Here is a 57671-nt window from a genome sequence, read left to right on the forward strand (position 1 = left end):
CCAAGTGATACTAGGTCATTTAAGGTTAACCTAATGGCTTGCAATCACCGTTTTTCCTTGCCCCCTTATGGGCGCACGTAATCCCCATAGCACGCATTAACCTTTGTCCTGAAGTTATTCGGATCCTTACAACCATCTGGATTTAAATGATTCTTACTTCTTGAGAACTCAATAGCTGTTTCTTCTGAATAGCCACCCTTTGCTAAAGCGTAACTAATAAAACCTTCGCCAAAGTTGTAAGACTGCAAAGCGAGTGCAATGTCACCATTGGCCTTTCCTAGTACATCTTTAAATTCCCGTACACCTGCTTCTATAGAAATATTGGGATCTTTAATACACCCTACACGAGCATTTCCCTTTACACCTATACAAGATGAGCTCATGTCTCCATATTGACCCTCTGAAGCCTGCATCGGGTCATTTCCTGCTCCACCTGATTCCTGCATCATTTGGGCTGCGAGAATACCAACATATTGAGCAACACCATGTTTTTCTGCCATTTCTTTAATTTTAGGAAGGTATCCTGTAACTTTTGCATTAAGGTTAACAGGCTCTCCACCAGGACTCACATTACCTACACACATACCACCAATAAATCCACCAGTAGTAGGAGCAAGATGTCCATACATACCTTCTAACATCCCGGCTTCTAATATCTCACGCGCACGCTCTTTTTGACTTTTACTAAACTTTGCGAGTTCCATCGCTTTCTCTAGCCCATGAGAAGATGTTGTCACTTTTTTACTTCCACTCGCATTAATCTCATCTATTTTTTTCTTAAAATCTGTATCTCCTAATATCTTTTTTACATCTGGTCCGGAGTAACTTTCAGATTTTGTTTTTTGCATCTCCTTTTTCTTTTTTTCGCAAGGACCATTCGGTCCTGCCTCACATACCTCTTTTTCCGTATATTCTTCATATTGGATATCCAAGAAATATGATATAGCATCGTGCGGATCTTTACCAGTCAAATCATTATCGTATCGCGCCATATCAAATGCGACAACCTCTTTCCAATCCACATTCAGTGCCATTGAAACTTCCATATATTTTTTTACTTGTTCCTCTGTCTTACCTTCATCATCGGTAAAAGGTACAAAAGAGACTAAAATCACACACACAGCAATAATTACTCCCATAATCAAAGCGGCAGGTACTCCAACCGCTGCCACAACAGCACCCAAAATTTTTAATATACCTGCTCTTAGCATTTTTGCAGCAGCTTTCGCTGCCGCCTTTCCTGCTTTTCCTGCCAAGTTTGCCATCTTCCCACGCGCTTGCATCCCTTTTTTCTTAATAAAGTGGGAAGCTACATCTTTTAAAGGATTACTTTTTTTCTGTTCATTTGGATCGTTAGGATTTTGACTCATAGACTTATCACACCATATTTTCCATTTTGAGAATTTCTTCCTCTTCGCTGTGCTAAGCGAGGGTTTGGCGCAAATGGAATCAGATTTTGTGGGTCATGTTCTGATAAATTTAAATGCGTCTCTGTACGGACTACTTCGTCCTGTGTTTGTGTTACTAAGATTTCTTCTCTTGGCTTAATACTACTGTCTTTCACTTCACAAGCTCTTTCTATCCTTTGGTTTGCCTGTAAACGCGTATCTCCTTTTCCGAATGACGAAATACGTGACACTGTACCGTCTGTTGTTGTCGCAACCATGTAACTACGATCTCTTTCTACAACCATTTGTACATTCTTATAGCCACCTTGGTCTAAATCAGACATATAGAAGTGACCATTGTCTACTTTGTGATTGACCGTAAGTGGTGGTTCATTAAATACCGGTTTCTGTTGTAACGGTCTTTGATTTTGGTTTCCTACTAATTGATTTGGATTTACATTGATCGAGCGATTGATATTGATTTTTCCACCACTTGAATCTTGTATATAAGCCGGAGATGCTTTCGCACCATTACGATACTGCGTTAATTGTCCATCTGAAATATTTAAGTCCTGATATACGACTTGTCCAGATCGTATACTGCTATCTCCACTACCATAACGAGATACAACTTGCGTCATACCACTAGCGTCTTTTGCTTCAATCCAAGATTTATTATTTGTCGTCACAAGACGTACGGCACCTTTTACAACCGATTGCGCGCCTGTATGATCTGTTGTTGTCGGTACCATCTGTTGAATTTCCTGAATCTCTTTTGCTTCTGTACGAACTGCACTGTTATACGGATTATGTTTACTTACCATACGTGCAGTTGCTTGATAAGCGCCCGCACCACCAATAACACCTGCAGCGTAACTTAAGCCTTTTGTCACATTATAGTGACGCTCTGCTGCATTCCCACCTAATGATGTATTAACAGCAGCAGTAGTCCCACTTATCACTCTTTGTACTGCATTCCCTCCGGATTGTTGTACAACACTCGCAGCACTAAAGTATGCATTTGATACCGTATCAATGCGATCCGCAAGCATAAGGTGTTTCGCACCTTCTATTACACTCATGCCAAGTTTTGTACTTTGCTGTGTCATACGTCCCACTGCAGATGTTGGGATAGACATTTTACCAGCACTTTGTGCAATATTCGCTACACTTGTTGATGCATCTGCATAAGAACGTTCAATTTCCGCAACGGAAAGATCGCCTGCACGTGCTATACTCGCTTGCGTTTGTGTCGCTGCATATACAGTTTTATTAATTGCGCCACCCGTCGCAACACCATGTGAACGAACACCTTGAATCGCACTAGTAATTCCAGGACCTACTTGTTGGCTCACCGTTCCAAGACTTGCATGGCTTTGTAAACCTTTCGTTAATTGCGAAGTAAAGGCATCTTTACTAATATACGATTGATTATGTAGACTCTTACCACTCGTATCTTTTGCCTGTACGGGCATCGCTCCCGCTTGTACTGCCGCTTGTTGTGCGACTGCTTTAAATTCATTTCCTTTTTCATTCAGGTGCGACTGCCAAGCTTGCTCTTTTTGTGGTTGAGACATAGTTGGAGACAAGTTTTTCATAAAGCTTGCCTGTTGTTCTGCTGCATAGCCTTGTTTAAAGGATTCTGTAGAGGCTTGTATCAGGTTCCCAACATTACTTACTTGTTTTGCTTGCTGGCTTCCTGTTCCACTTGTCAAACCGTGCGTTTTCACACCGTTGACTGCCTTCTGAATGCCTGCCACACTAGATACACCCATAGCATTTAAACCAGGATCTTTTTGTAACTGTTGTGATAAATGAGAAGCGAAAGCTTCTTTATTCGCATAGTTTGTACCGGCTTTTTGCTGTACAATACCAGCTGATTCCGCCGCTTGTTGCGCATGATTTTGAAATCCCTGTACTTTTTGATCTAAATGCTTATTCCATGCTGCTTCTTTTTCTTGTTGCGGCATATCTACCGGGAATTGTTTCATAAATCCAGCCTTATGGTCTGCACTATACGCTTTCTTAAATGCAGCAGTAGAAGCACCGACAAGAGCACCTACTTGTCCCATATTTTGATGGCCACTTTCTAACGTTTCTCCTTTTACATCCTCGACTGCTTTTCCGACTTTTCCTAATGCAAGTCGAGAAGCAAACGCATCTTTATTCACATAGGATTTATCAAACAGATTATTTCCTTGCTTATCCTTCGCATTAACTGGCATAGCTCCCACTTTTGTTGCCGCCTGTTCTGCGTGGTTTCTAAATCCTTGTACTTTGGTGTTCAGATGGTCGTTCCAGTGTTTCTCTTTCTCTTCTGCTGACATATTTTCTGGTAACTGACTCATAAACGTATCTTTATGGTCTGCCCCATACCCCTTTTGGAATGCATTCGTTGCAGCGTTAACTAAATCTCTAGCATTTCCATATGGTGTAGCGGTTTTCTTCATATTTTGTAAATCTTGTTTCTGCTGATTTGAGAAACGAGACATCTGATCATTGTTGGTTTTCGCTACTTTTTTAGCAATCTCTGCATCGGAAGCACTAGGGAATGCTTGTTTTAAGCGACTTGCAACTGCAGAATCGGGATTATCCGCTTTCCAATTTTCAAAATCTTTTGTAGCTAAATCCTGTGCGATATCTTCATCGGTTAGTTCTGGATAAGATTCGTCATTTAGATTTGAATACGTATCCGCACCCTTCTTTACACTCGAACCAATATGTTTTCCTAAGGCTACAGCCCCTTCGCCAACTGCAGCAGCAGATCTTCCAGTAACTGCACCAGTAAATCCGCCCGCTTTACTGCCAGCGAATGTCCCTATTGCCATTCCTTCTGGTCCAAGACCAGCTCCTGCTGTCATACCTGCAAGTCCACCAGCCGCTTTACCAATTGAACTTCCAATTTGACCAGCTTTTAACATACGAGCTGCACGAGATGTTGTACCAACATCTGTCCCTAAATTCGCTCCTAATGCATCTTTCGGGTTATCAGCATCTTCTTTTGTCTTTTCTTTATCCCCTTTATCACCAGGTTTTGCTTTTGAATTACGATAGTCATCACGAATACCTTTAACCAGTCCAGCCACACTTGCTAAAGCACCCATACCCATCATCGTACCTGCTCTATGAATACCACCTGATGCATTGGTACTAAGGCCAATAAAACTTTTCACAATCTCACCTATTGGGATAAACATAGCAAGTAAAATTAATTTGATTAACGGACTATTTGCTGCTCCAATTAAAGAAATAATGAGCCATAAGGTAATCGCATGAATTGCTTGTATGATCACCGCTCCTATAAATTCACGTATCCAATATAATGTCTGTTGTTTCTTTTGTGGAAATAGCCACATACCTACCATTAACGGACCAATTAACATTAAAACGTATAGTGACACCGCTCGCATTAAGTAGTAAAAGTTTGCCCAGACGATGAGACCAGCTTCTATAAACAAACCAAATATAATAAACATATAGTCATTTTCATGACCTTTCAAACCCAGCTCAGTAATGGTAAGTCCAGCCCCACCAAATCCAGGTTGTAGAAATTTAGTACCCTTATCTGGATCAAAATCCCCCCCACTTGCTACATTAACAGCGTCTCTAAACTCTATTATTATCCAAGAATTGATTTCAAATATGAGTGTATAGAAGTAATCGAGGTGCCAAAGAAAAATTGAAATGATCATCAAATCCTTCGCATACTCTATTAATGCTGTTCTATTATTAGGATTAATAGCTGTTGCCGAATATTTTGCCGCCGTAATAACTACACTGACAAGGACACAAAAAGCAACAAGCTTGAACATGACAGGCATGCCTGTGTCTAATACTTTGGTTAAAGAATTACCTGAAAATAAGAAATCTAAGTTTGTCCCCTTTCCTTCTGTTCCCTCTCCTCCAAACACTAAAACTGGCAGCGGATCCAAAGTTGCATACACCGGACTAAGAAAAGCCTTTACTATAGCAATAATTAAGCCTCCGACCCACTCTACTATTTTCTCAAGCATAATTTCACCTTCCTTGTTAAGAGTACGCTATTATCCTGCGTACCCTTGTACTTTCTTCATATTGTTTAAAAGCTCTTGTAGTACCGCTTCATTCGATTCAATGAACATCATTTCTTTGTCAGATGGATCAGTTTGAATCCAAACCGAACTATCTCCTACTCGGAAAATCCCTTCTCCTTTTCCAGGGTTGTTGAGAATAATATCAAGCTCCCCAGCAGTTAAGTTAAAATTCTCCTGGATCTTTTTCTTATCAATCTTATTTTGTTCTAAGAAGAAATAAGAGAAAGTAGATTGCAAGATACCACGAGCTTTTACATTTTCTAAAATACGAACGAAGTCCTGACTCGCCCAACACATACCAGCATTTCTTTTACGTGAACGACGTGCTACTTTTTCCAAGAAGTTAACCGTTTGTTCATAGTCGATAAACTGCCACATCTCATCCACATATAATACTTTTCGCTTGATAGCGTGTTCTGGACTCTTAATCCAATGCTCCCAAATATAGTTCAAGATAACGTGGAAAGCGATTGGTTTTAAGAATCCTTCTTCTAAATGACTAATATTAAAATTAACAACACGAGATTCATTTAACTGTGTTTCTACACCACGGCCAAAATGACTTTGTCCATCAAATAATGGTTTTGAACCATCGCGTAAGAATGGACGAATCGCAGCAATTAACTCTTCTGCTTTCACATCGTCTCCATGATGTTCTACTATGACATCGTAGATTTCTTTTAACTCTGGTTCTGGCTTTCTCACTTGAGACTGAATTAATTGTCCATCCACCTTCTTCACTTCATCTGTATATAAAGATGAAGGGTGTGAGGTAATACCATGTTTATCAAACACTTCACGAATTGCATCTTCTAGCATTGTACGCTGGAATACATTTAATCCTGGTTGATCAAAGTCTTGTCCGCGAATAATAATGTCAAAGAATCCAAGTATTTCATTAATTTTCTCTAAAATCGGTACAAATCTTACATACTTCACGCCATCACGCTCTACAAGTTCTTTCTTATCATATTGTTCAAGTGCTTCTAGCTCTTCATCTTTATCCGTAATCTGAAGTTCTGTTACAGCGATTGCACAAGGATTGATAATGATATTACTTTCAGGTGAAATATTTAAATTAATGCCACCTAGACGTTTTGTAATTTTTACGAATTCTCCTTCTGGATCGATAATCATTGCATGCGTATCTGCAAGTGACGTTTCACGAGCTAACTTCATTTTTAAAAGTAAACTTTTTCCGGAACCTGAGATCCCTGTTACACCTATGTTATAGTTTGGAGGACGATAATCTACATTCCCGAATGAATTTAAAAATTCTACTTGCCCAGTAATTTTGTTCTTTCCTATTGGTATCCCACCATTAAACCTTCCGGAACCTGACACAAAAGGTGCAAATGTACATAACGCACGTCTATCGATATTTCGATAGGTATCTTGTAACGTATTTAGTGCTCCTAGCGGCATAACAGCTTTCAAACCACTCTTCACACGATTCCAAGTACTTGCTATCTTAAAGTGAGATGCTTGCATTTCATCTTCAATATACTCACATAAAACGTCCAATTCTTTCTTTGATTCTGCATAAGCAACACCCATTGTACTCACCATATAGGAGTCGTTTTCATTGAACTGGATTTCATCCATTAAATTGTTTGTATCTTGAATTTTTGCATCTAAGTCTTTTTCTTGGTCAATGTTGCCTCGTGTACGTTGGAAAGAAAGGTTGGAACGTAACATTGTCAGCTGCATATCTAATGATCGCATTGCTTTAGCTTTTGGTTCTTTATGAATATCGATCATGACATCCACTTCCCCAGCCGAAGTTAACATGTTGAGCCAATTGGTTTGCATCATACGCGGGTACCCATCACGTGGAATATAAAACGGACGAAAGAACGTATTACTTCCTAAAGATTGTTTAATGACCCCATAATCTTCTGCATCAATTTTCATTCCTTCTGGAGCAATAACATCAAACACCGTTGTTTGATTGTCTAATTGCGTCGGTATTTCCTCTTCTTCCAACTCTTCCTCCTCTAGCTCCAATTCGTCTCTCTCTTCTGCTTCTATTTTTTTCTTTTCCTTTTTCTTTTTTCCGAACAACTTCATGTTTACGCCACCCCGTTATTTGATTTTTCTGCTTTTTCTTCCGCTAGCACTTTCTTCATTAACTCTAGTTTTCTTTCATTCGTTTCCCCTGTTGAATAGAGGGAGAAATTCTCGTTTTCAATTAAGTCCTGGAAACGAGCTTTTATAGCTTTACGACGGTTAAATGCTACGTATAAAAGTTCTATTAATTTATCTTTCGTTAACATTTCTACATTAATTTTTGCTTTCGATAGTAGATTTCGAGATGCATTATAACGACGATATAGTTCGTTAAATGCCTTATCTACAATCTTTTCTTCTAACTCGTCCTCTGTATCAGCCGTAATCGTACTAATATCAACCTTGTATGGATAAATTAAATAACGTTTTTGTTCATATCGAGGTTGCGAACGTTGCCAGTACTCTAAGTTATCAATAACTTCTTGACCATATAGAACCGTCTCTGGTGTAAGGTCCTTCGCACCTTTCATCGTTTCTGTCATTTTTCGTACAGGATCTGTTAAATCTACAAACTTACTTTGAATATATACTTTCGTATTAAACTCTAATGTGGTTAACCATGATTCAATTTTGATATCAATTGCTTCTTGTTCCATATTGGAAAGTAAATAATAGTTAACTGGATGTGCTTCCGCAATTAGGACAAATGTGTCATCATAATACCGAATCATGTGATTATCAATTTCCTTAATGTCTTCTACAAAAGTACGAAAGAAGTCAACATTATCCTCATCAATTTCCGATTCAGCAGGCTTATTTTTTTTATTTTTCTTTCCAGCTTTTTCAGTAGTGTGTTTCTCTACTCCACCTTGCTTTTTCCCCTTTTTCTTAGAACCAAACAGCGGTTTTCCATTCATTTTCCGATAAAAGAAAAATCCCACAATGGCTATCGCCGCAAAATATATCATTTCTAACATTTACAAATTCTCCTTTGCCCATATAGTTGGCTCGTACCCTTTTCTCCACTTACCTTTTTCGGAGCGGCTACGCATTTTAATAATTAAATACTTATCTAGATACATGTGTTGTTTTTCTTTATATATAAATGCAAACGCTATAACACCTATTACCGTTGGTAGTGCTAAAATTAAGCAAATAAAAAATGCTACTACTGCATCAATAGGTGCAAATAGTCGCCATAAAAATGGTACATATAAATAAAGGGATGCTCCGCCACCCAATAGATAAATCAATTGGCGCTTGCTCAGCACACCTAGTAGTGTTTTTTGTTCCGAAGTCATATCAACAGGAACGGTTACTTTTCTCATTCTTTTTCCTCCCTTGTATAAGAGAAGCTCTCCCCAAATCGAGGAGAGCTTGTACAAACTCTTATGTTAGATTGTCGTAACCCAAGCAGCGATATCGTACGCTTTGATCATTACAAAGCCTCCAATTGCTGCGCAAGCTAAACCAATCATAGCTTGTGTACGGTTTTCAGGATTCTTCCCTTGTGCACCAGATAGTTTAATAGCTGCAAATACAACGCAAGCTGCCACCCAAATTCCCCCAAAACCAATTAAGGTTTTCACCAAAGTGTTCATGCTTTTTTGAACGGTTTCAGCATTGGCACCACTACCACTACCACCAAGACCCTTCGTAAAGCTACTTTTTGCCAATAGGAAATCTCCTACTGATGTTGTCATAAGTTTTGCAGACAACCAATTCAACATAATTCCTGCACCTCCAGGTGTGTTTTTGCTCGCAAAACGCAAAAAGACCTCAATACACGCACACGTCCCCTAAGGACATGGCGCATATTGAGGTCTTCTCTTATATGCGAACTGATTAATTTTATATTTTTATTGTAAAATCTTATTACTTTTATATTATATCAATGCGATTTTAAAAAAACAAGTCCTTGTTTACACCTTTATTTCTACCCTCTTTGTTAGGATCGTACCATACTATAAGAATTTAAAAAATATTACCGTCCTTAAGACCTAAAGCATTCATTTCTTCTTTCAGTGAGCAACATGATTCTATTTTATCCATTTTGGAATTTTATCTATAAGGGTATGCGCTTCTTTTTTCTTATTCATTTTAATCTCTCCAACAACTTATTATGCTCCTTAATAAGAGTATACTACCTATTAAGGAGTGTCTAAGCCTTGTGTTTATCAAACTATTCATTAGAAACAAAAAACAGGTAATTGTGCGTTTTTCACAAGTACCTGTTTTTCACTACTTCTATCTACTCTTTGTTTCTTAAAATTTTATTAACCTTTTCGACACTTAATTCAGTGGCTTCCGCTATCTTCTCTATAGGTACACCTACTTTAATTAAATTATGAATCATTTCTATTCTTGCTTCTATTGCAGCTTTTTCTTCTGCTGTCTCTATTTCTGATATTCTATCTTTTATTGCCTTCTCTCTCGCCTCATATAAGCGTAAAAAGTCTTTATCACTACTTAAACGCTCCCAATCCTCTATTTCCTTTTTCAAAACTGGATCTTTTTCCATCGCGATTCCCTCCAGGATTGTAGTTAATTTCTCATCTTCATATGCAGGAAATAATAATAGCCAACGTGCTAATATATCCTCCCATGGATCCATTCGATCTTCTTGCCATTCTCGAATTACTTTTGGAATCTCAAGAAAGTGCAATTGCATATTCTCTGAAATTATGTGCTCCGATTTTTTGTTCATGACTACACCGACATTATGAAAGTCCTCTTCTTCTGGAAACAGAATGAAATCCACTATATTAATACAAATAGTTGGTCTTAATTCTGTATACTTCATTCCCTGAGTCATTTGAGAATAATACATGCCAGCCCAGTAGAACAAAGATCGCTCGATCATGTCTTTTTTATCGCGAACCTGTATCTCTATATTTAATTTTATACCACTATTAAGGGTAGCTCGCAAATCTAAAATAGACAATTTATCATCCTTTTGTTCCCTTGGAAGATGTGGATCATCTAAATGCAAAGAAATAATTTCCTCATCTAAAGAGGATTGTAATACCGCATTAAGAAAACCAATGAGTATATTCTCGTTTCCTTCTACTCCAAACAAGCGCTTGAAAGCAAAATCAACTCGTAAATTTACTAGACCTTTTTTCATAGATGTATTCATATTCTCTTCTACCTTTCTTTTAGTTAATTTAAATCCTCTGTGGTAATTGGATATAAGAAAAAGATAGAATTACAAACTCTATCTTTTCCATCTACCTATTTATGAAAATACCAACCTACTTTATGAGTTTCACAATCTCTGAAATACAGGTTTAAATCCCGCTTGCATTGCATCATCCAGCCCCTTACCTTGTGCTGGGTTCCATGCAGCTATGATTACGTTATAGTCCTCTGTCTTTAACTTTGTCGCAAAGTCTATAAGAGCTTTTCTTACTTTTTGATTCTCTACTAAATCGGCATCAAACGCTAAATAGACATTTTCTACACCCATATCCTTTAATACAGGCATAGTAATTCGCCAAGCATTTACACCAGGAATCGCAAGAACCGTTGTTCCTATTTCAGAAAGCTCCTCTTTATTAAATCTCTCTGGAAGCAAATCAGCAACCAGATCTGCTTTCATAGCTCCCTCTGTAATCATTACTGATTTAGTTTGATGAAGTATACCAGAATTCCAATGTTTTAAATGAGAACTTGGTACCGCCACATGCACAGGAAGTGGATTTTCACTACCGCCTGCCCCAGTTCCATGATTTTTGTTTGCTGATGAGAGCCAGAGATATTTTTGCCCTTTATGTATCTTTACAACAATTTGTCCCTCTTGAAATGGAATCTCTACCTTTTTGCTCACTTCTAGTTCGCCTTCAAAGATACAATCACCATTTTTAGTTATCTTCACAACATTAGGCTGTTCGATTAATTCTGCTTGAACTCCAGTAGGTGCAGATTTCACATGAACGGAGTTTTTCACTTCATCCACACGAACCTGCCATCCAACAATTTGATTGTACTGATTCCGAAAAGGAATTAATATACCAGGAGAGCCTGACATCAAACGAAGAGAAAGTTGACCTTTCTTCATCTCATAGAAACCCGGGATTCCCTGCCAGCAATTTTTATTCCCCATCTGTTTAAATAGCTGCTCCCAAACAGTCGTATACGTATTATCCTCCTCTAACACAATTTGTTGTTTTAAGAAAGAACGATATTGACGTACTTGTATTTGTTCCTCGCTCATTTTTCTATCTCTTAATAAATGTGCATGATGATGCTCTTGTAATGATATGAACTCCATTAATTTACGATTAAACACATTTAATTCCTCATTACTTTTCTTATCATGAATCTGAATTTCATCCACCTCAGGCAATTGATATTTATCTTTTCCTTTTATGTAGTGAATGTAGCTTGGATTACCCGTGTTTTTTCCATAAATCCATTTACTTTCTACACGTGTACATGCTACCTTATCTTGCGAAACGTGCAGCATACAATTACCTGTATCATAACAAACTGGACAAGGTATACGATAAAACTCCCACCAGCTACCTCTCGGATAAGCACTTGTTAAACGGAACTGTCCTTTTTGAATGTTATAATTCATTTTTCCCCACTCCTTATATACTGTTTATTATATATGGGACTATTACTTCCGTTAAACTTTTTATAATTACATTAGGATATAACGTATAATCACCTAATGGATATACAAAAGGATATGCATTACAAACTAAATAATCATTTCTATGTTCTTGATCTTGCAAATCCGATTCTACGTATGCTTCAAATGCTCTAGCAAACATCTTGTGATTTGTAGACTAATACTTTTTGCTTCTCTTCTTATCTAACTTAATTGTTGTATCACAAAGTACATAGACACTTTCGCTCGATAAGACATTCCATCAAATTTTCCACCTATTTTTCATAAAAATAAGCCAACATTTGTGTAAATCTCTTGAATTCTTTGTCAATCTTACGTTCCATACGTGTCTTTATTGCTCCTGATAAAATAAAAGATAGAAATTCATAGTAATTCTTCACTACGGATTTCTGTCATTCCCTCTGACTACATATTTCCATATGGTTCTGTAAATTATTCATTACGATACGCTGACACCTGTTAAAGAGAATACACCCTCTTTTATCGGATTAAGTGCTTGTAATGCACGTAAACTTTGAATAGGACCATCTGGATGTGCAGAATAAAATAATGATACTTCATAACAGATAATCATAATTAAGTCCCCTAAATAAAAATTTTTTCCCAATGTGATAATGGGTTCTCCAATCAAACAGATTTGGAAACAACACAAAAAGGACTTCTTCAAGTCGATTAAAAATGTATATAGCAAAATAAGCTATATATACACTAATCGGCTCAAAGAAGCCCTTTCAGAATTAAAACAAGACGCAGCTTGCTTCTACAGCTCAACCACAACTCATAAAGTGTGAGAATAAACAGAATCAAATAAACAATAAATACAATTACATATTAATGAATTCACATAAAAATTTCAACAACTTTATATTTCCTTAAGATTTTTCGCTCCATTCTACTTTCCAGTGAATATTTTTGTAGAACCATAAGTTTCTCCCGTGTTAAATTGCAATTCTAAATCTTGCTCTCTTATACTAGCTCGTACATATCACACTAATTTCATCAGTCATCCCCTAATATTATTTAAAATTTATCATTGTTTTATATACTCTATTTCAGACTAACTCTTAGATAAATATAAGGTATGATTTCAATAATTTTTCACAGCATTTTCCCACATCATCTAAAAGCATCAACTTTTAGACAGTTGAAATTTATTTTCGTTCTTTGTGTTCGTTTGTTTTGTAAAATGTTAAATAAAATCGAAACTGCATCCTTCTAGTTAATAATTAGTAATTAAAAAAATAATAAAAAAGAGTGCTATTAAAATATGCACTCTTTCAAAAGACTTTACCAATCTCGATGGTCACCATGATCATGCTCACGATCGCGGTCATGATTACGTCTACGACGACACTCATCACAATCGCAGTCACGTCTACAATGACAGTCGTTAAAATCGTTTCTTCTTCGTCTACGGCCGCAACCGCAAAATACTAAATCATCCCAAAATCTATTACAATCTCGAGAATGTCCAAAATTATTATCCCATCCCATAGATATGATTCCCTCCTCTAAAATAGAATTCATCATATTCTATGACTAAAAGGTAGAAATAGTTTGTTTATTAGCCCATGTTTTAAACTAATAATATTTCAATTTGCAAGTCTATCTCACGCCTTATCTTTCCTTAACAGCAAACAAGACGCCACCCAGATCACGGCAGCGCCTACGATAATTGCTATACACTTAATCAAAATCATTATATCCTCACATTATTTATTTCTTTGTTTCCATACCCCATTCTCTTTACGATAAGTATTCTTCCCATTCATGAATCCAGCTGTATTACCAGGGATGCTATATTTCTTATTCTTAGTCTTCTTCTTCATCCTCTTTTCTTCTTGAACAGCCTGCAAATCCACCTTCCATTGTTTTAACAAATCCTTTTTACGTCGAGTCAAATTTGTACCCCTCAGATTAAAATAGAAATCCATTAATCATATTATATGTATTTATGTTTTATTTTCAATATAAAGAGAGCACCCTCGCTATTGGCGCTCTCCATGTGAATTGGGGTTTATTCTGAGCATTGAATAGGACACGAAGAACTCGTCCTATCACATTATATGCTTGTCCCTATCAGAATGTGCAAAAAAAAAGCACCCTCGCCCAGGCGCCAAAAGATACATATACTTTGAGGTAACTAACACGTTAGAAAAGACTTTTCCATATCATTGTATGATTACCGATTATCTTTATACCTAGATGACACATTAAATATGTTTAATGTGTCATTTCTATATAACAAAGAAAAAAGTACCCGTTATGGATGCTCCTAAATTTTTTCTATAACATACACCATTGTTTTTTGCGATGGCGCACAATATGAATGATTCTCATTTTGGTGAATAAATATCTCATACTTACCCATAACTTTAAATCTTTCTATTTCATATTCATTAAATTCTGATACGGAATCACACAAGATTGTTATTTCAGTACCAGCATTGCATAACAAATTATAAATTTGTCTTTCAGTATATATTTCCCCTACTGTTAATTCTTCTATTATTTCTATATATATCATTATTACCCCACCTCTCCCGATTTATTTATTCTATAAAAACCAAAATTATCCTTTTTTGCAGATAAAATAAAAAGCCATCACCGAAGTGACAGCTTTCAAGGGGATGGGAGAAGACTAGGAATCTTCTCGTTTATACTCCGTAGATTCGGTCAATACATCGGCTGTTGGAGGACCTTAGCTGACCAAATCATTTATACAATAATTTATATCCAAGGCGTATATGTTTCTTCCGACGCCTTGTTTGAACCAATACACTAGAGGGACGGAAGGGGAATGTTTCCACTGCATTGGCTCAAACAAAGAGTGGAACTCTTTGCCCTCGTTTTGGTCATTAATAAGAATCGTGAGTAATTACTAATGTACGAGATACGTATACTTTTTAGAATGCAAGCGTTACTCATTCAAGAGCAACCACCCCCATTCCATTTTCAAGAACCGACATAATACTTATATTTATTATCAACCCAGAGTACGCATTCCGAGCTGATTGATAAATACAATAGAAACAGCATGACGAATGCGAATTATCTCACACCCGCCACACTGGAATATGTCATTGTAATTAACTCATTGGCCTTTTCGTCTTAACGCGGGTTCTTACCGCCTTGCCCGCCCTACTATGCGGTATACGTTACCGTGACATTCTCGCATAAGAACGTTTCACTAATAGGTGTACTAATCCTCTTCGATATGCGGTTTTCAAAGGGCTTGTACATTAAGAATACCGTTGATTTCATTATCAAAATCCCCCCTATTTAGTCCCCATTTTTGTCGGTATTTTGTCGAAGTTTTTAAAAACATAAAAATTCCAATTTATTATATTTTTTCTTTTTTTGATAATATTTGTATACAGTTCAGGTAATAATATCATATAATTAAGCTATTATAATTTTACAAAATCAAGGATGGTTAGACATGACGATACAACAAGAAAAAGTAACAAAGCGCGTGGTTTGTAGGAAATGCAAATCAGATCAAATAGTCGGTAATAAGCGTGGTTATAATTTCAAAAGGGCGTTTTTTATTCTGTTTCTTCTGTTAGGTACACTTATAACTATTGGAATAGTTTCTAATTTTTTATATGTTATAGTTCCTCGAAATTCTATGGATGGAGTTGTTGGACTTTCTGCAATTGTTGGTCTTCTTATTATACTTCTAGGACCACCGATAATTTTATTCAGTGGATTTGTTGGTAGAAAAAATATTGTTAATGGTTGCATGAATTGCGGACATACATGGATGCCTAAAAAATAAAACATCAAAAGCCAAATGGATAGTTAATTAAAAACTGTTAATTTGGCTTTTTTTGTATTATTAAATCATCCCTAAGGATGTAGCAATCAATCGAATTGCATTTTTCTTCTTATAATACAAGTGATCTTTCTTCATCGATAATTCAGTGTAAATAAAACTGTCTTTCGGTTTATCTGCATTTAGGTACTTCCTCTTGATGATCTCAGCCTCGTCATAATCCAAAACGTACTGTAGAGCCTTATCAATTTGTTTGAATTTAATATTACTAATATGTCTCGTGTTTCTAATCTCGGGGAACAAACTGATTCCTTGGTGTTGTAACTCCACTTCATTCTCAAAACGAGTTTTCAATGCGCGGTATTCCTTTAGTGTTTTCACTACTTCTTTCTGAACCTGTTTTTCTGTCTCTCTATCGATATCCGGTAATAAAGTTAATTGTCTCTCCATGAAGGAATCCCCCCTATTTCTGAATTTGTCTTTTTACATTCACATTAGGTATGTGAAATTTCACTATCTCTTTGTTGAATAAGGGAAACATGCATAGCGAGTAGTCCCCACCATCCACCTTGCACGGTTCCGTTATCCATTAGGCCCTTAATAATTTACGTTTCTTGTTGGCCATCTTCTCTTTTGCTGCTTCAATGTTATTCGATACCCTCTTATGGTTCTGATCAATCTGAATCATCCCATCAAGCCTAACTGGAGCCACTGCTTCATCTATGTATTGTAAGTAATCCACTGACGCTCGTTCCGTCTGCTCTACTAAGTATCCATAAATATCAAAATCTGCTCTCGGTATAGATTTCTTGCCCTTTGGTTGATGAGACATCTTTACATAAGATTGAATGACTGATAGTGGCACTGCGAATACTGGCTTATCCTTACTAAACTCAATAAGGAAAAAACATATCGCTCCCATCTTCTCCGCTTTCTCCAGGTAATCCAATTGATGCTGCGCAATGTTCTTTAAATCAAAACGTGTATCTTTCTCTGTAGACTTCGCTTCAAATGCTACAGCTCTCCCCTTATATACACCGTCAAGTCTACTGTACTCTTTGCTTCATAGAATCCATTTAGTACACGGCCACCTTTGCTCTTTAGCACCTTCACAGGAGTCGGACGTTTGTTAATAAGCGCCACTCTCACTCTTTGATACATTTCATTCGCTAGATTGATAAGCATTTCAAATGCCATTCCACGGTTACCTTGTCCCATTGTTATTCCTGACTTTCTCTTAAAAGAATTATTTTGTTGGATTTTTTACTACCAATCATTAAAAATATCTTATAATTGTTATATACAAACTTATTTTTAGGAGTAGATAGAATGCCAGTTACACTCGAACTTATTCTTTTCATTCTTATAGCAATTAGTGCTGTTGGCTATTTGATAAAAGAATCTCAAAAAACTAAGAAAAGACCCCTTGGAATTTCACTAGAACTCTTAATTCTTTTCTGGTCAACATGGAGAATATCGACTATCATAATCCAAATTTTAGAATATAATTTCTCGTGAATAAAATTAAATATTCCGTCAATAATGTATATGACATCAGATTTTCTCCTTGTTCCCCCTTGGAGAACCTAGCAGTTAGCTTTTGCTAGCTGCTCTTTATTTGTAAGAAGCACTCAATTAACTGGACTCACATATAATATTCTGAGTTCCTTTCTTTATAAAATAGTCGTTATAAAATGAGGTTCGTCACGAGAGCACTTTACTAAGTGCTCTTTTTTGGTTTTAAAATAAAACAAAATGAAATTTTTATTAATAAAACTTATTTATACCTTTCAGTTGATCGTTTTCTAATTCAAGTTCACTTATTCTTCTTTGCATCTTTTTAATTGTGTTTATAGCCATCAAAGATATATCTTTAACTTCTTTTTCGTTTTCTTCATATTCTTCCGTGGTCATTAATTCGGTGTTTAAATCTCCTCTTAAATGTAAATGCCATAGTTCTGGAAAAATTTTATCAACTCTCAATTAATCACCCCTGTTTTCTATTAAAATGAAGTTTTTATATAAAGTTTTCTCAATATCCATGACATGGAAACAAATTACCTTTTATGGTAACGTATTGGTAATCCCATAAAATTCTATTGTTCCATTAAAAAGGACCCCTCCCCCTTTTCCGGGTCCTTTTTCAACGTTTTCTACTAAAATAGCGTTTTTTATTCAAATTGATGCCCTGCTTACTTAGGTAAATTTACCGGTATTTTTACCAAAAAATTCATGATACGGTTAATTAGTCGAGTACGTCATTACTCGACACATACCCCTAGAAGCCTCGTCGATAATCGGGGTTTCTTTTATTTAGATAACGATTTTATCTAAATCCATTCACTAATCTCATACTTTGACATACAATAATAGTGCCTTTCTGTATAATGTGAGTTCGTCACTTTCGTTATAATTAGGTATAAGGAGCGCTCTCGATTAGCGCTCTTTTTATTTGTTGTTAAATAAGGATTTTGTTTAAATTTCTTTAACCTTATTAATTCCTTTGCATACAGTATTATCACAAGAAATTCAATAAATGCTCCGGTCTAGTTACCTTGAATTTCTTGCAAACCTTGTGGGAAGAATCCGTTTATAACAAACGGATTCTTTTATTTATCCATCATAAAATAAATATGTTGTTATATTCCTCACATCTTTAAATGAGGCAAGCATATGTTGTAGTATTATGTTTCATCGCTTATAGGGTTCTCCTTTTTTCAAGAGTACATATTTGATATGTACTCTTTTTTTCATGCCCCTTTACGAACAACCTTTTTTACATTACACATGCTATCCTCAAGTCAACTTCCCATGACTACACTCTTTCAAATCGGAGCTTTACCCCTCCGGACTGTTTAGGCACATGGTAGGTGATTTGGTCAATTGCCTGGTATTTCCGATTAAAATAACTATTTTGTTCACTTTTTTGATACATTTACGAAACATTCATATGTTATCTTTAGTAAGTTCTTTTCTTTTCATAAAATTGTGTGAGTTATACCGACACAAGAAGCCCTAGATCCCTAAATCTAGGGCTCCTTCGTTTAAATAACTATGTTATTTCATTTGATGTATAGACAACTATATATATATATATAGTTGTTAAAATATATTTGTGATTCCCACTTGGTTTCACATACGACTTTTTTTCTTCGGTTATGGGGTTCTTACGTAATAGTAAGGACCATTTTTTTATTCCAATAAGGATTTTTTAAAATTTACATATCCATAAATTCCTTTAATAATTTCAATTTCTAATAAATCCATGTCTGTGTTATCAAATACTTCAAGCGCATGTAAAAGTTACGTAAAGGTTGCTATGAGTCAATCCTTCCACCCCAGAAACGTTATATAATGAAATTGCAAACATTAAGTTTGTACCTTTCTGTACGACATAACTCTTTGCTAGGGGAAATCCTAGCTTTTTTATTTAGTACCCATAGTCAGTAAATCCGAATCCCATATTTCTCCTTTCTGATTCCGATAGTCCCAACGTTTCTACTGACGCTATGACGCCTACAGTTGACTCGTTCAATCAAATGAGTTTCTGACCTTTAAATACATCATAACGCTATGTCTCCTAATCCAAATTCATTATCTCTTCTAAGGTTCTATCGGAAATATACGTGGTGATAATCTGTAACTTTCCGTATTTCTTTTTAGCCATTTCTATCGCTTCACCTTCGGACTTTGCCTCAAACCAACGAAGCTTCCACTTCTCATCTTTATCGTAAGACTCTACTGAGTACGTCATAACGCTATTACGCTTCAAGAATTTATCCACGGCACTTGTTGCGGTATAATCAAAACTTCCGACTACATCCTCCAATGTTAGTTGTTTCATGCCCCTAAAACCATTGGACACAATTTGATTTTGTTCTTATCTGCCTGATCTATGATTAATGCGGCGATTTCTAGTTGATGCCTTCCTAGCTCTTTTGCTATTTCAAGAATATCTTTATCCTTATCCCACATTTCTCTTAATCGAATCACTTTGCTTTCATCAAACACTAAGTCCAACTCTTCTAAAGCAATATATAAGTTACGACGCGACTTCTTCATGTATTTTTCCTACTGCAACGCCATTGTGTAATTCTCCCGTTCCAAATCCGTTCTACGTCTTGGCATCCCATTTCCCCTCCAATTGTAATTGATGAATTTCTCTTAAATCCGCCATAACGGCATGACGTCTTCTATCCACTTCTTCAGGGATGCGGTTCCCTGTTTCACAAATAAACGGTGCGAATTGATAGCAGCCATTCCCCATATCGTTCTTAATTACTCCCGTTCCTTCACATATGCACATTTCAATTTCTCCTTTCTATCTTTGCTATTGCTGCAAATATCGGATAAATTTGCTGAGGTAAAACTGCATTAACTACGCTTCTAATTCTGTCCATCCGATTGGGAAGCACATCATCTCTTCCCAAAAAGCTGCAGTTAATACAGCACCTCAGCAACAAGCTGCAACTAAACAAGAGCTAGTTCACTTTGCAAACTGTATAGATGCAAATAATGCCGGTTACTATGATATAACTCCAGATAGCTCAGCTTATGCTTCGCATTTAGATCGTGATGCCGATGTTGTAACTTGTGAACGAAAGAAAGGACATAAAAAATCTAATAAAAAAACATTAGATTGAAGGATAAGCACTCTTATAAGTGCTTTTTTTTTTCGTTCGACATAATATGACAATATTCGAATTGATTGTTTGCTATGATAAGTTCGGAAATCTTACATTTTACATAATTGGAGGAAACATAATGTATAAAAAATTAGGTACAATCGCTTTAACAGGAGCACTTGCTTTTAGTTTAACTGCATGTGGTGAAACAGAAGTTAAGGAAGTAAGTAAAAATGAAGCTCCTAAACAAGAGCAAAAGAAAGAAGATAAAGCTACTAGCAAAGTTTATAAAACTGGTGAAACGGTAGAAGTTAATGGATTACAAATCACTTTTAACTCTGCTAAATTCGTAGAAGCTAATGAGTATTCAAAAGCCGAAAAAGGAAAAGTGTTAGAGATTGATTTCTCTGCTAAAAATAACGGTAAGAAAGACGCTTATATCGGAACAGAAGAATTGAAAATTGCTGATGCTAATGGCAATCAATTCAAAGAATATTTCGGTGCGGATAATGCATTTATGAATGAAAATGTTGCTCCAGGTAATCAAATTACAGGAAAAATGTACTTTGATGTAGCTGAATCAGATAAATATACAGGTACATATAAACCAAACTTTACGTTTGATGAAAAATCTGTGAAATTTGAATTCACACCTGGTAAATAAAAGGAGAAATTAATAAAATGAGACGAACAACTGAATTTGTATTAGGACTTATTGGTGGTATTTTTGGCGTATTAGGCGCTGTTTTAGCTTTAATGATAGGTGGAATGGGAGCTGCTTTTGAAGCTGAAGGAGCTGATTCTATTATCGGATTAGGATGGGCTGCAGTAGGTCTATCTATTTTAGGGATTGTTGGATCTGTAGTGGTTAAAAATAAAGCTAAAGCTGGCGGTATTATGATGACAATCGCAGCAATCGGCGGGTTTATTTGCATTTTTGTATTCTATATCTTACCGGGTATTTTATTATTAATCGGTGGATTAATGGGTATCTTCCGTAAAGACAAAGCTTCTATATCTGCATAAGCTATTTATATTATTAAAATTAAAGTGGTTCAAGTCGGAGGAAGGCACCTTTGGGTGTCTTTTTTTCCACATTAAAAAGCCCACCTATTTCTGAAGTGCACCCCAATTGTTAGACACATAATTAACAATTGGAGGTGCATTTTTTATAGCTAAATTTTCTTCAAAAGATAAAATACAAGCAGTAAAACGATATCTAGAAGGTACGGAAGGCGGAAAAACCATTGCTAATTCTATAGGGGTTCATCCTAGAGAACTTTATCAATGGATTAAACGGTTTGAATTTTCAGGGGAAAAGGCGTTTGAAAAACGCTATACAACTCACTCTCTCGAGTATAAACTAGATGTAATTCATTATATGAATGAAAATGGGACATCTCTGAGAGAAACAGCTGCTTTTTTTAATATTCCTTCTTGCGAAACACTCCGAAAATGGTAAGTAGCTTATGAAACAGAAGGATTAGATGCCCTAAAATCAAAGAAAAAGCTAAACTACAACATTTAAAACAAAACTAAAAGGATTGTCCCCTGTGCAATACAGAGTTCAATCCTTAGTAGCTGCTTAATATATTTGTCTAATTTTTTGGGTTCAGTTCACCCCTAGGTAGGCCTTTTGGGACTTTGTATTTGCAAACGATGATATTATGACAAAACGCCTTAATCCCCAAACTCTCTGAGCGTTCTTCTTCAATACGCTTAAAATGGTTCTATATATACTAGTCTAAAGTACGAGCAGCTGCATAGAACGATCCAGAACCACCATTTCTGTGAGTAACTTTAAGCTTATATTTACCTTTTGAAAGAGTATTGTACGTATTTGTAAAACCCTTTCCTGCTGCTAACGATCCAGAACCAATAACATTACCTTTTGAGTCTTTTAAAGACCAGTCAAGTGTACCTTTAGTATTGTTTGTCATATGAACTCTCATATCTGCTTTTTTTACATGCTCGAACGATACTTCTCTTTCACCATTTATCAGACTGAAATCATCTTTAAGTATTTGGGTACGTTGGATAATTGGTGCTGAATTTTTAGTATTATCTACACCTTCTGTACTTGCTGATGCTGCTTCAATCCCTCCAGTTAATGCAATACCAGTTGCTAATGTTCCTACTACTAATTTCTTAAACATAATAAATCCCCCTTAAATATTTTTTATAACTTACACCTTAAATGTATCACTTCTGTATTTTTTGTAAATATTTTCAATTTATATAAATATTTATTTAATTATTAACAATATTGGGATTGTACTTTATCAAATGGAAAATAGAGGGATTTGTGATGATATGTAATAATGCATGTTCATTCGGCAAAAGAATATGATAAACTCTAACCACCTGTTCTATTTTTTCAGTTATCTTGGAAACCTTACTTCTTATTTACCCAAATGGGAGGCGCTTTATGGCGTCTTTTTTTTTATTTTCAAGAAGATCTGCTCAATTAATTCTTAAATACATAAGGTAATGTGAACTCATTAAATTACATGGAATGAACCCTAGTTTTATCCTCTGATCTAAAGGAGGCACTATTGTTATAGGATATGGTGGTAGTTACGATAAAGGCTGCGGTTTTGCTGGAGGATTTGCTTTATTAGGGATAGCACCAACATTTCGTGAAATTTTGTACGCTAAGCAAACTTTCATAAAGAAAAAGCCGATTTCCTATACGCTAGGAACTCGACTTTTTTAGTAAATTATAGTTTAGTAATATATTGTACTCATTGAGTAAACAATTTTGCATCCGCCCAGTCAGCATGATCATTGTCAATATTATCATTAGCATTATACGAAACTAACTCAAGTGTATTTTTTCCTGCAATATTTACTTCTACATGTTCAGCTGGATCGTGAGATTTTTTAACCGGACTTATATACAGAATTTTACCATCAGCGATTATCACAAAATTCACAGAACCATGCCCAGCTGCTACTTGATCATCTATTCCTACATCTACTGTAAATTTAGAATACTGTCCATTCAAATTATACTTAATTGTACTATTTGCATGTGAGCCAATTCCTTTGTCATATTGCACACCATTAATAGATAACTTCGTTTTATAAAATGATTGGTTTTTATTATACGAAGAATAATTAGGATTTATTTTCTCTATATCTCCTACAACAGAAATCGGAGTCAACGTATCACTTAAATATACAGGTGCAGATGTAGCAGCTAAAGTGGTTGTATTCCCACTTACAAAAAATGTACAAATAGTAATCATTAAAACTGCAACTAAACTTAATACTTTAAACCGAAAACATTTTGGGGTAATAACATACTTTGTATTCATATCAAATCCCCTTTCGATTTTGTAAATTACCTCTCTAATCTTTACATATCAACCCAAAATTTTCAAACTATTTCCACTGTTATAGATATTTATACATAATTGCAAGAAAATTGAAAGCGCATTTCTGTGTTTTTAAGTGAAAGTTGATACAGGGATTTTGGTGTATCTCCAAAAGGGACACCCATTTCCGTAGTTGGGCTACAAATGATTTTGTACAATTAAGTTATAGCAAAATCACTTGTAGCGAAAGTAATTAAATTTAACTTTGTAACCCTAATACCCTAATAATCTCAATTGTTTTATTATCTTTTATTTTAAAATAAAGCCTTTTCCCTATACGTTCACTAATTACAATATTTCCAAAGGCTAATTTACGCAAATGTTGTACAATCAAATCCTCTGTAATTCTTGTTTGCTTACTTAAATCAGAAACTGACAACGATCCATACGTAATCAATTTACAAACAATTGATAATCGAGTAGAGTTCCCTAATAACCCTAAAACTTTTATATTTTCTGTATAGAAACTAAAATCCATATGAAAAGCATGTAACAGATCTTCCAACCTCCTAAAATAAGATGAATATCAACCAAAATATCTTAACATAGAAATAGTAAAAAACAACCTAAAATATACCAATTATTCATTGAGAAAAATGATACTTGAATGGGAGTCCAATACATATTCTTAGAATTAAAGTGATTCAAATTGGAGGAAGGCACCTTTGGGTGTCTTTTTTATGTAAATAAGCTGCCCATATGGACAGCTTATTATAGTTTTTTGTTTAGAGTATATTTTCGTTAAAATGTGGGTGTTGCCCCTTCTAGAGAAATAGATGTCCTTCATATCGTCCCAATGATTTATCGGGAGTAGTACCTTTAAAGTACCAGTGCATTGTACCACCACAGATCTTTTCAGTATAATAATTTGAAAAATTCCCATTATACGGCGGAGTGTATCTTTCATACTTACCATTAGAAAGCTTTTTGACGCCAGAAGGTAGTTCACATGCGGTCGTTTGCAAAGACCTTACTGGGCTTTCCGTATTTTCCATACTTGCTGCTGAAGCTCCAATTCCCCCAGATAACATAATACCAGTTTCTAATGCTCCTACTACTAATTTCTTGAACATAATAAATCCCTCTTAATATTTTTTATAACTTGCACCTTAAATGTATCACTTTTCTTTTTAATATTTTGAATTTATAGAAAAATTTATTTGAATCTTATTAATATTGGTAATTTATTTTATAAAATGGAAAATAGAGGGGTTTTAATAGGTATGTATAAATGCATAATAAATGAACCGAATATTATGATATACTCTCAAAGAGCTGATACAAAACTTCTTTAGATTGGAAAACTAAAGTCTTATCTACCCAATTGTGGGGGCGCCTTATGGCGTCTTTTTTTGGTACATTAAAAAGCCTCGCCATCCTATGGAGATGGTGAGGTGCTTATGTATATTATTCACTATCTTGTTTTCTCTAATACTTTCTTCTTGATTGAACATCTATTGCGTTGCAAACATTGCAAAAAGAATCATTACTACAATTACAAGTACGGAAAAAACATAGACCATACTACTAGTACCTTCCTTATTTTGCTTGTTCTCTTCTTTCGTCCGTTGTACAGCATAAAAGAAATCACATATAGCAGAAAAAATTTCTAACAATATCTGCATAACTTATTTGCCTCCCCTTATAATATATGTGCAGTATTAATTAACTAATAATTTCCTTATATATTATATCAGCTAGGGTCCATGGAAGAATAACTAATTATTTTTATAAATTAATGTATTAATCAATATGGCATTAATACAGGATAGTCCAAGTTAGAGGAAGGCACCTTAGGGTGTTTTTTATAAAAAAGAACTCCTAAAACGCCTTAAATTAGTCAACTTCAATATTACTCTTTTTTATTAGTTTGTTTTAACTTAATATATTAATTTTAAGTTAAAAATTTGTTATAATTAGTAAATGATTATATTAATTAGATGGAGAGGATACAATATTATGGGTTATAAGTTTCGTAGAATTATCCAAGTTTCCCCGGGTGTGAAAATTAACTTTACATATACAGGTATGGGAGGGAACTCCATTCCACCTGAATCAAGAACAACAACTTATATACCTGGAACTGGAATCTCGTATATGCCACGAATATCTGAGTCAAACAACTATTATATACAACGAGGGTATCAAGGACCAAACACTTCCTATCCCACTATGGATGAACAAGATTACAATACGGTAAATGCATTTGAGCCAGTAAAAGAAACCCAAACTTACCTTGTTACTGCTTTTCGTAAAAAGGATAATCAAGTAAACTCTGTAGGTAGAAAACTAATGAAACCACTTTCCATAATTGCAGGCGTTTTTGCGGGCCTATTCTTACTTATGATGCTTGTTATACCTGCTCTATTCCTGGCAGTCATGTCTTTCCTATGTTATAAAAATATAAAAACACCATTTGCGGTTGTATGCCCAGAATGTGATGCTGAGAATTTATTCATTTTTGAGGAAGAAAAGATTGCTTGTCGTAAATGTGAGAGCACTCTTATAATCCAAAAATAAAAGGTTCTTGAATACACTCCCCAAAAATGAATTGTGGTATTGAATTTCAAGATGGCCCTTGAAGGCTCCAGCTCTCTTTTTTATTTCTGTTCGACAATATATGACAATATAAAGATAAATAGTTTGTTATTATATTTAAGGATTTATTTATATTAGGAGGAATGAACAACTATGTTTAAAAGATTAGCAGTATTACTTATTGGAGCTCTATTATTATTTGGTTTATCCGCTTGTGACAGCGTTAAATCAATGACAAGTAATGTCACGGTTGGTAAGGTAATTGAAGAATTTAAAGCTGCAGGATTAGAAGCTGACAATCCTGGTGACCTACCAGAAAAAGAATTTGGAAATACTAGAAAAGAAGCAAAGCGCATTCTTGTTCCAGCATTAGGTGAAGATAGTGGTGGTAGAATATTTGAGTTTAAAAACAAAGAAGATCTTGAAAAAGCTAAGAAATACTATGACGATTTAGGTAATGGTAATCAAATGCTATTCTCTCATACTTACGCAAAAGGTAACTTCCTTATACAAATGAATGGTGATATGGAAGATGCACAATTTAACAAATATAAAGAAGTTATGGACAAAGTAATTAAGTAAGTTAAATAATCCGCTTTCATTTATATGAAAGCATGTTAGAATTATCTTTGGATTAGCGTCCAATACATATTATTAAAATTAAGATGGTTCAAGTCGCAGGAAGGCACCTTTGGGTGTCTTTTTTTATTTATCTTCGACAGTGAAAATCATACATTACACATTTATGATGAGATTTCTAACATCACAAGCGGAACAAATGCAATTAATAGAATCGGTAAATATCTAATCGTTAAAATGTATGAATTATAAAATTTAAAAGACTATAAAAATGCAAAAGTACTTATTTATTTACCTGAGTCACATAAAGATTTTGGTTTAGTATCTTACGGTTATCATGCAGAAATAGATGCTTTCGATTTCGGACTTGATATTAGTGATGTAACAAAATATCAAGCATTTATAGAACTCGCTAAAAATCATGTATAGTTCACGAAACTGTTAGAAGAAATAGCAAGAAAAAAAGACAAAAGTATTATAACTTTTGTCTTTTTATTTTAAGGTTATCCATTCGTAACTTTCCCATTCTTTAGGCTTCTTATCATACTTTAAACGGCCAGTCGTACAGAATGAAGCAATTATCCATTGAATAAAGTTCATCTTGGCATATGGATCTATACAATCTTCTAACTTCTTTAGCTGATAGCCTGTACTATTTTTCTGCCAAATTGTATATAAACGAAAATGAGTTGTCGTTACAAGTCTAGCTTTTGTTGTAACTTGCCATTTAGAAATTTTCGTTAAATCCTCTTTGACTTTTCTCTCATACTCTTGTTTTATCACTTTATAAGTCTTATCTTTATTAATTAATCCATTAGAGATTGTAAAAGGCATTTGATGCACCTCATAAACTGTTCCTTCTTCATCTCCTAAAATATTTGATTCTACTAGAAACATATTTTTTAGTTTTAATTGTTCTGTTAATTCTTTCCCGCTCCGATAAAATGGCTTCTTTATCTTCTGCAACAAGATAACCTGCACAATTAATCCTATCAGTAAAGGATATGTTAATACAAACAATATATTAATAAACATGTTTAAAATAAGAACGCCTATTAGCGCAAAAATTGTAAAGTAAATATAGGTTTCCCTTTGATGAATGATTCTACTGTTCAAGCCAAGATACCTCCATTTTGATAGATAGTGAACACAATATAAATCGTCGCCCCTAGTAAAATAGAACAAGCCCCAGGAAAGCTCTGTATTAGCTTTATTTCTTTCTTAGGCAGTTTCACACCAAATATAGACGCAGCATGCTCCAATTGGTCTTTAATCGCTCCTACAAACCCTAAAATTTTAATTAATCGATAAACACTAGCAATCCAAAAGAATAGTAAATGGAAAGCTGTTAATGTAATCGCGGTAAGTATAGCCGATTCTTCTACTACATTGCTAACATATAGAGCTGCCACCACAAGCATTTTCGTATCACCGGGTGAAGAAAATTTAAATGTCTCTAACAATAAGCCACATACTAAGGCCATAGTTAGTACAATTACAATCTCTTTTCCCGTTCGTATTCCAGTAAAATACGTGATACCTAAACCTACTATTAAAAAAATGAAATGCCATATATTTTTTGTTTTTCTATACTTTAAGTCGGTAAATACATTAAGTACCATATAACTTAGAAATAATCCCATGATATACAGGCTCATTTTCTTTACTCCCCTCTTAATTTCATATAAAAATACTGTGTAAAAAAGGGAACCACTTTTAGAGTAGCCCCCTCGTTTATTTTTATATTTATTTTTTGTTCCAAGAATCAACATCTGCATTGCTTGATGCTTTTGTGAATCGGGCTAGAATTGTATCATAACCACCTTGGATTGCTTTCCATACGAACGGGCCAATTACTAATACAATAATCACCGCTAACGCGATTAACATACCGTTTTCTGATGATAATTGTGATTCTTCGTTTTTTAACCAATTCTTCATTTTTGCTAACATTACATTTTATCTCCCTTATATACAAATTTTAAAAATCTATTAAAATAAGAATTTACCTATCAAAATCTTCTCTTACTTATTCCAAGAATTTACGTCTGCATTACTTGATGCTTTTGTGAATCTTGCCAGGATCGTATCATAACCACCTTGGATTGCTTTCCATACAAACGGACCAATTACTAATACGATAATCACCGCCAAGGCAATTAACATACCGTTTTCTGATGATAACTGTGAATCCTCATTTTTTAACCAATTTTTCATTTTTGCTAACATGATTGAATCTCCCTTATCCATTTATTTGAGCTATACGTAAAAAACATCATTAATTTAAAACTTCTATTACTTGTTCCAAGAATTCACATCTGCATTGCTTGATGCTTTTGTGAATCGAGCTAGAATCGTATCATAACCACCTTGGATTGCTTTCCATACAAACGGGCCAATCACTAATACGATAATGACCGCCAAGGCGATTAACATACCGTTTTCTGATGATAATTGTGAGTCTTCGTTTTTTAACCAATTCTTCATTTTTGTTAACATGTGTATTACTCCTTTTCCTATTCCATTTTTAATAATGTCTTCTATAAACTTGCAAATCCTTGCAGTAAAGATTGAATGACAATCACCATCGGATAAATCACAATACAACCAATAACAGCCACGTTAAATTTATTCATTTCCATTGGCTTATTTTGAATGAGACGGTTATAGTTCTCATGTTTTAACTCGCGCATCATTTTAATTTGTGCGTCCATAATGCGAAGACTCTGTACCTTGTCCGTTTTTTGCGCTTGTTGCAATGCAATCGTAAAGGTATTTACCTCTGGACTATTTAAAGCAGCAGCAAAGTTTCGAAATGGTTGATCCGATCCTGCATACATTTCTAATTCCGCAGTAAGTGTAGATACATACGGACGAAGATGTCTTCCGGCATATATCTGCGCCTTTTTTACTGCTTCTAATGTTGTATGTGTTTTTAACAACTGCAGCATAGGAATTAGATACTCTGGTAATTCGAACTTCCTAGCTTCTATCGCCTGCTTGATTCTTCTCTTTAATAGATAATCAGGATAGAAATAAAGCAGCGGTGAAACCAAAACACCCACTTTAAATAAGTAGTAATCATGGAACACCGTACATATCAAGAAAACAGAGGTGAAAATAATGGGATATGCTACCTTCATTTTTAAATATTCTTCTGGTTTCGTATCCAGGCCAGCTTCTTCTAATTTTTTCTGAATCTGCTCTTTCTTTTCTTCTGTCAGATACTTATGTGATAACGACTGGAAGGGAGCGAGCATCATTTGATTTAAATTCTTCTTTTCAATTCGTTTTGCATTTTCTACATAGTTCGTAAGTAAGCTACCGCTGTCTTTTTTACTTTGTAGAAAGGTAGAGAATACCCAGTACACGACAACGAATACCACTACAGCTAAAATCGTAGCCACCTTATTCCCCTCTTTCTGTTGGGTTATAATTTGCAATCTTTTCTACACGGGTTGCTAAGAAAAAGACAATTAACATATTTACCGATAACGCGATTTTCCCCATCATAGAACCTGCTAAAAATCCATATGCTTCTTTTGACATCAACATAATAACAATCGGCATAGCGATGACGATTAAGCAGTTCTGTACAAAAGCACGTTGTGCTTGCGACAAACTAGAACGCAATCTTGCCAGGTATAGTTTTTGTTTTTCAAAATCTTCTGCAATATCTAGTAAGACTTGTACTGAATTTGTTCCACCTTCTCGACTGCACACTTCCAACATTTCATGGAAGAAAACCAATTCTCTAAAGTTAAACGTTTCATTGAATCCTCTAAATGCACGATGCATTGTGGTTCCACCTTCTAATAAAAGAGAAACTTTTTCTATTTCTTCTTGAATGCTTTCATGCATCATTGGTTTCACCTGAACTAACACCCTTTTTGCATTGTTACTAATTTGAAGTGCATTTGCTACAGCTTTCATATAGATAGAAAGACGGTCAATGACAACCAAGTAGTAACGTTTTTTTCTTCGATAAAGAAGAAACCTTGGAACTAAAAATCCAGATAAAACGGTAATCAGTGTAAAAGGATCTCTACCAAAAGAAAAATAGAATACTACTGCAATACTCATCCCAGAAAGAATCGTATATATCCAGTACATACTCTTTGTCAATTTCCATTCGTACTTTTGAGATTCTTGGATAACGGATTGTGGTAGATACATTCGTATCCCTTTAATATTCCTTAATTCCAAGCGCCTTTCTTCTTTCTCGTTTTCTTGTACAAATTGAGAGAGAGCAGAACCCTTAGGTTTTGCAAAAAGTAAAACGAGCAATCCAACACTAATAAAGATTAAAAATATACATCCATAAGCCAATAAACTATGCATACTGCACCTCCTGTTGTGAGAGAAATGGTGCATAAAGAGCTGGATTTACAGTAGAAGAACGGAATTTCTTCTCCATTTCAGCTGACATTTTTGCTGTAATGATATGATCTCCATGAATCTTTCCTACTCTCTCATTCATTTCATCGTATTCCTCACCCGACGGAATAAATTGAGAAAGCTGATTGAACTGTATATCATCTTGATAATCCAACAATTCAATCATCTCTGTAATATAACGATTTCCATCATCTTTCTTTTCCAAAAAGACAATTACATCAAATGTCTGTGAAATCAATTCATATAAATACTGGGCATCAATATTCGCACCACTTTGCAGACACATAAGCATTAAACGCCTAACTGCTTCTTTTGCACTTCTTGCATGGACAGAGGTGAAACCAGGATGTCCTGTTTGGAAAAAGTTAATCATTTTTAACGCTTCTTTCCCCCTCGATTCCCCTACAATTAATCGCTTTGGCCCTTGACGTAAAGCATTTGTTAACAATCTATCAAAGTCGATTGCATTTTCTTCTACTTCCGATGCCCTACACTGCATCGGAACAAAATGATGTTCTGGAAAAATGCGATGCAAATATAATTCAGGGTTATCTTCTACTACAAGAGTACGTTCTTTTTTCTTTCCTTTCGGAATGTGAGAAGCAAGATATTTCATAAACTCTGATTTCCCTGTACCCGTGGCTCCAGCAACTAAAATATTCATTTTGGCTTTCACAGATGCAGCCAAAAAGTTCAACATTTCTTTCGATGCTTGATTGGTAGATAACATACGCTCTTCAGAAGCACGAAGGTGATCCGCATTCTTACGAATCGTTATCGTTGTTCCGAGTCCCCCAAGTTCATCTAACGCAATATTGATACGTATATACGGAAATACGCAGTCCACATATGGCTTTGCTGTATTCAATGACTCTGATGTACTGTTTACCATCTTATAAGCTAGAGCTTTCACTTCTTCTTCCGTCTCAAATCGGTAAGGAAATGTACATTCTCCCTCTCCAATTTTTTCGTAAATAATTTCTTTTGTGCCATTGATATAAATATCGGTTACATCCTTATCTTCTTTTAAAGGTTCTATAATCCCAAATCCAACAATTTCGTCACACACCATATTTAGTAACTGTTCAGAAGGTACATCTGAAACAACGACTTGATTGCTTAGTAAAAAGCTTTTAATAATTTGCTCCACAGCTGTTCTCTTCTCTTTATTCATAAAGGATTCACTTAAGATATCACGATGTTCCTTTACTACAAATGCACGAATTTCATCTGTAATATCTTTAATTTGTTGAGCTGTAGTTGTTCCTAACTTTCGAGCTGATTTGGAACGAATCATATAACCAAAGTGATATAAATCCACTCGATTTCGCTTTAAGGCAACTTGTTTTTCCTGTAAATAGCCCCACATATTACATGCCTCCTTTTTAATTTCGTAAACCAAAGAGACCCTTTTTCATAGAGGATTGCTGGGATGGAATATTAAGACCAGCTGCTTCCATAATGTGATGGACCTTAGCATTAATTTGCGGGGAACCAAATTGCATCCCCCATTCATAACTCGTACGATCTCTGTCATACGGAATTGTCACCGCAATCTTTTGGAAAGAAAGCTTTTCAATATCTTCTACATAGTCCTCATCTCCCATATTTAAAACATGAATCATACAAGGCAATGTTAGCTTTGCTTCTTCTATTAGTTGTAATTCTCTTTTAATTGCTAGCGCACCACGAGGGTTGCCATTTAGCACATGAACAACAAGGTCTGATTTGTATAGGATTGGATAACTCAGTATCTCGGATAATTCAGTTGGTACCGATAGAATGATGTAGTCATATTCTGTTTCTACAAGTGATTCGAAAAATGTCGTTACAAACAATTCTTTGTTTTGAATTTCAGGGAATTGAGCTAAGCTATAGCCTGATGGAAATACTAGAAAATCCATTTTATCGTGCAATTTTTGCATCAACCTTGGATTCACTTTTTTCTCTAGTAAATCTTGCTTTGTGCAAATATACTGCAAGAGATCGTATTCATTTTCTTTTCTTACAAGCCCTAGCATATTTTTACTCTCATGGCTAAGACCTGTTCCAACCGCGAAGTTTGGCCTTACTTGGTCCGCTTCTACATAAAGCACCTTTTTCCCTAAATGAGCTAACTCATTTGCCATCGCAATACTTAACGTACTTTTTCCTACGTTTTCGTTTGTCGCATAAAAGGCAACCATTCTTACTTGCCGGTCCATCTTAAAAGCCCCTTCCTTATTTGGATTCGTTCAGATACTGTGCAACATATTCTTTTACATTTTTAGATATGGGATTGGTTGAATGCTTCTCTACATAGTCTAAGATATTTTTCTGGTCAGATATTTGCGAGAATCCTTCTGCTGGTTCTAATTCTTTCCCTGTGTGTTCTATCTTTTGCCCAACTGCAACAGGGATTACATCTCCAATTGTTTTTGCACGATTTAAGTATTGAAGTTGTTCAGGTGAAACAGCCAGTGTATATAATCGCGTTATCTTTGGCTTTTGTTTTCCTTCTTGTTCCTCTTTTGATTCTTTCTTTTCTAACACAAATGCATCTTCTGTATTGCTATCTTTTGCAGCTGTAACACGTACTCGTTGGAAAAGACCACCGAACACTACCTTCTCATTGTCCCCGTCCTTCACAACTTGTTTGAAATACAAGTCCACATAAGTGTTAGGAATGATACTATTACCTGAACTTGTTTCCAAATCAACGAGTAACGGTAATGCAACTTCTCCATCTTTCAAATTTAAAATTGCAGAGTCAGCTAACTCCTCTTTCTTTACTACTTTATTTTTAAAAAGATAGCTATTTTCGGTGATGGGCTGCCCATCATTTGTCCACTTACCTATAACCTCTTTTTTACTTACGCGTAATGCATTTGGAGGAATCCCATCACCAGGTAATGTTCGTTCCACTAGCATTTCTTCTTTAATCTCTGTATGCGCAGGTATATCCTTTGCAGCTACAACAACTTTCGTTGGTTTTACTGCATTTTCTACTGCAAAATGATTGTATCCATAGATACCTGCTACTGTTATAGCAGCTAAACCTACCGCTGCAATCTGCTTCTTTTGAAACTTAGACGGCTTCAATGTTTGTATTCCTCCTTATGTAGCCTTTAAACGCAAAAAAGGACACACCTATGGCGTAAAACGCCTTAGGTGTGTCCTTTTAGCTAATCTAAAGTCTATATGAAAATGTTGTATTTATTTTCTTTAATATTACAATTTCAATATTATAATATATATAGTTTCATGTCAATCATTTCTAAAAAATATCTGTTTTTTCTATTTTAAAACACGTAATCGATAAATTAAAAAGCCCCCAAAAATCCTGTTATAACAAGTTTTCTAACCTATTAAACATCCCGAAAATATATTGTAATTAATCTAATGCAACTGAATATTCCAAGGTGGCCGGTTGCTATCCTTTCTCTTTCATTGTATGGAGAAAAGAAGTAATCGCATGGAAATACTTTTCACGATAGTTGATGAAATAGGAATAAAATTATTATTAAAACGAAATCAATTTTGTTCCTGTTTCAAAATACTTTGCAGGAGCATAACCTTTCCCATTCCGATCCTGAAATTCGCTTCCAATGTATAGCGATACAATCATTGCGACAACCCCCATAATAATCACACGTCTAACACGTTGTTTTTTCTTTTTATCCACTCTAATTTCCCCTTTCTATGAAAAAAGGCACATCCCATTAAGGAATGTGCCTTTGGTTTATCCATTCAGCTACTAGTTTATGATGGATACATTATCTTGTCGATTCATCAAATTATACTATATTTTATGTTTATTTCCCAGTCTTCATGTAATACCAATCAGTCAGTTTATGAAGTAGTTCTTCTTTCCCTACCCAGTTCCATCCTACTCCACTTCCTCCAGGGAATGGATCATCAGGAAATACTCTTCTTTTTATAAAGTCATCATAGGTAACACCTTTAATCTCTACTTGCTCAGTTAAACATAGACTCATTTCATTGACACCTGCTGGAGCTGTTTCTACATTAAAGGTGTATACACCATCTTTTGTCTTCATTGGTGTATACCATTTTTGCCCACCATCAATGATTTTCTCTTGTCCATCCCAATATAAAGACTTAGTTGGTTTTTTACTATCAAAAACATGTCCTGTTGCTTCAGATAAATACATATTTTTAGGTAGGAATTTTGCTGTATTATCTTTAAGTTCTTTCTTCTCTAAATCTTGAGTAGACTTTAATCCTTCGTCTGCAAATGGGTATTGTGCCTTAGCGGTAGTAAATACACCAGGGTAATTTGCATTCCAATCATTTTTGTACTTACCGTTTACTTCATACGAAAATCCATAACCAGAATGTAGCTTAGAAGGAGCTAAATTATCAATACTCCCTGTCAAAGTTTCATAATACATTTCCCCAGTTATATCTTCTTTTGATACACGTTCACTTACTGTTTCTACTACACCTTTTACACTCGTTACACCACACATTGCCTTTTCTTTTGAAGGCTCATAGATTGCAGTTTTAATAGGATTATTTTTGTACGTAGTTTCCTCGATGTCTATACGGTTACCAGCAGGGTTAATTTCCGCTTGAATTGTTCCTTTACCTTTATGTTGCCAGTCAAGGTTCAGGGTTTTCTTTTCTCCCTCAGTTAATCTTACCTTTTGTAAAGCTACTTGTTGTCCGTTATGTTTTAACACAACTACTGTTTCAGGATTCTTATATTTTTCTTCTAATACATCTAACTTTTTAATTTTATTCTTCTCTTTTTCTAACTTCTGTCTTGCATTATCTAGCTTACTTGCCGCACTATCTAGTCTATTTTCTTCCCAAGAGCAGTCTCTATCAATGTAGTGATCCTTTCCCTCAGCATCTACTTCATGAATTGGATTACGGCGACAATAACTTAGACTAGATTGAGCACTATCTCTTTCCGATTCAGAGCTATTTACTTCTTGTTGAGACTTATTAATATTGTTGTTTACCTTTACTCTATATTGATCACGCTCTGGTTTAAAATTATCACGTGATACATCCACTCTTGTTTTGATATTCTTTCCTTCTCTTGCTGTTGCTCCTTCGATTCTATTACTAGAAAAGTCAATTTTATATTTAAAGTCATCTTCATCTCCTGGATTCGGATTAGGTGTAACCTCTGTACCACAGTTACCGTCTACAGTAAAGTTTACAGTCTTCTCATTTGACTCTCTTTGAACACCATCAAGCACCTTAATTTTCGCAGTATACCGACCACACAATTGTGGTTGCCATCTTACATCTTCTTTTGAAAATCTCCCGGCATCGCCTTCATTTGATTTTTGATTATCTTTTTGTGGATTCGAACGAAGATAATTCTCTTGATGATGCACTATTTCGCCATCTTTTATAATATCTAGCATCCATTTCACACGATTTCGTTCACCGGCCGCTGCTTGATATGGATTTACTGTTGTTCCATCCGGATCTCTATCGTTGTATCCTTTTCCTTTATTTACATATTCAAAACCGTTAAATGTAAAATTCACAGAATTATCCTTTGTGTCACTAGAGGCTTTAATGTCTTTTATTTCAGGTTTACTTGTACGTACATACCACAAGCTATACTTATTAACACCTTCTACACCACCAGCACCAGCATAACCACCCGAAAGGTAGGCTATATCTCGAATCCAATAAAACTGACCATACATCTCATTTGTTTTAATATTTTTAATAACATGCTCCTTTATGTTTCCCAATACAAATTCAGGGTTTCCCCAATACTTATTAGAAACTATTGACTCTGTTACACGTTCTATTTCTGTTATCATTCTATCACCAACTGGCACAGAGCTATTAAAGTATCCTTCATTTGAGATACGGATATACGGTTCAGAATTGTCATTTCCCTGTATCAAGTTTTCTTTGGGATTACCCCAATTAAATGAACCATTATAAACTGCAGGATAATGTATATCTCCTTTATACGCTAAATCAGTACCTGGTGGTGAATAACTACCAGGTCTAAGATATTTTCCTGGCATTTGTAATTGGGGAGATTTCAGAAAAGTATCATCGTTTCCATTATAAAATGGAACATCGTTATTTTTTGCATTTACAATACTGGGTGTCGATAATAAAACTGAAGTACAAAGGATAAATATTCTCTTCTTAAATTTCATTTCTTTTCCTCCTTAAACAAAAAAGGACACACCTGTACCGTTAGAATGGTACGTAAGGTGTGTCCTTTACGTAAATTTTAATTTATATATTCATTTAAACACATCATAAAAACCGATATATTTAAATCAGATGATATTATTTTTTCTTCACTTGAACGTACATCATTTTATCAGCAGTGGAATGCCCCACACGAACTTTATGGTTCTCTTTTACATAATTATTAATAACTTGCGCGTCAACTGTTTCTTGAATCTCTTTATCCAAATTCAATGTAGGATTTAATAAAGCCACCCATCTTTTAGCTAATTCTACTGTTGCCTCATTGTTATATAAGAAAACAATTTCAAAATTATTCTCATCTATTGCATCAACATAAAATTGAGATTTTAAAGAACCAGCAGGTAAATACATGTTTTTATCCACTAGACTAATAGTGCCACTTAAATCAGAATACTTTAATTCTGTGCCATATTTATTATTTACAGAGTGGAGCACATTTTGTGCTTCAGGCGAAATAGAGTTTTTCGCAATCGGAGTATTATCCATCGCCACTTTATTGTACTGAACATCTTCTGCAACTAGCTTCTTATCTATTTCCACCGGTAATTGTCCCTCTGGTTTTGTTTCAGGTTTTGGATCTGGCTTTACTTCTGGTTTTTCCTCTGGTTTTGTTTCAGGTTTTGGGTCTGGCTTTACTTCTGGTTTTTCCTCTGGTTTTGTTTCAGGTTTTGGGTCTGGCTTTACTTCTGGTTTTTCTTCTGGTTTTTCTTCTGGTTTTTCCTCTGGTTTTGTTTCAGGCTTTGGATCCGGTTTTACTTCTGGCTTCTGCACTTTTTCAATTACATTAATAGAGTTATATAAAAATTGACTATACGCTTCACGTGTTACAAACATCTTTGGAGAATACATATTATCTCCTGTACCAATTGTAACTCCATTTTCCTCTAATGCACTAATTGCACCATAAGCCCAAGAATTTTTATCAACATCTGCAAATTTTGTTGTTTTCGTTGACTTAAATTTAAAAGCATTTGTAAGTACTTTTGCCATTTGTTCACGAGTTAAAATATCATCTGGGCCATATTTCCCATCTCCAAATCCATTTACAAGTCCTGCTTTAGCAAGTGCTAAGATTTCTTTTTCAAACAAATGTCCTTTAATATCATTAAAAGGATTTTTGAAACTAGTATCTGCGTCCGCTGGTTTTAAGTAAGTATAAATCATACGCGCTACTTGTCCACGAGTTACATTGTCACCAAAACCAAAGACATTATTTCCATACCCTTGCACTACTTTACGATTTGTTAAATCGTAAATTGCTTTTGTAGACCAATGATTTGCTGGAACATCATTATATTTTAATGAATCTGTATTATCAGCCTTAGCGGTAAATACTCCTGCTCCAAATAGTGATGTACCCATAATTGTTAGTGCGGTTGCTGTTTTTAAAAATTTGTTAGTCATTGTTTGTTCCTCCAAATATATTAGTTTTTTCATAGTTTCTTTTATTGTACCTAATTTAAACATAAAATCCAGATAATTTAACATACAAATTAATTAATTAACATTTTTTATAACTTCTGTTCTATATAGGTATATTTTCCTGGCAAAAAAACTATACTTTTCAGCATAGTCTTTTATAGTACAAATCTTAGAATTTTCATTACTTAAAATATACTTGTCCCAATCCATCTTTACTCGCCCATATCGGAGCCTTTATGCCATCTACACCAATCAACTTAAATATGAAGAAATGGTGTTCTGCTTTCACCTTAAAAGAAAGGGATTGATTATGATCAATGCGTCCCTTTGTATACTGATACTTCCATCCATCCATCTTTTCTTCTTTCATTCTTTTCTCTATACCAGGGACTAAATCAACCCTTTTTCCATTGTAATCATATTGAAATCCACCCTTATTCTCTGCGATTTCTACCATATCAGCAGCAAAGTTATGTGCCTTCACTAACTGTATTCCATACAAAACGCCTTCAGGTAAAAGGCTAATTAATAATAAAGAAAAGGTCAGGAATAGAGCCGTAGTTACTGTATTTTGCATTTTTAATGCACCTACTCTTTTTCTTTATTTTAAGTTTCCACCTAATTGTTTTTCTTTTGCATTCCCATCATAGATAATAATGCTTCTTGCCTTACTCTTTATCGTTTCTTTTTTTTCATCAAATTGCTTAAAATAACTAGCAGCTTCTGCATCACCTTCGACAGCAATCATTGCTGGTTTCTCCTGTACAGCATGGACAGTGAAGTGACGTTTTGAAGCGGGATCTTTAAAATCCGCATTACCGTTATATGCTTTTTCAAACTCTTGTTTTGCTTTTTCTGGATCAATAGCTATTTCTTCCTCAGCTCGTAGAGTACCTACTTTTACAGACTTCACCAAAGCTATCTCGCCCCCCCTTTCTAAAGACGATTTATTATCAGTATGTGTTGTATCTCCAATCACCATATCAGTTACAAAGAATAGACAACCTACAAATAACAACAACATACTTGCTGCAACAATAAACTTTTGCATTCCTCTTCATCCCCCTTAACTTTCAGACTTTCGAAATCGAAATCCACTTAAAATGGAACTTTTTTTGGGATTCAACAATTGATTTGGTAGCAATAACTCTGCTATTTCCTTCATTATTCCTTCTATCTCTTTATAATAGTTGCGACTTGATAGTAACGTACTACTATTCAATTGTGACTCAAACACATCTTCTATTTCATATGGTGGTAAAGCAGTTAATACCTTATCTCCAAAGCATTCTTCTACTATTTCATGCTTTAAAAGTGCAGGAGAAAACTTATTCCCAATGATCCTCACTTTCTCTAAAGCTAAGTAAGAAACGAGCTTTCTCTCTTTTTGTGTAAGAGGATGCGCTATTTTTAGCAATTGATGCAGATCTGGTTCCACTACAAAGAATATGTAATCCGCCATTTCACAGATCTCATGGTATAAATCTTTATCCCAATCGCTCCCTGCATCAATAATAGATACAGGTGCTTCTTGGTTGGCCAATAAAACCTTAATAAAATGGTCGAAGTCCTGCTCTGTTTCGTTTTTCAGCTCTTGGTCCACTATAGGATTCTTTACAATATAATTTATTCTTCCTTGCTTCCATTTTGGAATTGATAATATATCAGATTCCTTCTGAAGCATCTCTTTATATCGCTGCAACATAAATTCACTACGATAGTTTTCTGGTGCTTCTGTATATCCCTTTAATAACGGATACGTATAACCATCATCATATAGATTCTCTATATAATTCACATCAATCTGTAGTTCATTTAAGTAAGCAGCTAAAAGATGTGAAACAAATGTAGCACCACTTCTTCTGTTCATACTGGCCACAACTATTGTTCTTCTTGGAATGGCAATACCAATTTGCTTCTCATATACTGGCTCAAAAGCCAATTTATACTGTTTTTTTATAATTGGTGCTTTTGGCGTTTCCTGCTGGATAGACTTACTCTTTGGTTTGTTTTTAAATAATTTAGATTTAGAGGGAAGTTTACTGTTGCTACCTTCCTTTAATTCACTTGATACTTCCTCTTCTTCCTCATCAACAGGAACTTCGGGCAATTTCGTATGTTGCGGTGCCTGAGTTGCTCCTACAATTTCCACTACATTTTTAATATCCGATTCCTGTAGCAGCTGCGGTATGACTTTATTATCAATATCAATTTTACGAGAGTTAAAAATGTCATAGATACCTAGATAAATCAGTTTCGCTAAAAACTCATCATCATTTTCACGCTCTGTAAATACTACAATCCGAATATCCTTCTGAAAGCGAATGTCTCTTAACTTCTGTAAGATAATTAATTCCCGCTTATCTTCGTGTCCCGCATCAATATTTAATCGTTTGTCATTAATACATAGAATATCGGGTTTTTCCGTATCCAGAATTTCATCTAAATACTTAATGTGCATAACATCACTATCAGCTACTTCAAATCCCGCACCAATAAAATCCTCACGTAAATATGCCGTATACACAGAATCACTAATAGCTAATACAATCTTTTTCATTTTAAAAAACTCCTCTTTGATAGAAAATCGCTTTAAAGTAATAGCATGTTTTCAAAAGGCACATTTGTTGCATTTTGTATTTTTGTTAATAGTTCGGTGAGAAGCGCTTCTATTTCAAATCCATCCAAATTACATGGCATATTATCAATAAGGTTATATTTGACTCTAACCTCTAAACGATCTTCGATTTCTTCTAACGGTACCTCACTAAATAAACTTTGTTCATATATAAATCCATCCCGAAGATTTTTTTGTATTTCTGTCTTGTCTTTGTAAACAATGGTTACTTGTGCTAATTCAATAAAAGGGTTATCTAAAGTTAATTTCGTATTCCAATTTAGACTCCAAATTTCACAGCGGCCGTCTGCATGCACAACATTAGCAGCTACAGATGGAGTAATTGTAAATAAACGATCTACTGGAACATTTGTAAAAGTAGTTGTTTTTCCTTCTACTACTTTCAGTCCTCTTTCCTCACGCTCATGCTCAAGTGAAATTTCCGCACCAAACAATGCAATTTCACAAATTACTTGCTCCATTATGGGTTTAATGCCTTCATAAGTTTGAACAGCAAATACACTAAATTCTTGTGTTTCATCCGTTCGAACTAATTCATAAATACTAAATTCCGCTGCATTTACAATTGCAAAAGGAATATCTTGTACAAAATTAGGATTTGTAAATAGAGAATCCGGGATCACTGTCTCTGGATGTTTGAAAAACTCTAAACCAAGCTGATATCCTTTTAGAAATGCATTCTTAGCAGCAGCTGGGAATAATGTTTCAAACCTTTTGAGACTGCTTTTAAATTGCTTCTCTTCGACCTCGTTATTAAATTCTCTATCTTGTAAAATGTTTACACGATCAGCAAGCAGTAAAAAATAGTAGTTAATAAGAGAATTAATTCTCTCCTCAAAAACTTGATTATCTTTACAATATTTATCAAATCTTCTTTTGCTTTCACTAATAATTTCATTCATTCTTTAATACTCTCCTTATCATTTTCTAGTTATTAAATAAAAAAAAGACACACCAATGGCAGGTATATGCCCTCGGTGTGTCCGTTTAGCAAGAATTAAATATCTCTCGATTCATATATTAATTTTAAACAATGAAACTTATGTATAAGATTATCTCTATAATATCTAAATGTCAATACTACTTCGCAATTATTAATTAAGCTCACAAAAATAATGCTTCTAATTGATTAACCTTTTTCTTTTTTTGCATATGTCATTTAACCACCTAATTCAGGTAACACTATTAATATATCTAAGTACAGGATTTTCATACCAAAATTTCGATTTATATTTACAACTAAATTTCAAAAGTAAAAAACATTCATTTGATATATCCCTTGCCTTAGAGAACTTTAGATATAAAACAATCTTTATAGTACTCATAACATAACTAACAGCAAACAACTAATACATATTAATGTTATGTAAACAATCAAGCGGTATAAACACGTTCATTGATATTAACACATCAACTGACATTGACATGAAATCCTATATCGAGAGATAAATATAAGTTAAACTAACCCCGCCAGTTCATACCTAAACCAACTTACTAATTACATATTTCGCAAACAAAAATTATAAAATAGCTTTTGGATTCCTATTTTAGTTATTAGACAAAAAGGAATGCTAATAATGAATATATATCCATAACATGTTTTTCTTGTATGAATTAAAATGACTTTTAGTTTACGCATGCTTAAAATTGAATGACGCACAAAATCATTTCTATTATAGCTAAATTTCAAAACCATTTCTTTCACTCAAATACTATAAAAACTACAATCTATAATTATAGATTGTAAAGATATTATCTGTACTTTTTTATCATAAAAAAACTCATACTTATAGTATGCCCAACTAAATAAGTCATATACCTGAACATTACAACTGCTATTTATAACTAAATTTCAAATATGCTACACCATACTTTTTATAAATCTCCTTGACCAAGAGGGTTTCAAAGAAAATCTATCTCTATTTAATTTATTAACACAAGAAGCACATAACCCGGACATGTTAATGTCATATAAACAATTATCCGATACTAATACTCCTGATTGAAATTGACATATCAATTAACATTGATATGAAACGAAATAAAAATGTGTAGATGTGAATTTCATATCGATATTTTACATATTATATCAATCCGATAGTACTCAGATGTGAATTAACGTAAAACCATTTGGTAAATCTACATTTATTATTATTAGTTAATAGGATGTAACAACTAGCAAACCAGCGCATGCTATATTTTATTACCAAATACTTTTATTAACTTTTTAAGGAGGTTTAAGTCATAAACACCCATTAGAATAACTACCATCTCTAAGTCAAGATGGTAGTTTCTATCTCTGATCAACATGACATTAACAATTAGGATGATCCGTCCTTAGTTTGAATAGTTTTTGTTAATGTTATATTAATCTCATAGCAATTTTTTATTTCATGTCAATGTTATCTTTATGGATATTCGAAGTGTACTTATCTAATTTCGGTTAACATATCAATCTCATCATCTTATTTATGATCTTATTATTATATGCAAGCATGTACTAGAGATCGGATATCTACAAAAAACACCACCAGGATTATTTTAGTATTCTAAGTCAAACTTTAGTATCTTAAAAACTTCCTTAAAATTACCCATAAAATCCTTCGTTTACGATTCACATTCCATGTTAAAAGATAATCTTTTTAGATCAACATGTAAACATAGGGTTAATATGCCTATTATAGTTAACAAAACATTAACAATAGGCGCTTATGTGTTGTTAGAAGAAAGTTTTAGTATTGGTTTCATGTCAATGTCACCTTTTATATCAATGTCAATTCGCAAGCTCAGTTTGTTCTTAAATACCGATAAAGTTCATTTTGTTGATACTGACTATACAAATTTCTATCATGACATGCAATATACAACTTAAATTGTACATTCTATACTAAATTAATATACATAAGTAGATCCGTAGCAAGTAAATAGGGGGTAGGAACGAACCTCTTCGAAGTATTATGATTGTGCTCCTATATCCTTAAATACCGTTTTGTTTATTGAACAATACTAAATCTACATTAATATTATTTACTTTTTACTAGTTTTTATACGTGATAATTACATTTTGGACGTTACTATGTGTATTTTCCGTTATATACCTGGATTATATCCTTATAACTTATTTACAAAATAGCTTTATTTCCTTATCATTAATATTAAGTAGCCTAATTTGTTAATCTCATAGCAACTATCAGTAGTGCTACTAACATAATATATATTCCTATTAACAAAACATTACCAATGATATATTTCAAATTGGTAATAAAGTTACTAATTCAACCGAATTTTATACTAAACGTTAATGTTTTGTTAACAAGTATATGTTCACATGTTAATTTCATATTTCATGTAATTCACTGGATTGGTAGGGATTTTCACAAATATTATCGAAATACTAGCTAACATGTTAATTTCAGCTCACATGTTAATTATAATTAGTTGTTTATGAGTTGATTTTTGAGGAGGTAGTTACAATGATTGAGCAAAAAAATGAAAAACAAGACCATCAAATTAACGATGATGATATATTAGATGATAATGTTTTCGAAAAAGCATGGCGGATAACAGAATTCTCAAAACTAGTAGGACGTCATCATAATACAGTTTATAATTGGTTCAATATCCTAGAAGAAAAGGGACTTCATGAAACTTTAAGAACTCAAAATACAAATGAAAAACTCTATAATGCTTTAGACCTTGAAATTGCTCTATTTATAAAGCAGAAAAGGGATGAGAAATGGTCTTTAGATGCAATTATTGACCTTTTACCACACCAGTTTGATTTAAGACCAGTGTCACCAGAACATCAAACAAATGAGGTATCCACTGAATTAAACCTTCAAGCTACTGCAGAAATTATTGAAAAAATGGTAACTAAACAGTTAGAAGAAAAAATAAAACATATTGAATCTCATTATGAAGAGAAGGTACAGAGTATATTAAAGCAGTTACCACAACCAGAAGATGTAGAAACGTTAAAATTACGCCAACGCCAAGATAGGCTTGATAATTTTATTATTGAACATAGAGCACGCCAAGAATTAAGAAAACAAGCAGAGAGCTTATGGAATAATAAACCTGAGGAAGAGCGTACTAGAAAAGCAGGCTGGTTTAAAAAAGAGGAAGATTTGAGTAAAAAACAACTCTTCATAGAGCAGTACATACAAGATAATATTATTGAGCATATAAAATCTCTTATGAATTCAGTAGAATAATAAAAAAGTCTGGAACTTAGTCCAGACTTTTTTATTATTTTGTAGTACCAAACATTTTATCTGGATCTAAAAAATCTGCTAGATCTTCATCTTCATTTGCTCCAGCATTATTATTTTCTTCATCACTACCCATATCGATAAAATCTCCAAATGCAAAACCTAAATCCTCATCCTCATCTATACTTTCAATCGTACTAATTTGAGACTTTTTATACTGAATTTGGCTTTGTCTTTCTTTAAACTCATTAAATTCTTCAACTAAACCTTTAGATAATCTCGATGGTAATGCATCAGTTTTATAGAATGTATATACACTTCCTAAGAAATCATTCTTACTCACCAAATATCCATTAAAGACTGTGCCATTTATAGGTAAATTATTTGAAACTTCTACCTTAGCGTCATCCATAAAGGAATCATTAATATTCTTTTGCTCATCTAGGATAGCAAGCATACCAAAATGATGTACTTTTGATGCTTCAACTGAACCATCATCGTTCTTCTTCATCAAATCAATTGGGGGATGGAAAGAGCTTCCTCTTAATGATTCTTGAAACATTTCTATAATTGCATGGCTATTTTCTATTTGATTCATATTACGTGAAACCTTATTAATTACTAAACAGCCCGTTTTCTCAAGTAAAATACGTTTAAAGTCTTGAGAATCCAGTATTACAGATGTACCAGATCCATTAGCAGCGGTATTTAACTCATGAATAATTTCACTAATACGTTGATTTGCATAATCTCGTGAATTAGCGACACCTTTTTTCTCATTTTCATTTAATTCCTTAAATTCATCGTAAAAATGCTGGTTATCAGCAAATACTACAAATGCTACACCTTTTGATTTATCATTTGCTAATTTCCAAATTTCCTGTGAAAATTTATTTACTTGTCGTAATACATCGGGCCCATCCGCTCGGACGGGAAGAGTTACAACAATCCCCATTTTAATAAAGTCTTTGCGCTCAATAGCATTTTCAAAGGCTATTCTTGCAAACTTTGCCTGATTCGCCTTAATTTCAGCCATTGGATATAGCTGCGCAACCTTTTGTAATTCTTGTCTGATTACTGGCTTGTTATGAAAAGCCGAAAATTCTTCAATGGCCTTAATGATTGTAGAAGTTCCAGTTCCTCCACCTAAACCTGCAAAAAATAAAACAAGTTCATCCGTAGGTCTTACACGTTCAGTAATAAATTCTTTTAGCTTTTCTTTTGCTTCCTCATTTGAATCAAGGACTTTTACTGCACGCTCAGGGTTCTTACCTAAACCACCTAATTTCAGTGAAACTTGATTACTTTTTGGTACATTTTTTAATTCAGCTAGATCTCCATCATTACTATTTAGTGCTAAGCAATTATATACTGCTGTGCCATCTGTATGTGTATATTCCGCAAATTTATCTACCATTCTAGTACCAGCTTGACCAAAACCGACCATCGTCATTTTAACTGCCACTTCATTCTTTAAGAAGTTTTTTGCCATTATTTTATCTCTCCTTATTTATCTTTTTTCTTTTCCCTAACTCAATCAGTACTTGTTGCCCTCTATAAGTTGAGATCAAAAATTTATATGGGTGCATGGTTTTTTCATAGATTAAAGACATTGATGATAACGTACTCACACTTATTTCCGCTGAACGTCTAGATATATTTGTACGTTCAACCTCTAATGAATAGGATTTTCCCTTTTTTTTCTTTACTCTCCTATCAATAACTACATTTTCCACTATTTCATTAATAGATATGCCCCTCATGTACTTCGTCTCTTGAAATTGTTTATTTACTATGTTTCCTATGTATAGAAATACACTATAGAGTATCTCATCTTGTTCAAGTATATCAGCAAACATGTTTACTACTTCATCTGCAAACTTGATTGTTTGATATTTTTCACTTAAAACTTCGTTCAAGTTGTCCCCCCCTTAAAACACTGGTTAATTATTCCTAGGAACATAGTACATCATTACACGTCGTATATCAAGTCATTACAAATAAAACTTATATAAAGGTCTTATATATAAGACTTATAAAAATAAAATTGGAATTAATCTATATATTATAAGGGTTTAGATGTACGACGTATATATAATGCGTATACATGTTATATCAATCTTAAATTTCATGTGATTTACATTTCAACAAAGATTATTAAAAAATCCAGATTAAAATTTTAAAAAACTGATTAAAAATTACCTATTTTTTTAACATGAAAATCCAAGAAAAACTTATACACCTTATATATAAGTTTTATATATAAGGTGTATAAAATAATACTTTTATATCAATATTAAAACGAAAAATTACCTATCAAATTAACAAAAATATTTATATAAGACTCTTATATAAAACTTATATATAAACCGTACTTGTACAGCTTATATAATCCAGATTTGATTTCTCAATTTTCTAACATCTTATATTAGTCGTGTGTATTTATATTACTAAAGAGATTTCAAAACATTCTTATAGCAATTCACACTAAGGTTTTCTTTATTACCTAGCTGTTTTAACAGGTTTTATCACTTATAAGACCGCTCATTGTTAATGTTATGTTAATGCACTGTTCTTCACTTAGTACTTGTTAGTTCACATTATTATATAAGTTATAAGAAAAATTATCCTCTGTTCCTCATTTGAATTCAATTCCTTGTCAATTTCATTCATTCCTTGAAAGCAAGTAGAAGAGATTGTTAATTTCATATGAACAGCATCAATCCCCTCAATATTCAACATATTAAAAAGAGAATACTAAGATAAATCAAATTTGACATTCTAAAAGTAGTAGGCTAACAACCACATCACTACTATGAAAAAGAAACATTTGTTCAAACTAGATTATTAAAAGTAAGATCTCATCTTATTAACATCAAAGTGATACTTACATTACAATATAAACTTTTGTAATGTAGTAGGAATGATGATAGCAATTATAACCTTACATAAAATTAACAATTGGTTAATTTTATCATTTCAGTTAGGATTACTCCTTCTCAACGAAGTAAAAGGGGAAGTAGTTCAAGTGACTAAAACCTATATGTTAAGTACCTGTAGACATATTTCTAACTTATTTTTGATTTGGTAGAAACAATTAATAATATTTGTCTAAGTGAATTTATGATTCTATACAATAAAAAACAACTAAAAGAAAAAGTTGGAATTTTAAATTGAGTCAATATCAGAATTTGGAAAGAGCGCTTCATCACATATAAAAAGTTGAATTTCGAGTTAAAGATAGAGAAAATTACTCTTTATTATCAATAAGTCTTTTTATAATTCTTGAATAATTTTAATCAATTAAAATGGTATTTTTACTATCTAATAAATGTTAGGACGTCATAACATTATTTTACAAATGGAATTTCATTATAACTATTGTTAGGTGTCTAGTAGTAGCTCGTCCTAACAAAACAAAGGATTTAATAGGGCCTTATAAATCAATAATTTATAAGAGATTTATAAGAGTAGTTATCATCTCAACTTCGATGTACAAAACGAGGTATCTCTAAAGATTAAAATCTCTTATTCATTTTTTCTTATTTTACAACTACCACATCAATGTAATAGTATATGAAAAATAATAAGTATTTAAGTTAAGTTCAATTCAATATAAGAGGTGTATGCATTGTCCGAAAAAGTGTATAAATATAGAAGATCAGGTACCAAAAAACATTTTCACTTAAAAGAAGCTGACATATTTGTCTTTACAGTTTTATATTACAAAAGAGCACTTACAACAAGACAAATCACTCAGTTATATAGTGCATTTGAGGGAAGAGAATGTTCAGAAGCTAGCATATTTACAAAGCTTGACCGTTACTCACAATATGGAGCTATGCTAACTAAAAAAATAGATAAAAAGGCTGACAGTATTACGAAACGTGCTTTATTTTCCTTAAAAGAAAAGACAATTGAATTCTTAATGCAAATAGGAAGAATTTCTAAAAAAAGTTCAAAAAGACGTTACTCAAGAGCAACTTCTTTTCACACAATGTGTTCACGTGAGGTCATGATCCGTACTCTTTTAGCGACTACAAATAAGACACAAACGAATGAAATATTATATAAATTAGATATTCGTTCTTTTTACCAGAAAAAAAATGTGAAAGTTGAGGACAACCAATTGGCCTTGATTCCTGATGAACATATTTCATATCAAGATAAAAATATCCATATTGAGATGGATATGTGTAAAGAAACCAATTCTACCTTAGTTGAAAAAGTTGAGAAGTACATAGAATATACAAAAAAAACAAATGAAGATGTAACGGTTGTCTTTGTTATGTACGACAAATCAATGTTCCTTGCAGAAGATGCAGAACCGCCATACGTACGTATGAAAAATCTATTATTTTCTATGCGGAAGTATCATGAACTATTAATGAATATACCAAATCTAAATGTACACATTTGCTCATTGAAAGATGCTGGAGATGTTATTTCAGATATCATTCTAGGAACAGATGATAATCAAAACTCGGAACAAGATATTCTTTTTCCTTTATCCCAACGTACAGTAGGAGATGTCAATTGGCGTTACACATTTGTCGAAAAAATTCAAACGTTTAAAGAATCAATAGATGGTGGCCTTCGACGAACATACAGGAGAGATAAAGATTCTATTCAAGATTTCTTTTTTATTTTTGGAAATGAAAATGATTACCGAATGATTGCAAGATTAGATGATGTCGTGTTTTCAAGAAGGGATGGAGATGAAGGCGTTCCACTTGTAGTTATCTATCCTAAACGTGAAAATCCTAGGGATATTCTACTGATGGATGCTTACGATAATGTACTACTTCTATCCATTCAAAATACAAATATAGCAACCGATGAACAGATCATGGTACATACTGCAAATAACGTTAATCCGAAAAGACGTAAATTTGTAGAATTATATTAATCGTTTATTTTTTATATACTTTTATATAATTTTATTGATTTTTATTATTTAAGATGATAGAATAACGTTTGAACTAAACACTCAAAACTACAATCAAATCAGAACATATGAAATTAAGGCAAGCGACACACGCTGTTTTTACAGTGGGTGTCGCTTGCCTTTTTTTGTATGGAGAAAGGTGGAAGTGGAAAATGACAATGAACTTACAATTTGCAACAACTACTGGGGGAGTACTCTCAGCAAGAGAAGCATTTAAAACTCCAGAACTAGTCCTTAAACATATTACAGAAGGGGGAGCTAAATTTTGCGTTTCCCTACAAGATATCAAAATCCCAGGAAAGCCTAATTATTATTGGTACGATGTAATAATTAAAACTGCAACAAATAACAAACTAGAGATAAATATTGCAGTACTTTCTCAAGAAGAATATAACCAATTGTGTGAAGGAGATAGTATTGACTTATATTTAAAACAAACTGAAGATGCAGCGAAGTTCTTTCTAAAAAAATCAAAGGAACAATACAAACCAGAACTTCATAATCGTTTTACATTACACCATAAAGCTCAACTATGTCTTTAAAAAGTAGGTGAACCTTTATGGAGACATCTAAGCAAAGATTACCATTATACACTACAATCACCTTAATTAGCGGATTTATCCTTTCATTTGGATTTGGTGTAGCAAACTACATACAGTTACTCTACTATGCATTTGAACCACCGTCTTATCCTATAGAAATTACATATGTACCACTATTTTTAATGTTTTTCTCTTTGCTACTAGGAGAATTTAGTTTTAGGTTCTACAGCCGTATACCAGCTTTACAATTTCAAAATGGCAAGTTATTAATTTTAATTGCTTCTCATATTGCAGTAGATATTCAGTTTTTATGGTTTGCAACTACTCCTATCCATGCGAAAGTTATTCCTTATCTTATGAATAAAGCAAAACATGTTAATTTTGGTGAATATCAAGCAATAGGGGATGTATTAACAGGAAATTTCCATACACTTACCATGATATTTGTATTCTTACCGACCGTATTTATGATTTTGTTTACTCTTTGGTATAGTGGCCATATTATCCGTTACAGAGAAGAAATCTTAAAGTGGGTACAAAAATACGAATATAAAAATCATAAGTTGCAAAAGTGGTTTAATAGTCAAGAGGAACAAATATATCCTGATGTTGAGATAGGTCCTCATATTAAGCACAAAGAAATGATTCGAATCAAGGGGAAAGATAGAACCCTAAATGGAATTATTATTGGTCCTATTGGTTCTGGTAAGACATCTAGTTTAATTATTCCAATGATTAATCAAGATTTACACTGGATGGTACGTTTTATAAATAAGTTTGAAAATACGTATAAAAAGAATAATTATGATACAGAAGAAGTAAAAGGAACATTTTTAAATGGGATAACTGTTATTGAACCGAGTAATGATTTATGTCAAAAGGTATTTAAGTTAGTACAAGCACACAAGATTCCTGAAAGTTCAATTTATTATATTGATCCCACAAACCCTGATACCAAAAACATTAATATTTTACGTGGACCAGTTGATAAAGTAGCCGAGGTTTTTGCAATGGTTATCCAGGGTCTATCGGAATCTAATAATGCATTCTTTGAACAAGCACAACGGAACCACCTTAAGCAACATATTTATTTATTAAAACTACATAACCCACAAAAAGATGTGACCTTTGATGACTTAATAGATATGTACGACGATGTAGAACGTGTACACCGTATGCACAAACTATTAAAAGTACAGGTAGAAAAATTATATGATTTTGTTCAAAGTGGTGTTGCTTCACGTGATCAAAAAAACGAATATAAGATTATAAAAGGTATCGATGAATGGTTCGATAATACCATTCGTGAAAAAACGGGTTTCCAAGGGGAACCGGCCGTTTATAAATCTGGAAAATATCGTGGAAAACCAATGCATTATGACCGGGAAGAAGAATATGTAAAAGGTTTGCGTAACATCTTAAAAGATTTAGCCTCAAATGTTTTAATACGACGTGTTTTATTTGGAAAATCAGATTTTGATTTTGATGTTCACCTAGAGCAAGGTGGTATTTTACTAGTAAATACAGCCAAAGGAGAACTTGCAGATCTTTCTAATGTACTAGGAAAATTCGTATTACTAAGTATGCAAAATGCTGTATTCCGAAGAGAACCAAATATTTCACCATACCATCATATTATTGTGGATGAATTCCCTGATTATGTTGTGCGCCCGTTCAAAGAGTTCCCTGCACAATCTCGTAAATATAAAGTCATTCTGACAATTGCAAGTCAAACACTATCTCAATTAGCTTTGGATTTCACAGAGCAGTATATGTTTACTTTACTAGGTTCGTTCCGTAACAAGATGATATTTGGTGATGTAACACCTTATGATGCGAAAATTTTCTCTGACATGTTTGGTGAAACAGAGGAATTTAAAGAATCTGAATCTGAACAAGGGATTTCTCCTATGCAAGAGAATCCCGTTAGTCGCTTAGGTTCGACATATCAAAAATTAAAAGAAGTCGTTATGTCACCAGGAGATATCATGGCACAAGGTGCCTTCATTTGTGCTGCGCGTATTGTACAAGACAATCATGTACAACCTGTACAACAAATTACTAGTAACTTTGTACCCAAAGAGGAATTTGCTCAAGCAATCATTCAAGTAGAGATTAAGTCTGGACAATATTGGGAAAACGAACGTCTTCGACTCATTGAAGAATCTATCGCAAAATCAAATCCTATGAAACATGTAGATGCAAATAATATAAAACAGATAGAATCATTTCCACCTAGGCATGGTGATAAAATAGGACAAAATAATTCCATAGAAACAAACAATAAGAAGCAACATATTGTAGAGTTGGAGAATTATAAAGAACACAAGTCCGAATATGAAACAAACACCGTAGAAAATGTAACTTTTTCTGATTATTCTACGGCTGTCAGTCAACAGGGACATGTTATTGAAGAAACTGAAAATAAGTTGTATGAAGAAATTAAGGCATTTGTGATCGAATCACAACAAATCTCACCATCTCTTTTGCAAAGAAAATTCAGAATCAGCCATATAAAGGCTGTACAATTTATTGAGAAGTTAGAACACAATCAGGTTGTGAGCACTTACACTGGGAATGGCCCTCGTAAAGTTTTAATTTCAAACAATAATAGTACGTCGATATTATCAAAGGATTCTCAAATCAATACTACTCCTTCATCTAATACAGATTTAGATAATACGACTTCACGAGAAAATAGCATTCCAAACGAAGAAACAGAAGCACAGCAAGAGGAAACAGGCTTCTTTAAAGACATCCTATATGATGATGTAGTGGCCTTTGTTAAGGAATCAGGGAATGCTTCTATACATGCACTACAGAACGCATTTAAAATCGATTATACACGTGCTTCAAGATTACAAGATGCCCTACAACGGAATGGCAAGCTGCCGAATATAACAAAGGAGACACATATGGAAATTGTAAGTCCTAAAAAAAATATGGAGCTAGCAAAACGGAAAAAAGAGGTATCTAATACTATGTTGGAACCCAAAAGGGATATAGATTACCCAATTCATTTAGGAATTCCTGTTGAGACTGATCCATTGCAAAAAAAGCTTCTAACAGAGGGACTTATAACTACAGTATTAGAGGAAGCAAAAACAGATATGAAAACTAATTTGAAACCAGCTACAAAAACAGTTAATCCTACTAAAGAAAATAAACTTGATGAAGAGGTTGCAAAAGTTTACGAATCTATTAGCATTACTGTTCATCAAAACTTAGAAAAGAATTTGGTAGAGAACACTAGAAATAATGAAGAGCAGCCTGCATATAAACATATGAGCTATAAAGAACGCCAAAAGGGCTTAAAAGCCAAACCAAAAAATACGTATAACAATACGAATTCACTACTTAATAAAAACCAGCAACAAAAGAAAAATACATCTAATGTAATGAGTAAGGAATTAGATGATTTTTTTGATTAATAACTATAGAAACCTAAAAAACTTTTTATTCAAGATTTTATTTTCAGGGAAAAGCTAGCTTAAAATAGGAGTAAAGGTTAGATATAGTATTTTAACTTTTAACTTTTCAAAAAATAAAACTTGCACAAATCATATAAAAACGTTATATTTTAATTAATAATTATACAAATAAAACATGACTTACGTGAAGGACACACCTTACGTACCATTCCAACGGTACAGGTGTGTCCTTTTTTACGTTCTAGGAGGAAAAGATAATGATAGAAGATAAAGTAAATACTCATATTACAAAAGAGCTAGGGATGGTATTTGAACCGGATAACACGCTAGAGCAAACCTTTATAGAATCAACTTTCAATCAATTTGAACGAATACGTGAACATGAATTAGAAGAATTAGCTCGTATGAAACGTGAACGTACTGTAGGGAAAGGCTTAATTACCGTAGTATCTGAAAAATTATTCCCAACTAAAAACGGGACATCTGAGCGGATACAAGTGCTCACAATGCAAATTGGTACTCATACGACAGCATATTGTCCACTTACAGAGGCAGGTATAAATATTCCTAAAAATCCTCAATGGCTGATAGGTAAAACAAAACCCGTTATTATTGAGCATTTCCAAAAAACTGAGGAAGGGAACTTTGCTGTTGTATCTATCACTGCAGGAGAACTTGCACTGCAAAGAAAATTATATGAAGAAATAGTAGAGCAAGAGGGGAATAAAGTATACACAGGAACAGTTTCTGGACATATTCCATCTGCACAAACTATTCTGGTTGAAGTTCATGGTGTAACAGTAGGAGTAAGATACTCGCAATGGTCTCATTCATTCGTTCGGCGGATATTATTATTGGTGATGTTGTAGAGCTTATCATCGATAAAGTAGTGGAAAAGGATGGGCGCTATGAGTTTAGAGGAAATAAAAAGAAACTAGAAACGGATCCAATGGAAAAACTATTAGAATTAAACAAACGACGTGACCGCTTTGTAGGTAAAATTGTAGGTGTAGATGCTATTGCTGGGATTTTCGTAGAAGTTGCACCAGGTATTCAGTTTAAAGGGCTAAAGGGTCGTAATCTGGCAAATCCAACCGTGGATGACGCAATAAACCAAACAATTGTTACATGTGAGCTGCTTAATATTGATGCTAAAAATAGAAGAGGAACTGTACGTATCCTAAATTATCCGCAAGGCCAAAGTAAAAAATCTAATTCGTCAATTTACCAATTTTAATGGATGATTATGCGTACAATAGAGAAACAAACGTCTACTTATATTCCTTCTATTCCTCATTTATCAAGTGAAGATATACAAGGACTTCAAATATATCGGATACATGATTTGGATAAAACCTATGTATTCCACTCTTATGACGAATTAGTTAAGTTTAAGCAGCTTTTAACAGAGGAACAATATGCTATACTCAATTTTATTGGTGTTCATACATCCGTTCGGTTTAATCATTTATTATATCTATTCAAGAATAAATTTTCGCGGAAGAAAATTAACAATGCACTTCAAGGATTACTTTACTATCAATTTATCGAAAAATGGCAAGTAGAAATTTTTGATATGGAAATCTTTGAAGAAACATATACCTTATCCAATAATGGATTTAAACTACTAAAATACTGGCAAGGAAATATGTTCTTCTTTGCCCCAGAGCGTCTTGACAATCATGGTAAATATGTTCACCTGCGTTATTGGCATGACATAGACCTACTTTGTCATTTACGCTACGCTCCTTCATTTTTAGGTCATATTATGCATCCATCTATTAGTAAAGGGGTTTTTACCCCTTCTTTAAGTTTTATAGTAAATGGAGGAAAAGAACGTAAATTTAACTTTGTTGTATACTCCACCTTATTATCTGATCAAAAGAATCGATTAAAACGAATAATTGCTAGATGGCAGACTTTTGTAGAGTCAGGAAAAGATGTTATTATGCAAGACTTAGGGAATAACCCTACAATCTTAGTTATTTATGTTTCTACTAAAAAACAAGCAAAGCAAATTAATAATGAACTATTACTTGATTTAATTCCTGGTAAAGTATTGTTATGCATAGGGGAATCTTTACATTTTCAAGGATTACAACACGCTTTTTATCAACCTCTTGCAGAAGGGGAGATCAAACAATTAGATACAAAGTTATTTATAGAAAACTAAGCCACCTTACAAGCTTTCGCTTCAAGGGTGGCTTGTTTATTTTATACTTAGCTTGGAATATTCAAAAAAACTTAACAAAATTAATAATCCTGTATCTACCCCTATACAAAGCAAGGATTTTGCGAAATAATATTCTTTGACACCTGTTAATAAAATAACATTATATACAAATATAGTTATTTCATTGGAGGAATATAAAAGAAAGGAGTACTATATTGCTACGTATACAAAGAGGGTACATGTACGATCCTGATGATAATGAGGTAATAGTAAATGAAATTTTCTATGATGGTACATCAGAAAAAAAGTTAGGCAGTAAAATGGGTGTATTTGATGCAGTTAAAGTACCTGTTGCTATTTTTCAAAAGGTCCAGGAAAACGAAAGTATGACCTATATGGAAAGTGTTGAAGTAGAAGAAAAAAATATTAAGGAAATACTTTGTTATTTAGTTCAAAATCAAAAGCCAGAAAAGCTATATTTTGAAATACAGTACATGAAGTAACTCCAGGGACTGAATATAAGAGGGGATTTATAGCAGGGGATTCAGTGGCATTATTATACAATACATGTGGGATCTGCATATAAACTTCCTTCTTATCCCTGTTCTATTGAAAACAATTGAATATAATATAAAAATGGTTTAATATAAATCTATATTTATTGTTTAATTGATTCCGTCTATTCCCACAC

Annotated in this window: 50 protein-coding genes and 9 pseudogenes; 15 read left to right on the forward strand and 44 right to left on the reverse strand. The window is 33.9% G+C overall.

Going from position 1 to position 57671, the window contains the following annotated elements; all coding sequences use genetic code 11:
- Nucleotides 1–77 precede the first annotated feature (77 nt).
- The 13 genes and pseudogenes from MRP26_RS20960 to MRP26_RS21015 form a co-directional block, all read right to left on the reverse strand.
- A pseudogene (locus MRP26_RS20960) lies at nt 78–1370 on the reverse strand (lysozyme family protein); the annotation flags it as partial.
- Nucleotides 1367–5401: a TrbL/VirB6 family protein gene (locus MRP26_RS20965; RefSeq protein WP_242806830.1), complete on the reverse strand. Its 4035-nt coding sequence runs from the start codon at nt 5399–5401 to the stop codon at nt 1367–1369. The gene MRP26_RS20965 and the pseudogene MRP26_RS20960, both read right to left, overlap by 4 nt.
- A 30-nt stretch (nt 5402–5431) precedes the next feature.
- Nucleotides 5432–7531, reverse strand: coding sequence for a VirB4 family type IV secretion system protein (locus MRP26_RS20970; protein WP_153582259.1), 2100 nt, complete (start codon nt 7529–7531; stop codon nt 5432–5434).
- A 2-nt stretch (nt 7532–7533) separates the two neighbouring features.
- Entirely contained in the window at nt 7534–8448 is a 915-nt protein-coding gene (locus tag MRP26_RS20975; RefSeq protein WP_197241590.1) for a hypothetical protein, read from the reverse strand.
- Nucleotides 8449–8799, reverse strand: a complete 351-nt coding sequence (locus tag MRP26_RS20980) for a PrgI family protein (protein ID WP_016090329.1) — start codon at nt 8797–8799, stop codon at nt 8449–8451.
- Nucleotides 8800–8865: 66 nt separating this feature from the next.
- Nucleotides 8866–9287, reverse strand: a pseudogene (locus MRP26_RS20985) (hypothetical protein).
- A gap of 435 nt (nt 9288–9722) precedes the next feature.
- Nucleotides 9723–10610, reverse strand: coding sequence for an Rpn family recombination-promoting nuclease/putative transposase (locus tag MRP26_RS20990; protein WP_242806832.1), 888 nt, complete (start codon nt 10608–10610; stop codon nt 9723–9725).
- Between the two features lie 129 nt (nt 10611–10739).
- Complete coding sequence (locus tag MRP26_RS20995; RefSeq protein ID WP_242806834.1) at nt 10740–12053, reverse strand: DUF3854 domain-containing protein; 1314 nt, start codon at nt 12051–12053, stop codon at nt 10740–10742.
- 13 nt (nt 12054–12066) lie between these two features.
- A pseudogene (locus MRP26_RS31095) lies at nt 12067–12457 on the reverse strand (LPD1 domain-containing protein); the annotation flags it as partial.
- 92 nt (nt 12458–12549) lie between these two features.
- On the reverse strand, nt 12550–12684 hold the full coding sequence (locus MRP26_RS30800) for a hypothetical protein (protein WP_000582546.1): 135 nt from the start codon (nt 12682–12684) through the stop codon (nt 12550–12552).
- Between the two features lie 713 nt (nt 12685–13397).
- Nucleotides 13398–13604 (reverse strand): hypothetical protein, encoded by a 207-nt coding sequence (locus tag MRP26_RS21005; protein ID WP_002164663.1) that lies wholly within the window; start codon nt 13602–13604, stop codon nt 13398–13400.
- Between the two features lie 218 nt (nt 13605–13822).
- Entirely contained in the window at nt 13823–14011 is a 189-nt protein-coding gene (locus tag MRP26_RS21010; protein ID WP_242806837.1) for a hypothetical protein, read from the reverse strand.
- Nucleotides 14012–14385: 374 nt separating this feature from the next.
- A complete protein-coding gene (locus MRP26_RS21015) occupies nt 14386–14637 on the reverse strand; it encodes a hypothetical protein (protein WP_000639206.1) in 252 nt (83 codons plus the stop codon).
- Between the two features lie 915 nt (nt 14638–15552).
- Here MRP26_RS21015 and MRP26_RS21020 point away from each other — a divergent pair.
- Nucleotides 15553–15891, forward strand: a complete 339-nt coding sequence (locus MRP26_RS21020; RefSeq protein ID WP_000155222.1) for a hypothetical protein — start codon at nt 15553–15555, stop codon at nt 15889–15891.
- 60 nt (nt 15892–15951) lie between these two features.
- On the opposite strand, the gene MRP26_RS21025 is transcribed toward MRP26_RS21020, so the two are convergent.
- On the reverse strand, nt 15952–16338 hold the full coding sequence (locus MRP26_RS21025) for an ArpU family phage packaging/lysis transcriptional regulator (RefSeq protein WP_242806838.1): 387 nt from the start codon (nt 16336–16338) through the stop codon (nt 15952–15954).
- A gap of 139 nt (nt 16339–16477) precedes the next feature.
- Nucleotides 16478–17106 (reverse strand): annotated as a pseudogene (locus MRP26_RS21030) (Holliday junction resolvase RecU).
- A gap of 111 nt (nt 17107–17217) precedes the next feature.
- Here MRP26_RS21030 and MRP26_RS21035 point away from each other — a divergent pair.
- A complete protein-coding gene (locus MRP26_RS21035; protein WP_001145513.1) occupies nt 17218–17406 on the forward strand; it encodes a hypothetical protein in 189 nt (62 codons plus the stop codon).
- Nucleotides 17407–17655: 249 nt separating this feature from the next.
- Here the strand turns inward: MRP26_RS21035 and MRP26_RS21040 are convergent, their stop codons facing one another.
- The 5 genes and pseudogenes from MRP26_RS21040 to MRP26_RS21060 form a co-directional block, all read right to left on the reverse strand.
- Nucleotides 17656–17871, reverse strand: a complete 216-nt coding sequence (locus MRP26_RS21040) for a hypothetical protein (RefSeq protein WP_242806839.1) — start codon at nt 17869–17871, stop codon at nt 17656–17658.
- Nucleotides 17872–19468: 1597 nt separating this feature from the next.
- On the reverse strand, nt 19469–19732 hold the full coding sequence (locus MRP26_RS21045; protein WP_000811967.1) for a hypothetical protein: 264 nt from the start codon (nt 19730–19732) through the stop codon (nt 19469–19471).
- Complete coding sequence (locus MRP26_RS21050; protein WP_000749699.1) at nt 19729–19950, reverse strand: hypothetical protein; 222 nt, start codon at nt 19948–19950, stop codon at nt 19729–19731. Before MRP26_RS21050 ends, MRP26_RS21045 begins: the two co-directional genes overlap by 4 nt.
- A pseudogene (locus MRP26_RS21055) lies at nt 19931–20194 on the reverse strand (hypothetical protein). Before MRP26_RS21055 ends, MRP26_RS21050 begins: the two are co-directional and overlap by 20 nt.
- Nucleotide 20195: 1 nt before the next feature.
- Nucleotides 20196–20315, reverse strand: a pseudogene (locus tag MRP26_RS21060) (site-specific DNA-methyltransferase); the annotation flags it as partial.
- Between MRP26_RS21060 and MRP26_RS21065 the strand changes: the two are divergent.
- The 4 genes and pseudogenes from MRP26_RS21065 to MRP26_RS21080 form a co-directional block, all read left to right on the forward strand.
- Nucleotides 20316–20531 (forward strand): annotated as a pseudogene (locus MRP26_RS21065) (excalibur calcium-binding domain-containing protein); the annotation flags it as partial.
- Between the two features lie 121 nt (nt 20532–20652).
- A complete protein-coding gene (locus tag MRP26_RS21070; protein WP_153598837.1) occupies nt 20653–21177 on the forward strand; it encodes a DUF4352 domain-containing protein in 525 nt (174 codons plus the stop codon).
- Nucleotides 21178–21194: 17 nt separating this feature from the next.
- A complete protein-coding gene (locus tag MRP26_RS21075; RefSeq protein WP_153598836.1) occupies nt 21195–21539 on the forward strand; it encodes a DUF4064 domain-containing protein in 345 nt (114 codons plus the stop codon).
- A 145-nt stretch (nt 21540–21684) separates the two neighbouring features.
- Nucleotides 21685–21972 (forward strand): annotated as a pseudogene (locus MRP26_RS21080) (transposase); the annotation flags it as partial.
- Between the two features lie 280 nt (nt 21973–22252).
- On the opposite strand, the gene MRP26_RS21085 reads toward MRP26_RS21080, so the two are convergent.
- The 5 genes from MRP26_RS21085 to MRP26_RS21105 all read right to left on the reverse strand — a co-directional run bounded on the left by MRP26_RS21085 (nt 22253) and on the right by MRP26_RS21105 (nt 25518).
- Nucleotides 22253–22669 (reverse strand): hypothetical protein, encoded by a 417-nt coding sequence (locus MRP26_RS21085; RefSeq protein ID WP_153598835.1) that lies wholly within the window; start codon nt 22667–22669, stop codon nt 22253–22255.
- Nucleotides 22670–23257: 588 nt separating this feature from the next.
- Nucleotides 23258–23833, reverse strand: a complete 576-nt coding sequence (locus MRP26_RS21090) for an NPCBM/NEW2 domain-containing protein (RefSeq protein ID WP_242806840.1) — start codon at nt 23831–23833, stop codon at nt 23258–23260.
- 259 nt (nt 23834–24092) lie between these two features.
- Complete coding sequence (locus MRP26_RS21095; RefSeq protein ID WP_002183137.1) at nt 24093–24371, reverse strand: ArsR/SmtB family transcription factor; 279 nt, start codon at nt 24369–24371, stop codon at nt 24093–24095.
- A gap of 286 nt (nt 24372–24657) precedes the next feature.
- Complete coding sequence (locus MRP26_RS21100; RefSeq protein ID WP_242806841.1) at nt 24658–24966, reverse strand: hypothetical protein; 309 nt, start codon at nt 24964–24966, stop codon at nt 24658–24660.
- Nucleotides 24967–25347: 381 nt separating this feature from the next.
- Nucleotides 25348–25518: a hypothetical protein gene (locus tag MRP26_RS21105; protein WP_166696336.1), complete on the reverse strand. Its 171-nt coding sequence runs from the start codon at nt 25516–25518 to the stop codon at nt 25348–25350.
- Between the two features lie 334 nt (nt 25519–25852).
- Between MRP26_RS21105 and MRP26_RS21110 the strand changes: the two genes are divergently transcribed.
- Together MRP26_RS21110 and MRP26_RS21115 are read left to right on the forward strand one after the other, a co-directional pair.
- Nucleotides 25853–26413, forward strand: coding sequence for a DUF4236 domain-containing protein (locus tag MRP26_RS21110; protein WP_197241575.1), 561 nt, complete (start codon nt 25853–25855; stop codon nt 26411–26413).
- A 171-nt stretch (nt 26414–26584) separates the two neighbouring features.
- Nucleotides 26585–27013 carry a stress protein gene (locus MRP26_RS21115; protein ID WP_242806842.1) on the forward strand — a complete coding sequence of 143 codons (429 nt, stop codon included), beginning with the start codon at nt 26585–26587 and terminating at the stop codon, nt 27011–27013.
- A gap of 489 nt (nt 27014–27502) precedes the next feature.
- Here the strand turns inward: MRP26_RS21115 and MRP26_RS21120 are convergent, their stop codons facing one another.
- The 17 genes from MRP26_RS21120 to MRP26_RS21200 all read right to left on the reverse strand — a co-directional run bounded on the left by MRP26_RS21120 (nt 27503) and on the right by MRP26_RS21200 (nt 42577).
- A complete protein-coding gene (locus MRP26_RS21120; protein WP_025690585.1) occupies nt 27503–28126 on the reverse strand; it encodes a hypothetical protein in 624 nt (207 codons plus the stop codon).
- The gene (locus MRP26_RS21125) at nt 28123–28668 is read right to left on the reverse strand and encodes a hypothetical protein (protein ID WP_000061105.1); all 546 of its coding nucleotides are present in this window, start codon (nt 28666–28668) and stop codon (nt 28123–28125) included. Before MRP26_RS21125 ends, MRP26_RS21120 begins: the two co-directional genes overlap by 4 nt.
- Nucleotides 28669–28756: 88 nt before the next feature.
- A complete protein-coding gene (locus tag MRP26_RS21130) occupies nt 28757–28963 on the reverse strand; it encodes a hypothetical protein (protein WP_000879958.1) in 207 nt (68 codons plus the stop codon).
- A 72-nt stretch (nt 28964–29035) separates the two neighbouring features.
- Nucleotides 29036–29239 carry a hypothetical protein gene (locus MRP26_RS21135; protein ID WP_000879955.1) on the reverse strand — a complete coding sequence of 68 codons (204 nt, stop codon included), beginning with the start codon at nt 29237–29239 and terminating at the stop codon, nt 29036–29038.
- A gap of 66 nt (nt 29240–29305) precedes the next feature.
- Complete coding sequence (locus MRP26_RS21140; protein WP_000956353.1) at nt 29306–29509, reverse strand: hypothetical protein; 204 nt, start codon at nt 29507–29509, stop codon at nt 29306–29308.
- A gap of 41 nt (nt 29510–29550) precedes the next feature.
- The gene (locus tag MRP26_RS21145) at nt 29551–30417 is read right to left on the reverse strand and encodes a hypothetical protein (protein ID WP_242806844.1); all 867 of its coding nucleotides are present in this window, start codon (nt 30415–30417) and stop codon (nt 29551–29553) included.
- Between the two features lies 1 nt (nt 30418).
- Nucleotides 30419–31351: a type II secretion system F family protein gene (locus tag MRP26_RS21150; protein ID WP_242806846.1), complete on the reverse strand. Its 933-nt coding sequence runs from the start codon at nt 31349–31351 to the stop codon at nt 30419–30421.
- The gene (locus tag MRP26_RS21155; RefSeq protein ID WP_242806848.1) at nt 31344–32777 is read right to left on the reverse strand and encodes a TadA family conjugal transfer-associated ATPase; all 1434 of its coding nucleotides are present in this window, start codon (nt 32775–32777) and stop codon (nt 31344–31346) included. Before MRP26_RS21155 ends, MRP26_RS21150 begins: the two co-directional genes overlap by 8 nt.
- Nucleotides 32778–32793: 16 nt before the next feature.
- The gene (locus MRP26_RS21160; RefSeq protein ID WP_242806850.1) at nt 32794–33612 is read right to left on the reverse strand and encodes an AAA family ATPase; all 819 of its coding nucleotides are present in this window, start codon (nt 33610–33612) and stop codon (nt 32794–32796) included.
- Nucleotides 33613–33628: 16 nt separating this feature from the next.
- Complete coding sequence (gene cpaB, locus MRP26_RS21165; protein ID WP_197241571.1) at nt 33629–34489, reverse strand: Flp pilus assembly protein CpaB; 861 nt, start codon at nt 34487–34489, stop codon at nt 33629–33631.
- 421 nt (nt 34490–34910) lie between these two features.
- Nucleotides 34911–35072: a hypothetical protein gene (locus MRP26_RS21170; RefSeq protein WP_242806852.1), complete on the reverse strand. Its 162-nt coding sequence runs from the start codon at nt 35070–35072 to the stop codon at nt 34911–34913.
- 130 nt (nt 35073–35202) lie between these two features.
- Nucleotides 35203–37554 carry a hypothetical protein gene (locus MRP26_RS21175; RefSeq protein WP_242806854.1) on the reverse strand — a complete coding sequence of 784 codons (2352 nt, stop codon included), beginning with the start codon at nt 37552–37554 and terminating at the stop codon, nt 35203–35205.
- A gap of 136 nt (nt 37555–37690) precedes the next feature.
- The gene (locus MRP26_RS21180; protein ID WP_242806855.1) at nt 37691–39082 is read right to left on the reverse strand and encodes an S-layer homology domain-containing protein; all 1392 of its coding nucleotides are present in this window, start codon (nt 39080–39082) and stop codon (nt 37691–37693) included.
- A 136-nt stretch (nt 39083–39218) separates the two neighbouring features.
- Nucleotides 39219–39614, reverse strand: a complete 396-nt coding sequence (locus tag MRP26_RS21185) for a DUF4320 family protein (RefSeq protein WP_119684227.1) — start codon at nt 39612–39614, stop codon at nt 39219–39221.
- A gap of 24 nt (nt 39615–39638) precedes the next feature.
- Entirely contained in the window at nt 39639–40088 is a 450-nt protein-coding gene (locus MRP26_RS21190; RefSeq protein ID WP_001168894.1) for a hypothetical protein, read from the reverse strand.
- A gap of 15 nt (nt 40089–40103) precedes the next feature.
- Nucleotides 40104–41597: a CpaE/TadZ family protein gene (locus MRP26_RS21195; protein WP_242806856.1), complete on the reverse strand. Its 1494-nt coding sequence runs from the start codon at nt 41595–41597 to the stop codon at nt 40104–40106.
- A gap of 32 nt (nt 41598–41629) precedes the next feature.
- Nucleotides 41630–42577 carry a hypothetical protein gene (locus MRP26_RS21200; protein WP_197241563.1) on the reverse strand — a complete coding sequence of 316 codons (948 nt, stop codon included), beginning with the start codon at nt 42575–42577 and terminating at the stop codon, nt 41630–41632.
- A 2571-nt stretch (nt 42578–45148) separates the two neighbouring features.
- Between MRP26_RS21200 and MRP26_RS21205 the strand changes: the two genes are divergently transcribed.
- Nucleotides 45149–45889, forward strand: coding sequence for a MerR family transcriptional regulator (locus MRP26_RS21205; protein WP_000572537.1), 741 nt, complete (start codon nt 45149–45151; stop codon nt 45887–45889).
- 34 nt (nt 45890–45923) lie between these two features.
- On the opposite strand, the gene MRP26_RS21210 is transcribed toward MRP26_RS21205, so the two are convergent.
- Complete coding sequence (locus MRP26_RS21210; RefSeq protein ID WP_001097036.1) at nt 45924–47378, reverse strand: FtsZ/tubulin family protein; 1455 nt, start codon at nt 47376–47378, stop codon at nt 45924–45926.
- 4 nt (nt 47379–47382) lie between these two features.
- The gene (locus tag MRP26_RS21215; RefSeq protein ID WP_001006726.1) at nt 47383–47805 is read right to left on the reverse strand and encodes a hypothetical protein; all 423 of its coding nucleotides are present in this window, start codon (nt 47803–47805) and stop codon (nt 47383–47385) included.
- Between the two features lie 1712 nt (nt 47806–49517).
- Here MRP26_RS21215 and MRP26_RS21220 point away from each other — a divergent pair.
- The 6 genes and pseudogenes from MRP26_RS21220 to MRP26_RS21245 all read left to right on the forward strand — a co-directional run bounded on the left by MRP26_RS21220 (nt 49518) and on the right by MRP26_RS21245 (nt 57483).
- On the forward strand, nt 49518–50795 hold the full coding sequence (locus MRP26_RS21220; protein ID WP_242806857.1) for a replication-relaxation family protein: 1278 nt from the start codon (nt 49518–49520) through the stop codon (nt 50793–50795).
- 107 nt (nt 50796–50902) lie between these two features.
- On the forward strand, nt 50903–51376 hold the full coding sequence (locus MRP26_RS21225; protein ID WP_242806858.1) for a hypothetical protein: 474 nt from the start codon (nt 50903–50905) through the stop codon (nt 51374–51376).
- 17 nt (nt 51377–51393) lie between these two features.
- Nucleotides 51394–54807: a DNA translocase FtsK gene (locus MRP26_RS21230; RefSeq protein WP_242806859.1), complete on the forward strand. Its 3414-nt coding sequence runs from the start codon at nt 51394–51396 to the stop codon at nt 54805–54807.
- Between the two features lie 257 nt (nt 54808–55064).
- A pseudogene (locus tag MRP26_RS21235) lies at nt 55065–56044 on the forward strand (RNA-binding protein).
- 9 nt (nt 56045–56053) lie between these two features.
- The gene (locus tag MRP26_RS21240) at nt 56054–56980 is read left to right on the forward strand and encodes a hypothetical protein (RefSeq protein WP_197241642.1); all 927 of its coding nucleotides are present in this window, start codon (nt 56054–56056) and stop codon (nt 56978–56980) included.
- 215 nt (nt 56981–57195) lie between these two features.
- Entirely contained in the window at nt 57196–57483 is a 288-nt protein-coding gene (locus MRP26_RS21245) for a hypothetical protein (protein ID WP_002083359.1), read from the forward strand.
- The last annotated feature ends 188 nt before the right edge of the window (nt 57484–57671 follow it).

The organism is Bacillus sp. CCB-MMP212 (assembly GCF_022748145.1).
In the GTDB taxonomy this organism is placed as follows: domain Bacteria; phylum Bacillota; class Bacilli; order Bacillales; family Bacillaceae_G; genus Bacillus_A; species Bacillus_A cereus.

Coding starts and splice junctions, on each gene's coding strand:
- MRP26_RS20965 (WP_242806830.1), bottom strand. CDS start 5,401: ATGCTTGAGAAAATAGTAGAGTGGGTCGGAGGCTTAATTATTGCTATA.
- MRP26_RS20970 (WP_153582259.1), bottom strand. CDS start 7,531: ATGAAGTTGTTCGGAAAAAAGAAAAAGGAAAAGAAAAAAATAGAAGCA.
- MRP26_RS20975 (WP_197241590.1), bottom strand. CDS start 8,448: ATGTTAGAAATGATATATTTTGCGGCGATAGCCATTGTGGGATTTTTC.
- MRP26_RS20980 (WP_016090329.1), bottom strand. CDS start 8,799: ATGAGAAAAGTAACCGTTCCTGTTGATATGACTTCGGAACAAAAAACA.
- MRP26_RS20990 (WP_242806832.1), bottom strand. CDS start 10,610: ATGAATACATCTATGAAAAAAGGTCTAGTAAATTTACGAGTTGATTTT.
- MRP26_RS20995 (WP_242806834.1), bottom strand. CDS start 12,053: ATGAATTATAACATTCAAAAAGGACAGTTCCGTTTAACAAGTGCTTAT.
- MRP26_RS30800 (WP_000582546.1), bottom strand. CDS start 12,684: ATGATTATCTGTTATGAAGTATCATTATTTTATTCTGCACATCCAGAT.
- MRP26_RS21005 (WP_002164663.1), bottom strand. CDS start 13,604: ATGGGATGGGATAATAATTTTGGACATTCTCGAGATTGTAATAGATTT.
- MRP26_RS21015 (WP_000639206.1), bottom strand. CDS start 14,637: ATGATATATATAGAAATAATAGAAGAATTAACAGTAGGGGAAATATAT.
- MRP26_RS21020 (WP_000155222.1), top strand. CDS start 15,553: ATGACGATACAACAAGAAAAAGTAACAAAGCGCGTGGTTTGTAGGAAA.
- MRP26_RS21025 (WP_242806838.1), bottom strand. CDS start 16,338: ATGGAGAGACAATTAACTTTATTACCGGATATCGATAGAGAGACAGAA.
- MRP26_RS21035 (WP_001145513.1), top strand. CDS start 17,218: ATGCCAGTTACACTCGAACTTATTCTTTTCATTCTTATAGCAATTAGT.
- MRP26_RS21045 (WP_000811967.1), bottom strand. CDS start 19,732: ATGAAACAACTAACATTGGAGGATGTAGTCGGAAGTTTTGATTATACC.
- MRP26_RS21050 (WP_000749699.1), bottom strand. CDS start 19,950: ATGAAGAAGTCGCGTCGTAACTTATATATTGCTTTAGAAGAGTTGGAC.
- MRP26_RS21070 (WP_153598837.1), top strand. CDS start 20,653: ATGTATAAAAAATTAGGTACAATCGCTTTAACAGGAGCACTTGCTTTT.
- MRP26_RS21075 (WP_153598836.1), top strand. CDS start 21,195: ATGAGACGAACAACTGAATTTGTATTAGGACTTATTGGTGGTATTTTT.
- MRP26_RS21085 (WP_153598835.1), bottom strand. CDS start 22,669: ATGTTTAAGAAATTAGTAGTAGGAACATTAGCAACTGGTATTGCATTA.
- MRP26_RS21090 (WP_242806840.1), bottom strand. CDS start 23,833: ATGAATACAAAGTATGTTATTACCCCAAAATGTTTTCGGTTTAAAGTA.
- MRP26_RS21095 (WP_002183137.1), bottom strand. CDS start 24,371: ATGGATTTTAGTTTCTATACAGAAAATATAAAAGTTTTAGGGTTATTA.
- MRP26_RS21100 (WP_242806841.1), bottom strand. CDS start 24,966: ATGTTCAAGAAATTAGTAGTAGGAGCATTAGAAACTGGTATTATGTTA.
- MRP26_RS21105 (WP_166696336.1), bottom strand. CDS start 25,518: ATGCAGATATTGTTAGAAATTTTTTCTGCTATATGTGATTTCTTTTAT.
- MRP26_RS21110 (WP_197241575.1), top strand. CDS start 25,853: ATGGGTTATAAGTTTCGTAGAATTATCCAAGTTTCCCCGGGTGTGAAA.
- MRP26_RS21115 (WP_242806842.1), top strand. CDS start 26,585: ATGTTTAAAAGATTAGCAGTATTACTTATTGGAGCTCTATTATTATTT.
- MRP26_RS21125 (WP_000061105.1), bottom strand. CDS start 28,668: ATGAGCCTGTATATCATGGGATTATTTCTAAGTTATATGGTACTTAAT.
- MRP26_RS21130 (WP_000879958.1), bottom strand. CDS start 28,963: ATGTTAGCAAAAATGAAGAATTGGTTAAAAAACGAAGAATCACAATTA.
- MRP26_RS21135 (WP_000879955.1), bottom strand. CDS start 29,239: ATGTTAGCAAAAATGAAAAATTGGTTAAAAAATGAGGATTCACAGTTA.
- MRP26_RS21140 (WP_000956353.1), bottom strand. CDS start 29,509: ATGTTAACAAAAATGAAGAATTGGTTAAAAAACGAAGACTCACAATTA.
- MRP26_RS21150 (WP_242806846.1), bottom strand. CDS start 31,351: ATGCATAGTTTATTGGCTTATGGATGTATATTTTTAATCTTTATTAGT.
- MRP26_RS21155 (WP_242806848.1), bottom strand. CDS start 32,777: ATGTGGGGCTATTTACAGGAAAAACAAGTTGCCTTAAAGCGAAATCGA.
- MRP26_RS21160 (WP_242806850.1), bottom strand. CDS start 33,612: ATGGACCGGCAAGTAAGAATGGTTGCCTTTTATGCGACAAACGAAAAC.
- MRP26_RS21175 (WP_242806854.1), bottom strand. CDS start 37,554: ATGAAATTTAAGAAGAGAATATTTATCCTTTGTACTTCAGTTTTATTA.
- MRP26_RS21180 (WP_242806855.1), bottom strand. CDS start 39,082: ATGTTTAAATTAGGTACAATAAAAGAAACTATGAAAAAACTAATATAT.
- MRP26_RS21185 (WP_119684227.1), bottom strand. CDS start 39,614: ATGCAAAATACAGTAACTACGGCTCTATTCCTGACCTTTTCTTTATTA.
- MRP26_RS21190 (WP_001168894.1), bottom strand. CDS start 40,088: ATGCAAAAGTTTATTGTTGCAGCAAGTATGTTGTTGTTATTTGTAGGT.
- MRP26_RS21195 (WP_242806856.1), bottom strand. CDS start 41,597: ATGAAAAAGATTGTATTAGCTATTAGTGATTCTGTGTATACGGCATAT.
- MRP26_RS21200 (WP_197241563.1), bottom strand. CDS start 42,577: ATGAATGAAATTATTAGTGAAAGCAAAAGAAGATTTGATAAATATTGT.
- MRP26_RS21205 (WP_000572537.1), top strand. CDS start 45,149: ATGATTGAGCAAAAAAATGAAAAACAAGACCATCAAATTAACGATGAT.
- MRP26_RS21210 (WP_001097036.1), bottom strand. CDS start 47,378: ATGGCAAAAAACTTCTTAAAGAATGAAGTGGCAGTTAAAATGACGATG.
- MRP26_RS21225 (WP_242806858.1), top strand. CDS start 50,903: ATGAAATTAAGGCAAGCGACACACGCTGTTTTTACAGTGGGTGTCGCT.
- MRP26_RS21230 (WP_242806859.1), top strand. CDS start 51,394: ATGGAGACATCTAAGCAAAGATTACCATTATACACTACAATCACCTTA.
- MRP26_RS21240 (WP_197241642.1), top strand. CDS start 56,054: ATGCGTACAATAGAGAAACAAACGTCTACTTATATTCCTTCTATTCCT.